This window comes from Salipiger bermudensis (genome assembly GCF_020171625.1).
In the GTDB taxonomy this organism is placed as follows: Bacteria; Pseudomonadota; Alphaproteobacteria; order Rhodobacterales; family Rhodobacteraceae; genus Salipiger; species Salipiger bermudensis_B.
The window spans coordinates 160,771-218,441 of the sequence record NZ_JAIUZY010000007.1 but is presented as its reverse complement, the minus strand read 5'-3'; the positions used below and the strand labels follow the sequence as shown (position 1 = coordinate 218,441).

At 67.9% G+C, this 57,671-nt stretch carries 44 protein-coding genes and 1 pseudogene (1 of these 45 running past the window's edge); 27 read left to right on the top strand and 18 right to left on the bottom strand.

The annotated features are described in order from the left end of the window. Positions 1 to 45 precede the first annotated feature (45 nt). Positions 46 to 2,106 carry a hydantoinase/oxoprolinase family protein gene (locus tag LCM15_RS14570; RefSeq protein WP_224857685.1) on the top strand — a complete coding sequence of 687 codons (2,061 nt, stop codon included), beginning with the start codon at positions 46 to 48 and terminating at the stop codon, positions 2,104 to 2,106. 235 nt (positions 2,107 to 2,341) lie between these two features. Continuing rightward, positions 2,342 to 4,018, top strand: coding sequence for a hydantoinase B/oxoprolinase family protein (locus LCM15_RS14565; protein WP_224857631.1), 1,677 nt, complete (start codon positions 2,342 to 2,344; stop codon positions 4,016 to 4,018). 457 nt (positions 4,019 to 4,475) lie between these two features. Here LCM15_RS14565 and acnA read toward each other — a convergent pair whose 3' ends face one another. After that, positions 4,476 to 7,247: an aconitate hydratase AcnA gene (acnA, locus tag LCM15_RS14560; RefSeq protein WP_224857630.1), complete on the bottom strand. Its 2,772-nt coding sequence runs from the start codon at positions 7,245 to 7,247 to the stop codon at positions 4,476 to 4,478. Between the two features lie 230 nt (positions 7,248 to 7,477). Here acnA and LCM15_RS14555 point away from each other — a divergent pair, with 230 nt between their 5' ends. Beyond that, positions 7,478 to 8,185 carry a DUF1223 domain-containing protein gene (locus LCM15_RS14555; protein ID WP_224857629.1) on the top strand — a complete coding sequence of 236 codons (708 nt, stop codon included), beginning with the start codon at positions 7,478 to 7,480 and terminating at the stop codon, positions 8,183 to 8,185. Here LCM15_RS14555 and LCM15_RS14550 read toward each other — a convergent pair. The 4 genes from LCM15_RS14550 to purB all read right to left on the bottom strand — a co-directional run bounded on the left by LCM15_RS14550 (position 8,149) and on the right by purB (position 12,063). Beyond that, a complete protein-coding gene (locus LCM15_RS14550) occupies positions 8,149 to 9,036 on the bottom strand; it encodes a lysophospholipid acyltransferase family protein (protein WP_412103292.1) in 888 nt (295 codons plus the stop codon). The genes LCM15_RS14555 and LCM15_RS14550 overlap by 37 nt on opposite strands. A 173-nt stretch (positions 9,037 to 9,209) precedes the next feature. Then, positions 9,210 to 10,262 (bottom strand): flagellar motor switch protein FliG, encoded by a 1,053-nt coding sequence (locus LCM15_RS14545; RefSeq protein ID WP_224857626.1) that lies wholly within the window; start codon positions 10,260 to 10,262, stop codon positions 9,210 to 9,212. Between the two features lie 139 nt (positions 10,263 to 10,401). Continuing rightward, the gene (locus LCM15_RS14540) at positions 10,402 to 10,554 is read right to left on the bottom strand and encodes an adenylosuccinate lyase (RefSeq protein ID WP_224857624.1); all 153 of its coding nucleotides are present in this window, start codon (positions 10,552 to 10,554) and stop codon (positions 10,402 to 10,404) included. A gap of 204 nt (positions 10,555 to 10,758) precedes the next feature. Further along, positions 10,759 to 12,063 (bottom strand): adenylosuccinate lyase, encoded by a 1,305-nt coding sequence (purB, locus tag LCM15_RS14535; RefSeq protein WP_224857621.1) that lies wholly within the window; start codon positions 12,061 to 12,063, stop codon positions 10,759 to 10,761. Between the two features lie 204 nt (positions 12,064 to 12,267). Between purB and LCM15_RS14530 the strand changes: the two genes are divergently transcribed. Next, the gene (locus tag LCM15_RS14530; RefSeq protein ID WP_224857683.1) at positions 12,268 to 12,675 is read left to right on the top strand and encodes a DUF6314 family protein; all 408 of its coding nucleotides are present in this window, start codon (positions 12,268 to 12,270) and stop codon (positions 12,673 to 12,675) included. A gap of 127 nt (positions 12,676 to 12,802) precedes the next feature. Further along, positions 12,803 to 14,104, top strand: coding sequence for a DUF3422 family protein (locus LCM15_RS14525; RefSeq protein WP_224857619.1), 1,302 nt, complete (start codon positions 12,803 to 12,805; stop codon positions 14,102 to 14,104). Here the strand turns inward: LCM15_RS14525 and LCM15_RS14520 are convergent. Further along, entirely contained in the window at positions 14,095 to 14,844 is a 750-nt protein-coding gene (locus LCM15_RS14520; RefSeq protein ID WP_224857617.1) for a hypothetical protein, read from the bottom strand. The genes LCM15_RS14525 and LCM15_RS14520 overlap by 10 nt on opposite strands. A gap of 124 nt (positions 14,845 to 14,968) precedes the next feature. Between LCM15_RS14520 and LCM15_RS14515 the strand changes: the two genes are divergently transcribed. Then, entirely contained in the window at positions 14,969 to 15,844 is an 876-nt protein-coding gene (locus tag LCM15_RS14515; protein WP_224857615.1) for a glycosyltransferase family 2 protein, read from the top strand. A gap of 139 nt (positions 15,845 to 15,983) precedes the next feature. Here LCM15_RS14515 and LCM15_RS14510 read toward each other — a convergent pair whose 3' ends face one another. Continuing rightward, a complete protein-coding gene (locus LCM15_RS14510) occupies positions 15,984 to 16,514 on the bottom strand; it encodes a hypothetical protein (RefSeq protein WP_224857613.1) in 531 nt (176 codons plus the stop codon). A 367-nt stretch (positions 16,515 to 16,881) separates the two neighbouring features. Continuing rightward, positions 16,882 to 18,255, bottom strand: a complete 1,374-nt coding sequence (locus tag LCM15_RS14505; protein ID WP_224857611.1) for a M20/M25/M40 family metallo-hydrolase — start codon at positions 18,253 to 18,255, stop codon at positions 16,882 to 16,884. A 298-nt stretch (positions 18,256 to 18,553) separates the two neighbouring features. On the opposite strand from LCM15_RS14505, the gene LCM15_RS14500 reads away from it, so the two are divergent. From LCM15_RS14500 to ispG, 4 genes are all read left to right on the top strand, one after another. Beyond that, positions 18,554 to 18,757, top strand: a complete 204-nt coding sequence (locus LCM15_RS14500; protein WP_224857609.1) for a hypothetical protein — start codon at positions 18,554 to 18,556, stop codon at positions 18,755 to 18,757. Between the two features lie 96 nt (positions 18,758 to 18,853). Next, the gene (gene hemA / locus LCM15_RS14495) at positions 18,854 to 20,077 is read left to right on the top strand and encodes a 5-aminolevulinate synthase (protein WP_224857607.1); all 1,224 of its coding nucleotides are present in this window, start codon (positions 18,854 to 18,856) and stop codon (positions 20,075 to 20,077) included. 349 nt (positions 20,078 to 20,426) lie between these two features. Continuing rightward, positions 20,427 to 22,052, top strand: a complete 1,626-nt coding sequence (locus LCM15_RS14490) for a helix-turn-helix domain-containing protein (protein ID WP_224857605.1) — start codon at positions 20,427 to 20,429, stop codon at positions 22,050 to 22,052. Positions 22,053 to 22,196: 144 nt separating this feature from the next. Next, positions 22,197 to 23,330, top strand: coding sequence for a flavodoxin-dependent (E)-4-hydroxy-3-methylbut-2-enyl-diphosphate synthase (gene ispG / locus LCM15_RS14485; RefSeq protein ID WP_224857603.1), 1,134 nt, complete (start codon positions 22,197 to 22,199; stop codon positions 23,328 to 23,330). A 106-nt stretch (positions 23,331 to 23,436) separates the two neighbouring features. Here the strand turns inward: ispG and LCM15_RS14480 are convergent, their stop codons facing one another. Beyond that, on the bottom strand, positions 23,437 to 25,560 hold the full coding sequence (locus LCM15_RS14480) for a serine/threonine protein kinase (protein ID WP_224857601.1): 2,124 nt from the start codon (positions 25,558 to 25,560) through the stop codon (positions 23,437 to 23,439). A 108-nt stretch (positions 25,561 to 25,668) separates the two neighbouring features. Between LCM15_RS14480 and tssH the strand changes: the two genes are divergently transcribed. The 14 genes from tssH to tagF all read left to right on the top strand — a co-directional run bounded on the left by tssH (position 25,669) and on the right by tagF (position 44,784). Continuing rightward, entirely contained in the window at positions 25,669 to 28,413 is a 2,745-nt protein-coding gene (tssH, locus tag LCM15_RS14475) for a type VI secretion system ATPase TssH (RefSeq protein WP_224857599.1), read from the top strand. Positions 28,414 to 28,612: 199 nt separating this feature from the next. Further along, complete coding sequence (gene tssA, locus LCM15_RS14470; protein ID WP_224857597.1) at positions 28,613 to 29,770, top strand: type VI secretion system protein TssA; 1,158 nt, start codon at positions 28,613 to 28,615, stop codon at positions 29,768 to 29,770. Positions 29,771 to 29,791: 21 nt separating this feature from the next. Beyond that, positions 29,792 to 30,331, top strand: coding sequence for a type VI secretion system contractile sheath small subunit (gene tssB / locus LCM15_RS14465; RefSeq protein ID WP_224857595.1), 540 nt, complete (start codon positions 29,792 to 29,794; stop codon positions 30,329 to 30,331). A gap of 3 nt (positions 30,332 to 30,334) precedes the next feature. Beyond that, positions 30,335 to 31,843, top strand: a complete 1,509-nt coding sequence (tssC, locus tag LCM15_RS14460; RefSeq protein WP_224857593.1) for a type VI secretion system contractile sheath large subunit — start codon at positions 30,335 to 30,337, stop codon at positions 31,841 to 31,843. A 30-nt stretch (positions 31,844 to 31,873) separates the two neighbouring features. Continuing rightward, complete coding sequence (locus LCM15_RS14455) at positions 31,874 to 32,383, top strand: Hcp family type VI secretion system effector (RefSeq protein WP_224857591.1); 510 nt, start codon at positions 31,874 to 31,876, stop codon at positions 32,381 to 32,383. 22 nt (positions 32,384 to 32,405) lie between these two features. Then, entirely contained in the window at positions 32,406 to 33,128 is a 723-nt protein-coding gene (gene tssE / locus LCM15_RS14450) for a type VI secretion system baseplate subunit TssE (RefSeq protein ID WP_224857590.1), read from the top strand. Then, the gene (gene tssF, locus LCM15_RS14445; RefSeq protein ID WP_224857589.1) at positions 33,128 to 35,005 is read left to right on the top strand and encodes a type VI secretion system baseplate subunit TssF; all 1,878 of its coding nucleotides are present in this window, start codon (positions 33,128 to 33,130) and stop codon (positions 35,003 to 35,005) included. Before tssE ends, tssF begins: the two co-directional genes overlap by 1 nt. Then, positions 34,969 to 36,033, top strand: coding sequence for a type VI secretion system baseplate subunit TssG (tssG, locus tag LCM15_RS14440; protein WP_224857588.1), 1,065 nt, complete (start codon positions 34,969 to 34,971; stop codon positions 36,031 to 36,033). The genes tssF and tssG overlap by 37 nt, the downstream gene beginning before the upstream one ends. Continuing rightward, on the top strand, positions 36,030 to 37,580 hold the full coding sequence (gene tagH / locus LCM15_RS14435) for a type VI secretion system-associated FHA domain protein TagH (protein WP_224857587.1): 1,551 nt from the start codon (positions 36,030 to 36,032) through the stop codon (positions 37,578 to 37,580). Before tssG ends, tagH begins: the two co-directional genes overlap by 4 nt. 1 nt (position 37,581) lies before the next feature. Continuing rightward, a complete protein-coding gene (tssJ, locus tag LCM15_RS14430; protein ID WP_224857586.1) occupies positions 37,582 to 38,034 on the top strand; it encodes a type VI secretion system lipoprotein TssJ in 453 nt (150 codons plus the stop codon). Positions 38,035 to 38,048: 14 nt separating this feature from the next. Continuing rightward, a complete protein-coding gene (gene tssK, locus LCM15_RS14425) occupies positions 38,049 to 39,383 on the top strand; it encodes a type VI secretion system baseplate subunit TssK (protein WP_224857585.1) in 1,335 nt (444 codons plus the stop codon). Between the two features lies 1 nt (position 39,384). After that, positions 39,385 to 40,743: a type IVB secretion system protein IcmH/DotU gene (icmH, locus tag LCM15_RS14420; RefSeq protein WP_224857584.1), complete on the top strand. Its 1,359-nt coding sequence runs from the start codon at positions 39,385 to 39,387 to the stop codon at positions 40,741 to 40,743. Positions 40,744 to 40,747: 4 nt separating this feature from the next. Beyond that, the gene (gene tssM / locus LCM15_RS14415) at positions 40,748 to 44,302 is read left to right on the top strand and encodes a type VI secretion system membrane subunit TssM (RefSeq protein WP_224857583.1); all 3,555 of its coding nucleotides are present in this window, start codon (positions 40,748 to 40,750) and stop codon (positions 44,300 to 44,302) included. A 2-nt stretch (positions 44,303 to 44,304) separates the two neighbouring features. After that, positions 44,305 to 44,784: a type VI secretion system-associated protein TagF gene (tagF, locus tag LCM15_RS14410; RefSeq protein ID WP_224857582.1), complete on the top strand. Its 480-nt coding sequence runs from the start codon at positions 44,305 to 44,307 to the stop codon at positions 44,782 to 44,784. On the opposite strand, the gene LCM15_RS14405 is transcribed toward tagF, so the two are convergent. The 4 genes from LCM15_RS14405 to LCM15_RS14390 form a co-directional block, all read right to left on the bottom strand. Next, the gene (locus LCM15_RS14405; RefSeq protein WP_224857580.1) at positions 44,771 to 47,116 is read right to left on the bottom strand and encodes a type VI secretion system Vgr family protein; all 2,346 of its coding nucleotides are present in this window, start codon (positions 47,114 to 47,116) and stop codon (positions 44,771 to 44,773) included. The genes tagF and LCM15_RS14405 overlap by 14 nt on opposite strands. A gap of 97 nt (positions 47,117 to 47,213) precedes the next feature. Continuing rightward, complete coding sequence (locus LCM15_RS14400; RefSeq protein WP_224857578.1) at positions 47,214 to 49,592, bottom strand: ImcF-related family protein; 2,379 nt, start codon at positions 49,590 to 49,592, stop codon at positions 47,214 to 47,216. Positions 49,593 to 49,631: 39 nt separating this feature from the next. Further along, positions 49,632 to 50,510 (bottom strand): M15 family metallopeptidase, encoded by an 879-nt coding sequence (locus LCM15_RS14395; RefSeq protein ID WP_224857576.1) that lies wholly within the window; start codon positions 50,508 to 50,510, stop codon positions 49,632 to 49,634. Between the two features lie 3 nt (positions 50,511 to 50,513). Then, a complete protein-coding gene (locus tag LCM15_RS14390) occupies positions 50,514 to 51,272 on the bottom strand; it encodes a PP2C family protein-serine/threonine phosphatase (RefSeq protein WP_224857574.1) in 759 nt (252 codons plus the stop codon). 173 nt (positions 51,273 to 51,445) lie between these two features. Here LCM15_RS14390 and LCM15_RS14385 point away from each other — a divergent pair, with 173 nt between their 5' ends. The 3 genes from LCM15_RS14385 (at position 51,446) to LCM15_RS14375 (ending at position 53,021) form a co-directional block, all read left to right on the top strand. Continuing rightward, positions 51,446 to 52,186, top strand: a complete 741-nt coding sequence (locus tag LCM15_RS14385; protein ID WP_224857572.1) for an OmpA family protein — start codon at positions 51,446 to 51,448, stop codon at positions 52,184 to 52,186. A gap of 71 nt (positions 52,187 to 52,257) precedes the next feature. Then, positions 52,258 to 52,680, top strand: coding sequence for a DUF6484 domain-containing protein (locus LCM15_RS14380; protein WP_224857570.1), 423 nt, complete (start codon positions 52,258 to 52,260; stop codon positions 52,678 to 52,680). Continuing rightward, positions 52,680 to 53,021: a hypothetical protein gene (locus tag LCM15_RS14375; protein ID WP_224857568.1), complete on the top strand. Its 342-nt coding sequence runs from the start codon at positions 52,680 to 52,682 to the stop codon at positions 53,019 to 53,021. Before LCM15_RS14380 ends, LCM15_RS14375 begins: the two co-directional genes overlap by 1 nt. Before the next feature lie 13 nt (positions 53,022 to 53,034). Here LCM15_RS14375 and LCM15_RS14370 read toward each other — a convergent pair whose 3' ends face one another. From LCM15_RS14370 to LCM15_RS22900, 5 genes and pseudogenes are all read right to left on the bottom strand, one after another. Next, on the bottom strand, positions 53,035 to 54,069 hold the full coding sequence (locus LCM15_RS14370; protein ID WP_224857566.1) for a hypothetical protein: 1,035 nt from the start codon (positions 54,067 to 54,069) through the stop codon (positions 53,035 to 53,037). Beyond that, complete coding sequence (locus LCM15_RS14365) at positions 54,066 to 55,064, bottom strand: DUF4150 domain-containing protein (protein WP_224857564.1); 999 nt, start codon at positions 55,062 to 55,064, stop codon at positions 54,066 to 54,068. Before LCM15_RS14365 ends, LCM15_RS14370 begins: the two co-directional genes overlap by 4 nt. Beyond that, positions 55,061 to 56,092, bottom strand: a complete 1,032-nt coding sequence (locus LCM15_RS14360) for a 3-oxoacyl-ACP synthase (RefSeq protein WP_224857562.1) — start codon at positions 56,090 to 56,092, stop codon at positions 55,061 to 55,063. Before LCM15_RS14360 ends, LCM15_RS14365 begins: the two co-directional genes overlap by 4 nt. Next, the gene (locus tag LCM15_RS14355; protein WP_224857681.1) at positions 56,089 to 57,147 is read right to left on the bottom strand and encodes a DUF2169 domain-containing protein; all 1,059 of its coding nucleotides are present in this window, start codon (positions 57,145 to 57,147) and stop codon (positions 56,089 to 56,091) included. The genes LCM15_RS14360 and LCM15_RS14355 overlap by 4 nt, the downstream gene beginning before the upstream one ends. Before the next feature lie 416 nt (positions 57,148 to 57,563). Continuing rightward, positions 57,564 to 57,671 (bottom strand): annotated as a pseudogene (locus tag LCM15_RS22900) (siderophore-interacting protein); its annotated part runs 249 nt beyond the window's last position; the annotation flags it as partial.

The following is a 57,671-nucleotide window of genomic DNA, read 5'->3' as shown; positions in this document are numbered from 1 at the left end:
CGCGACGACATGCCCCCGGCAGATGCCGCAGGAAAGGCCCCCGAGATGACCGACAAGACCCTCACCGGCCGCTTCGCCGGGATCGACGTGGGCGGCACCTTCACCGATCTGGTGTTCTACGACAGCAAGGCGCGGGTGGTGAAGCTCGCCAAGGTGCCCACCACGCTCGACAACCAGTCGAAGGGGGTGCTGGCGGCGCTCGATGTGGCCTCGGTGAATGCCGCGGCCCTCGACCTGATCGTGCACGGCACCACCACGACCACCAATGCGGTGCTCGAACGCCGGCTCTGCAAGACCGGGCTGGTGACGACACTGGGCTTTCGCGACGTGCTCGAGCTTGGCCGCCGCACCCGACCGCACGCCTATGGCATGACCGGCCAGTTCCGCCCGATCATCCCGCGCGATCTGCGGCTCGAGGTCCCCGAGCGGATGTTGGCGGACGGCTCTGAATACACAGCCCTCGATGAAGACGCCCTGCGCGCCGCGCTTGCAGAGCTGCGCGACAAGGGCTGCGAGGCGCTGGTGATCCATTTCCTGCACGCCTATGCCAACCCCGCCCACGAGATCCGCGCCGGCGAGATCGCCCGCGAGGTCTGGCCCAACGGCAACATCACCCTCGGGCACGCGCTGATCTCGGAAAGCCGCGAGTACGAGCGCGGCGTCACGGCGGCGGTCAATGCCTCGGTCCAGCCCTTACTGCGGCGCTATGTCGAGCGGCTGGCCGACCGGCTGTCGGAGCGCGGCTACGAGCGCGATCTGCTGGTTATGAACGGCAATGGCGGCATGGTCTCGGCCCGCGTCGTGGCCGAGGAGGCGGCCAAAACGGTGATGTCCGGCCCCGCCTCCGGGGTCATGGCCGCCGCCTATACCGGGCGGCGCGCGGGCATCCCCGACCTTCTGACCTATGACATGGGCGGCACCTCCACCGATGTGGCGATGATCCGCGGCGCCGATCCGGCGGTCTCGCACGAGATCGAGATCGAGTACGCCATGCCGATCCACGTGCCGATGGTCGACGTGCGCACCGTGGGCGCCGGCGGCGGCTCGATCGCGCGGGTCGATGCGGCGGGGCTCCTGCAGGTCGGCCCCGACAGCGCCGGATCGGAGCCGGGTCCGATCTGCTACGGTAAGGGCGGCGTCGAGCCCACCATCTCGGACGCCAACATGGTGCTCGGGCGGATGGACCCGGGCAAGCTCAACACCATCTCCGGCGCGGTCTCTCTCGCGACGATCCGCGCCGCCTTCCAGTCGCGGCTCGGCGATGCGCTGGGGCTAGATGCCACCGAGGCGGCCGCCGCGGTGCTGCGCATCGCCACCGCCAAGATGGCCGACGCCGTGCGCATGGTGTCGATCTCGCTCGGGGAGGACCCGCGCGACTTCGCGCTCTTCGCCTTTGGCGGGGCCGGACCGCTGCACGCCTGCGCCATCGCGCGCGAACTGGGCGTGCCGCGGGTGCTGGTGCCGGCACGGCCCGGCATTACCAACGCGCTGGGCTGCGTGGTGGCCGATCTGCGCCACGATTACGTGGCCACGGTGAACCAGCCTCTGGATGCCTGCGACATGGACGAGGTGCACGCGCTTTTCGTCCGTCAGATCGAGGAGGGCCGCGCCGCCATCGGGCGCGAGCGCGTCGAGATCGCCGAGGAGAAGATCGCCGTCTCGGTCGAGATGCGCTTCATCGGCCAGACCCACCTGCTGCGCGTGCCGCTGCCCTCGGCGACCCCCACGCGGGAGGAATTGCAGGCGCTGTTCGAAGAGGCGTATTTCCGGCGCTTCCAGGTCAAGCTGCCGGAGATCCGCGCGGCGCTGGTCAACGTCAACACCTCGGTGATCGGCCGCCGGCCCGAGATCGACCTCTCGGCGCTGATCGATGCCTCGGGGCGCAAGGCGACGCTTCAGGAGGCCCGCACGGGCGCCCGCCCGGTGTTCTTCGAGGCGTGGATCGACACGCCGGTCTACTGGCGCGACCACCTGCCGGCGGATGCCACGCTCGCGGGCCCGGCGATCGTCGAGCAGATGGACTGCACGCTGGTGCTCGAACCCGGCGACGTCGCCACCCAGGATGCCGACGGCAATCTCATCGTGACCGTGGGGCCGCGCAGATGACCGGCGGCATCGAGAACTCCGGTGCCGGAGTGGGGGTGTCGCACCCCGCCCCCTGGGCGCCGCCCGCGGCCGGGCGAAACCGTCCCCCGGACGCTTTTCTTGGCGCCCATCCGCGCCCCGTGGCGGATGTCAGACGAAGAGACGACAAAGGCGCGTCCCCCGGCTTCTCTTCGTCAAAAATACTCCCGCCGGAGGCATCCTTCCTCTCCGCCCGCGCAGCCTTCGGAGGTCTGACATGACGCTCGATCCCATCACCCTCACCGTCATCCAGTCGGGCCTGCAGCAGGTCTGCGACGAGATGGACCTGTCGTTCTCCCGCGCCGCCTTCTCGCCGGTGATCGCCGAGGCCAACGACCGCTCCGACGGGATCTATTCCGCCGAGGATGGCAGCCTGATTGCCCAGGGCTCCCAAGGCCTGCCCGTGTTCGTGGGCGTCATGCAGTATTCCACCGGGACGCTGATCCGGATGATCGCGGAGGGCAAGGTGATCGCGCCGAAGCCCGGCGACATCTACATCGTCAACGACCCCTATCTCGGCGGCACCCACCTGATGGACGTGCGCTTCGCCATGCCGGTCTGGCGCAATGGCGAGATCTTCTGTTGGCTGTCCAACACCGGCCACTGGCCCGACACAGGCGGCGCGGTTCCCGGCGGGTTCTCGGCCTCGGCCACGGCGGTCGAGCAGGAGGGGCTGCGCCTGCCGCCGGTGCGGCTGTTCAAGAACGGCGAGCTCGACCCGGAGATCTACGCCATCATCTGCTCCAACATCCGCGTCGCCGATCAGCGCATCGGCGATGTCAAGGCGCAGGCGGCGGCGCTCTACGTGGGCGAGGCGCGGCTCACGCGGCTGCTCGATCGCTACGGCGACGACACCGTGCGCGCGGCCATCGGCGAGCTGCGCAGCCGCGCCGCCGAGCAGATGCGGGCGCAGATCGCCCGGATCCCGCCGGGCACCTACCGCTCCACCGCCTATATCGACAGCGACGGCGTGGTGAACGAACCGCTCGAGATCAGGCTCGCGGTGACCGCCGATGGTGAAGGGCTGACCTTCGACTTCGCGGGCTCCAGCCCGCCTTGCCAGGGGCCGATGAACTCGGTCATCGCCACCACGCTGAGTTCGGTCTACCTCGCCATGCGGCACATCTTCCCCGACGTGCCGATCAGCGCCGGCGCCTTCGAGCCGCTCACCGTCAAGCGCCCCGAGGGCACCTTCCTCGACGCGCAATACCCGCGCCCCGTCTCGGGCTGCGCGGCGGAGGTCAGCCAGCGCATCGCCGAGGCGGTGTTCGCGGCACTGGTCGAGGCGCTGCCCGACAAGGTGAGCGCATCCCCCGCCGGATCTTCGGGCAACTTCGCGCTGGGGGGGGAGGTGCCCGAGACCGGGCAGAGTTATGTCATGTACCAGATCTCGGGCGGCGGGTACGGCGGCTACGCGGGCGGCGACGGCATCTCCAACGGCTGCTCGACCATCGGCATCTCCAAGGCGCCGCCGGTCGAGATCATGGAGCAGCAGTTCCCGGTGCTCTACCACCGCTACGCCCTGCGTGAGGGCTCGGGCGGGGCGGGGGCGCAGCGCGGCGGATTCGGGCTCGACTACGAGGTCGAGATCCTGAAGGGGCAGGCGCGGGCGAGCTTCGTGATGGATCATGGCCGCTTCGGTCCGCAGGGCGCGCTCGGCGGGAGCGACGGGGCGGTCAACGAAGTGACGGTGACGCGCGGTGGCGAGAACTTTACGCCCGAGCACCTGTCGAAGGCGCAGGATATCTCGCTGGTGGCGGGCGACCGGGTGCGGGTGAAAACCCCCGGCGGTGGCGGCTACGGCGACCCTACGACGCGCGACCGCGCTCTCGTCGAGGAAGACGTGCGGCTTGGGCGGTACTCGGTGGAGGAGGCGAAACGGCTGTTCGGGTGAAGAGGGGACAAGACTTGGCTGCTCGTTACCACGCCCGTTGCGCGGTTCAGACCTATGAGCTAGCGTCTTAAGATAGGTTAACAAACCGTTAACTCGTGCGCGAACCGGTTTGACCTTTTCTATTTTTTAGACGCCATTCGAAAAGGGATCCGGTCCGATGCTCAAGAGTATTATCGCGTTCAGTCTCGTGACACTGACCTTCGCAGCAACCTCTCTTCCGGCTGCGGCCCATGGCGGCGGGTGTCGGAAGGCGTCGCCTCCGGGGCAGTGCTGTCATATGGAAACCGCAGTCGGTCGTGTGCACTGCCACTGACTGTCTGTAGATCTTCTAACAGGTGCCCGTTCCGCTGAACGGTATGGGTTCACCAAATGAGAAAGCCCGCCGGCAAAACTGGCGGGCTTTCTGTCTATAGGGCTAAGGCCACCCGCACCGGAGCGCGGGTGGCACGATCAGATATCAAGCGGAGGCGAGGTCGCGCAGCACGTAGTGCAGCACGCCGCCGTGCTCGACATATTCCTTCTCGATGGCCGTATCGATGCGGCACTTGAGCGTGATCTCCTTGGTGGAGCCATCCGCATAGGTGATCGAGCAGGGCACCTCGGCCAGCGGGGTGATAGTGTCGAGACCGGTGATCGACACCGTCTCCTCCCCGGTCAGCTCCAGCGTCTTGCGGGTGTCGCCGCCGGTGAACTCGAACGGGATCACGCCCATGCCGACGAGGTTCGAGCGGTGGATGCGCTCGAAGCTCTCTGCGATGACCGCCTTCACGCCGAGCAACGCCGTGCCCTTGGCTGCCCAGTCGCGCGAGGAGCCCGCGCCATACTGTTCGCCGCCGAAGATCACCAGCGGGGTGCCTTGCTCCTGATAGGCCATCGAGGCGTCGTAGATCGAGGTCTGCTCGCCGTCCGGGCCCTTGGTGTAGCCGCCCTCGACGCCGTCCAGCATCTCGTTCTTGATGCGGATGTTGGCGAAGGTGCCGCGCATCATCACCTCGTGGTTGCCGCGCCGCGAGCCATAGGAGTTGAACTCGCGCACGGGCACCTGACGCTCGATCAGGTACTGTCCGGCAGGCGTGCTTTCCTTGAACGAGCCGGCGGGCGAGATGTGGTCCGTGGTGATCATGTCACCCAGCAGGGCCAGCACCTTGGCGCCCTCGATATTGGTGATCTCGCCCGGCTCCTTGGACATGCCCTGGAAGTAGGGCGGGTTCTGCACGTAGGTCGAGGTGGCCGGCCAGTCATAGGTCTCGCCGCCGTTCACTTCCACGGACTGCCACTTCTCGTCGCCCTTGAATACGTCGGCATATTTCGACTGGAACGACTCGCGGGTCACCGTCTTCTCGACCAGCTCGGCGATCTCGGCATTCGAGGGCCAGATGTCCTTGAGATAGACGTCGTTGCCGTCCTTGTCGGTACCGATCGGATCGCTGGAGATGTCGACGTTCATGTCGCCCACCAGCGCATACGCCACCACCAGCGGCGGCGAGGCGAGGTAGTTGGCGCGCACGTCGGGCGAGATCCGGCCTTCGAAGTTGCGGTTGCCCGACAGCACCGAAGTGGCGATCAGGTCATAGTCGTTGATCGCCTTCGAGATCGGCTCGTCGAGCGGGCCGGAGTTGCCGATGCATGTGGTGCAGCCGTAGCCCACGAGGTTGAAGCCCACCGCGTCGAGATCCTCCTGCAGGCCGGCGGCTTCGAGGTAGTCCGAGACCACCTGCGAGCCCGGCGCCAGCGAGGTCTTGACCCACGGCTTGCGGTTCAGGCCAAGCTCGCGCGCCTTGCGGGCGACGAGCCCGGCGCCGATCATCACGTAGGGGTTCGAGGTGTTGGTGCAGGACGTGATCGAGGCGATCACGATGGAGCCGTCATGCAGCTGGTAGGCGCCGTCGTCGGTCTTGTACCAGCCCTTGTTGTGATGGCCCTCGTCGCCGGGGATCTCGGTGGGCTCGGGCGCGCCGCCTTCGCCTTCCCAGCGCACTTCCTCCTTTTGGGAGGCGTCCTTGCCGGAGCGGATGCCCTCGACGAACTTGGCAAAGGCCGGGGCTGCGCCGTCGAGCGCGATGTAGTCCTGCGGTCGCTTGGGGCCGGAGATCGCGGGCACGATGGTGCCCATGTCGAGCTCGAGCGTGTCGGTATAGACCGGATCGTAATCCGGCGTGCGCCAGAAGCCGTTCTCCTTGGCATAGGCCTCGACCAGCGCGATGCGGTCCTTCTCGCGGCCCGTCTGCTCGAGATAGCGGATGGTCTCGGCGTCGATCGGGAAGAAGCCGCAGGTGGCGCCGTATTCGGGGGCCATGTTGGCGATGGTGGCGCGCTGCGCCAGCGGCAGGTTGTCGAGGCCGGAGCCGTAGAATTCGACGAACTTGCCGACCACCCCCTTCTCGCGCAGCATCTCGACGACCTTGAGCACGAGGTCGGTGCCGGTGGTGCCCTCGACCATCTCGCCGGTGAGCTTGAAGCCCACCACCTCGGGGATCAGCATCGAGATCGGCTGGCCGAGCATCGCGGCCTCGGCCTCGATGCCGCCCACGCCCCAGCCCAGCACGGCGGCGCCGTTGACCATGGTGGTGTGGCTGTCGGTGCCGACCAGCGTGTCGGGATAGGCGACCTCCTGGCCGTCCTGATCCTTGTCGGTCCAGACGGTCTGGGCAAGATATTCGAGGTTCACCTGGTGGCAGATGCCGGTGCCCGGGGGCACGACGCGGAAGTTGTTGAACGCCGACTGGCCCCACTTGAGGAACTCGTAACGCTCGATATTGCGCTCGTATTCACGATCCACGTTCATCTGGAAGGCGCGCGGGTTGCCGAACTCGTCGATCATCACCGAGTGGTCGATCACAAGATCGACCGGGTTCAGCGGGTTGATCTTCTGGGCGTCGCCGCCAAGCGCCTTGATGCCGTCGCGCATCGCAGCAAGGTCGACCACCGCCGGCACGCCGGTGAAGTCCTGCATCAGCACGCGGGCGGGGCGATAGGACAGCTCGCGGTTGCCCTTGCCGCCATTGGTGGCCCAGTCGGAGAACGCCTTGATGTCATCCACCGAGACAGTCTTGCCGTCTTCGAAGCGGAGCATGTTCTCGAGCACGACCTTCAGCGCCGCCGGCAGCTTGGAGAAATCGCCGAGCCCGGCCGCCTCGGCGGCGGGGATGGAATAATAGGCATAGCTCTTGCCGTTCACCTCAAGCGTCTTGCGCGTCTTGGATGTGTCGTGTCCGACCGTGATGGGCATGTCTGGCTCCCTTGCATGATGGCTGGAGAAAAGCGTGTGCTTCTCGAATAACTGGCGCATGAGCATCTAGTCTTCAAGGGCTTTACGCCAAATTGTATACCGTAGGATACCAATTATTTGCATCGGGGCCACTGTCAGGGCGCTTCACCCGCTCTCGCAAAACCTTGATTGGTTATTTCAGACGCGTTTGGGTAGGCCGGATCGGGGGAAATACAGGGAAAAGACGACCGATGCTTCGACACAGCCGATGGCGCCAATGGATCGCTGCTGCCTGTCTTGCCGTTTCGGCGACGGTGGCAGGCGCAGAAGAGCGGCCCGTCGTGGTCGAGCTGTTCACCTCGCAGGGCTGCGCCTCGTGCCCTGCAGCCGACGCGATCCTGGCCGAGCTTGGCGAGCAGGAGAACGTGATCCCGCTGGCGCTGCATGTCGATTACTGGGACTATATCGGCTGGAAGGACAACTTCGCCGATCCGGCCTTCACCCAGCGGCAGAAGGGCTATGCCCGCTCTGCCGGGCGCCGGTCGATCTACACGCCCCAGATGATGGTGGGCGGGGTCTATGACGTGGTGGGGTCGCGCCCAATGAAGGTGGTGGACGCGATCCGCCATGCCAGCGAGACGCCGGCGCCGGCGCGGGTCAGTCTGAGCCGCGACGGTGACACGCTTCAGATCACCGCCCAGCCGCTGGCGGCGCTTCCGGAAACCGTGGTGCAGATGGTGCGCTATTCACCGCGCGAGCGGGTCGAGATCCTCGACGGTGAAAACGCCGGGCGCGAGATCACCTACACCCACGTCGCGCATGGCTGGCAGGTGCTGGGGGTGTGGAACGGCGAAGAGGCGCTCGAAATGAGTGTTTCGCTTGAGGGGGCCGACCCGGTGGTCGTGATGCTTCAGGAAAAGGATCACGGCGCCATTCTTGCCGCCGCGCGCTTGCGCTGACGCTTGGCCTGCCGCTTCGGTTTCCAGCGGCGGTGAATCCAGAACCATTGTCCGGGGTCCGCCTCGATCCGTGCTTCGAGCCGGCGCGTCGCTGCACGCATCATCTCGACCGGATCGCCGTGCGGGATCGGCGCCTCGAACACTGCCTCGAAAGAGACGCCGTCGGGCTGGCGGATGCCGAAGAACGGCACGAAGAGCGCGCCGGTCTTGAGCGCGATCTCGGCGCTCGAGGTCAGGGTGGGGGCGGGCTGGCCGAGGAAGTCGATCGGCGTGCCGTCGCTGCTGTAGACATCGAAGAGCAGCACGCCCATGCCGCCGCCGCGGATGTGCTTCAAAAGCCCCATGGTGCCGCGCCGGCCCTGTTCGAAGACCGGGTCCGACAGGGCGTGCATGTTGGCGGCGTAATGGGCGTTGAAGAACGGGTTGGCCATCGGACGGTAGAGCCCGCCGATGCGCCAGCCGCGCGCCACCAATGCCGCGCGCGGGGCTTCGAAATTGCCGTAATGGCCGGTGACGAAGAGCACCGGGCGCCCCTCGGCGCGGGCGCGCTCGATCTCCGGGAGGCCGTCGCCCGAGACCGGGGCCTCCTTCATGCGCTCGAGCAGGCCGGCCACGTCGTAATTCTCGATCATCGTGCGACCGGCATTCTCGGTCACCTCGTCGGCGATGCGCTGGCGCTCGGCCTCGGGCAGGTCGGGCCAGACATGGGCGAGGTTGTCGAGCACGCGCGAGCGATAGCCGGCGAGCGGGGCAATGACCCGGCGCACGGCCCAGCCCATGACCCTCAACCGGGCGCGCAGGGGCAGGGCGAGCGCGAGTGCGATCAGACCGCGCAGGGCGCGGTCCGCCATCCAGTCGGCCCAGCCGCCGCGCGCTGTGTCCTTGCTCTTGCCCAAGCGTCCGCTCCTGTCGTTGCGGGCGAAGAGATAGGCCGCGCGGCGGCGCGGCACAAGCGCCGGGTCCGGGATGGGGGCTGCGCGGCGGCCTCGCGCCGGGCCGGGCCATCGCGGTCCGGCCCGGACGGTCAGTCGTCGTCGCCGTCGGGATCGCGCAGCTCGATCTCTCCGGTGGCGATCAGGTCGCGGATCGCCGAGACGACCTCGTTCATCGCGGTCTCCCCCTTCTTGGCGCTGACGCTCATCCCGGCGGCATCCTCGCGCAGCGAGCCGGACATGCGCTTGGAGACGCTCTCGAGGATGAACTCGACCGCCTTGAGATCGTCTTCGTTGCTGGCGGCGGCAATGGCGATGGTCAGCACGTCGCCGGGCACGTCGCGGGTGATTTTGGGGACATCCTCGGGCTTCAGCCGCTCGGGGATGTTGGCGAAGGTGAAGATGGCCCTGCGCACCGCCTCTGCGAACGCCTTGTCGGTTTCTTCCAAACCTTCGAGCACCTCGTCGCGCTTGGCGCTGGCGGCGTAGTTCAGGATCGCGCCGACCCGTTCATTGGGCTTTTTCTCGAAGGCGCGGAGCGGTTCGGCATCGAGCTGCGCGGCGATGCTGAGGCCGATGCGATCGACCGCCTCGGGGCTGACACCGGCGGTCATCGAGATGGCATAGCTGATGCGCCTGGCGCGATCACCGGGCAGGCGGGCGAGCACCTTGGCGGCCTTGGCGGTTTCGATCTTCGACATCATCACCGCCGCAACCTCGGTCGACTCGCCCAGCACCAGTGCCTCGAGCCGCTCTTCGTCGAGGGCGTTGATCCGCTCCCACGGGTCGCCGGTCTGGCGCACCCCGGCCTCCTTGCGCAGGCGCGCGGCGGTGCGGTGGCTGATGCGCCCGTCCAGCGCCGAGAGCGCCCCGGCCATGTCGCCGGGAAAGGACAGGCCGATCTGTTCAAGCTCGTTGGCGAATTCCTCTATCACGCTGTTGAGCGTCTCGCGGTCGATATAGCGCATCCGGCCAAGCTGCGCCGTAAGCTCGGCCTGCAGCTCGTCGGGCAGGGCCGAGAGCGGCACATCGGCGCCTTCGTTAAGCAGGAACTGCACCACGATGGCGGCCTTGGCCCGCCGGGTGAGAGGACCGCGACCCGAGGAGGGGCCGGGAAGGGTGGCGAGAGAGGAGGCGTGAGACATCTTGCACCGCTTCGGATGGGACCCCGTAAGAGGTAGCGCGACGGGGTTAACGAAGCCTCACCAGAGATGCGGCACGGGCGGTCCGGGCAATAAAAAAGGCGGCCCGGCGGGCCGCCCCGGTCAGATTTGCAAGGGGCTCTCAGCCCGAGATGACCTTGCAGCTGTGGCTGGCAGAATCGTAAACCATGCCGTCGGCGCAACTCATCTTGGCCTGATCATGCGCCGGGCAGGCCATGGCGAGGGCCGGCGCAACCACGAGGGCAGCGGCGGACAGGACTGTCTTGATCGTCATCTTGTGTCCTCCTGTTGCAATGCAGGCAGGCTAGCATGGAGTGACGTAGCGGCAAAAGGAAACCGGATCGAGGCGGCTGTCACAGGGGCGTGACGGGCGCAGCGGTGGGCAAAGCCCCGGGGTGCGCCGGCGATGCGCCACGGGGGAGCTTGCCTCCGGCCGGCAGCGCGTCGCGCCCGGCCGGAGGCCATGGTAAGGCGCGGCTTATTCGCCGAAGACGCGCTTGAAGATCGTGTCGACGTGCTTGGTGTGGTAGCCCATGTCGAACTTCTCGTTGATGCCGTCGACACCGAGCGCGGCCACGACCTCGTCGTCGGCCAGCAGCAGCTCGCGGAAATCGAGACGCTCTTCCCAGACCTTGAGCGCGTTGCGCTGCACCATGGAATAGGCGTCCTCGCGGCTCACGCCGGCCTGCGTCAGCGCCAGCAGCACGCGCTGGGACATCACCAGCCCGGGGAACTTGTTCATGTTGTCGAGCATGTTCTGCGGGTAGATGATCATCTTGTCGACCACGCCCGCGAGGCGGTTCAGGGCGAAGTCGAGGGTGATGGTGGCGTCGGGGCCGATGCCGCGCTCGACCGAGCTGTGCGAGATGTCGCGCTCGTGCCAGAGCGCCACGTTCTCCATCGCCGGGATCACCGTCATCCGCACGAGGCGGGCGAGGCCGGTGAGGTTCTCGGTCAGCACCGGGTTCTTCTTGTGCGGCATCGCCGAAGAGCCCTTCTGGCCCATCGAGAAGAACTCGGCGCCCTCCAGCACCTCGGTGCGCTGCATGTGGCGGATCTCGATGGCGATGTTCTCGATCGACGAGGCGATCACGCCGAGCGTGGCGAAGAACATGGCGTGACGGTCTCGCGGGATCACCTGGGTCGAGATCGGCTCGGCGCGCAGGCCGAGCTGCTCGCAGACATGCTCCTCGACCGCCGGATCGATATTGGCGAAGGTGCCGACGGCGCCCGAGATCGCGCCCGTGGCGATCTCCCACTTGGCTTTCTCGAGACGGTTCTTGTTGCGGTCCATCTCGGCGTAGAAGCGGGCGAAGGTGAGGCCCATGGTGGTGGGCTCGGCGTGGATGCCGTGGCTGCGGCCGACGCGCACGGTCATCTTGTGCTCGAACGCGCGCTTCTTCAGCGCCGCGAGCACCTTGTCGACGCCCTCGAGCAGGATGTCGGCGGCGCGCACGAGCTGCACGTTGAGGCAGGTGTCGAGCACGTCGGAGCTGGTCATGCCCTGGTGCACGAAGCGCGCCTCGTCCGAGCCCACATGCTCGGCGAGATGGGTGAGGAAGGCGATGACGTCATGCTTGGTCACGGCCTCGATCTCGTCGATGCGGGCGACGTCGAACTCGACATCCTTGGCTTTCCAGACGGCCTCGGCATTCTCCTTGGGAATGACGCCGAGCGCGGCCTGCGCGTCGCAGGCATGGGCCTCGATCTCGTACCAGATGCGGAACTTGGTGGCGGGCTCCCAGATCGCGGTCATCTCGGGGCGGGCATAACGGGGGATCATCGGCTATCCTCGGGGTTGCGTGCGGGTTGCGCGCGTCATAGGGCGTGGCGGGCTGGGCGGCAAGGGTCGGCTGCCTTTGCGGCAGGCGGGGCTGTGCGGAAGGGGCCGGAAGACGGGGGCTCCGGGCGCAGGGGGGGCGCTGCCCCCGCCGCAGCAGAGCTGCGACTCCCCCGGAGTATTTTGGACGTAGAGAAGGGCTGGGCGATGCGCGGGTTGGAGGGGTTTCTCGGGACATGGCAGCTCGCGCGGGAGATCAGCCACGGCGATGGCAGTGCGGCGCGCTTCGAAGGGGGTGCCGAGTGGCGGCCCGAGGGTGCGGGCGCGGTCTATGTCGAGCGCGGCGAGCTTGTCATGGGGCAGGGGCGCTTCGCGGCCGAGCGGCGCTACCTCTGGGACAGCGACCTGCGGGTGTTCTTCGAGGACGGGCGGTTCTTTCACCAGGTCCCGGCGGAGGGCGGCGCGGCGGCGCATTGGTGCGATCCCGACCAGTACGACGTACACTACGATTTCAGCCGCTGGCCCGAATGGCAGGCGCGCTGGCATGTGCGGGGGCCGCGCAAGGACTATGTCATGGTCTCGCACTACCGGCCGCTGCCGCCGGCAAAGCGGTGAGATTTCCGAGGCTTGCGCCCGGGTATACGGTTGTATCCCGCTAAGGGTTTGAAAGGGCTGGTGAAATTTTCTTTACTTCGGGGCGGGGCCTTGTAGGTTTCGCCAGATCACTGCCCAAGGACGCCCCATGCCCCCGATCGAGGATCACCCGCTGCGCTACCAGCTCGCCAACGAGCTGCACGCCCGCCCGTTTCCCGCGCTGCAGGCGCCGGCGCGAGCGGTCTATCTGGCCATCAAGAAGGCGCAGGACGCGGCCTCGCGCGACCGCTCGGAGGATCTCGATCACCTGATCGACCTGCTCGACCGCTACGGCACCCAGCATCCCCAGCCCGGCGCCACCCATTTCACCGCGGCCATCGGCAAGCACGTCTTGAAATGGGAGCAGCATACCGAGTTCGTCACCTACACGGTGTTCCTCAACGGGCTGGGCGAGCGGCCTTACGACCCGGCGGATTTCGAGGTCTTTCCCGAAGACTGGCTGCGCGAGGCGCCGGGCGTGCGGGTGACCTCGGCGATGCTGCGGATCTGCGAGCGCCCCGAGGACGAGAGCCGGATCAACGATCTGACGCGGGACTGGATGGTGGCGGACAGCCTCGCGGTGAGCCGGGTGATCGACGATGCCGTCGTGGTGGCGGGCGACTTCCGCATCGACGAGGGCGGCCATTTGCGCTTCGCGGTGTTCCCGCGCAGCGATGTGGGGGTACGCCGGGTGGGGCGCATCGTGCAGCGGCTCTGCGAGATCGAGACCTACAAGGCGATGTCGATGCTGGGCTTCACCCGGGTGCGGGCGATCCAGCCGCGGATGACCGAGATCGACGAGGAGCTGACCCGGCTGATGACCGCCATGACCCATGGTAACGCGCCCGAGGAGGAGACGCTGCAGGCGCTGCTGCGGGTGTCGTCGGAGCTCGAGACCCTGTCGGCGCAGACTGCGTTCCGGCTCTCGGCCACCGGCGCCTACGAGGCGCTGGTGACGCAGCGCATCGCGGTGCTGCGCGAGGAGCGCTTCGAGGGGCGGCAGACCTTTCGCGAGTTCATGGCGCGGCGCTTCGATCCGGCCATGCGCACGGTGAAGAGCGCCGAGAAGCGGCTCGAGGCGATGTCGGCGCGGGCGATGCGGGCGGGCGACCTTCTGCGCACGCGGGTCGAGGTGAAGCGCTCGGCGCAGAACCAGGACCTGCTCGAGAGCATGGACCGGCGCGCCGGGCTGCAGCTGAGACTGCAGCACACCGTCGAAGGGCTCTCGGTCGTGGCGATCAGCTATTACGCGGTGTCGCTGGTGGCCTATCTGCTTTACCCGGTGGCGGGGATGGCGGGGATCAGCAAGGGCCTGATGACGGCGCTCGTGGTGCCGCCGGTGGTGCTGGCGGTCTGGCTCGGGCTCCGGCGCATCCGTGCCCGGGTCGAGGGCGGCGAGGCTCACGAATAGCGGTAGCCCAGATCCGCCTCGCGCCCGAGATCGAGCTGACTTTGCAGGAAGGTGAGATCGTCGGGCGCAAGCCGCTTGGGGGTGGCCGGGCGGTCCTCGACCGACGGCAGGAACCGCGACCCGAGGCGCTTGACCACCGGGCGGTAGGGCTGCGGCGCGGGCGGCAGCGAGAGGCGTTTCTCCAGCGTTTTCAGAAAGCTCTCGGGGTGTCCTTGCACGGTTTCCAGCCGGCAGAGGATCACCGAGCAGCCGCGGTTCAGGAAGCCCAGAAGCCCTTCGAGCTTGGCACGGCGCAGATCGAACAGGTTGGCGAAGGGCGCCCCGGTCAGCGGATGGCGGTCGAGCTGCAAGGCCTCGCCGCCGCCGCCATGCGCCTGCACCTGCGGGAAGTAGCGCGGCCGGTCGGCGATGGTGGCCCACTTTGCGCGCAGGAAGGCGGCGAAGGGCAGGCGCTGCATCTCGGGGGGGCAATGCCAGGGTTTGGCGTGCATCGACAGCGCCCATTCGGCCGCATGGCGGATAACGCAGATCACCACGAGGTCGGCGGGGATCGCGGTCATCTGCGGAAAGCCGTGCTTCCAGCCGAACTCGTCGCTCGGGGCCAGGGCGGTGTTTCGCCCGATCAGCCGCTTGACGTAGTTGGTGCCCGAGGAGCGCTCGCCGAAGACCTGATAGCGGGTGATCCTGGCTCCGGTCAGGGCGAAATGCAGTCCGGTCTCAGAGAAGTCGTCGGGGATCATCTGGCTGGGCCTCGGCGTGATATGCCCGCAACGCTGTCGGGCCGGGCTGGCAATGGCGATTCTCTTCGGAACGACCTGCCGATAGGCTATCGTCGGGGCAGCTGGCAAGAAAGGGATGGGACGGATGCAATCGGTCGTGGCGGCGGTGACAATGATGCGGGACGATGCCTTCTTCCTGAAGGCATGGCTGCGCCATTACGGCGGGATGCTGGGGCGCGAGAACTGCTACATCGTCAACCACGGGCGCGGCGACGCGGTGGCGCGGCTGGCCGAGGGCTGCAACGTGATCGGCATCCCGGGCGATCCGCATCCGAATTTCGACATGAAGCGCTGGCGGCTGCTGAATGGCCTCGTCGCGGGGCTGCGCGGGTACTACAGCCATGTCATCGTGGGCGATGTCGATGAGCTGGTGGTGCTCGACCCCGAAGAGGGGCGCGGGCTGGTCGATTACCTCGCCGAGCAGCCGCTGCGGCGGGTGCTGACGCCGCTGGGCCTCGAGGTGATCCACCGCATCGACATCGAAGAGAAGCCGATCGAAGGGCAGATCCTCGGGCCGCGCCGGCACGTGCGGTTGGCGCCGCATTATTCCAAGCCCTGCGTGATCTCGCTTGGCACCAAGATCGCGCGCGGCGGGCATTTCACGCAGGCGTCCAAGCTCTTCACGCCGGAGCCGCTCTACCTGTTTCACCTGAAGTTCTGCGATTTCGGCACCTATGTCGAAGCGATGGACCGCCGCAACGCCGTGACCGACGAGATCGGCGTGAGCGTGAAGGAGGCCTCGATCGGGCGCCACTGGTTCGCGGAGGCGCGAGGCGAGGATCGGGCGCTGTTCGAGGCCTTCGCGAAGCTGCCGATGCAGGAGGGGTTCGACCTCGCTTGGGTGCGCAAGCGCATGAGGCGGAGCTGGAAGGCGCGGGGGGAGACAGGCTATTGGCAGTTCGAGCGCCCCGAGTATGACCAGCAATACCTGCTGCCCGAGCGGTTCAGCGGGCTATTCTGAGCGGTCGGTATGGGACTGCGTGACCCTTGGCAGCAACAGCGCTGACCGCCAGGAACGGCGATCAGCGCGCGTGGGCGTTTCCGATGCGTGAGGGAAGCGCGATCGGTCGGCGCGTCACGATAGGGTCAGGGGGCCGGCCTCAGTTCATGCTGTTCGAGGCAGCGAGGGAAATCGCGGCGAAATCGATCTTCGTCGTGGAGGACGCAGCGGTGAACAGGGCGCGCGAGTTCTCATCGATCAGGCCCAGTCCGGCATCGAAGACACTCGGCGGCGTGTAGACCAGCGCCCCGGCTGCGAGGGCGCCGGCCAGAAGGCCACCTGAGTTGCGCTTTCCGGCGCTGGTGCGCCGCGCCATCAGGAAGCGGAAGAGGTGAAGCCCGAGCATCACCGCCGACATGGCGAGCAGACCGGCCAGCATGAAGAGCACATGGTCGTGGTATTCGGTAGGCAGGGAGCCCTGAAGCAGGCTGTGCTCGATATGGCCGCGGTTCCGGGAGACCGCGATCACCAGATAGGCCCAGCCGAACCCAAGGATCAGCGACACGAGAGGGCGTGCGGGCGAAGAGAAGGTCGTCGTCGCAGCACCACGGCGCGAAACGCTGGCGTCGACGCGGCCAACCCGTGCCTTGAAGTCCTGCTGTGTCAACTTGCGAAACGTGTAGTTTCTCATGTCCCGTGTCCCGGCCCGTCAGTTCGTCTTGCCGGTAAGCTGTTCCAGTCTTGCCTCCGGCGGCCCGGCCTCTCGGCGCTTTGCCTGAGAGCCTTGGCGATGGAGGCGGTGACCGGGGGCCGTACCGAACCTTATGGGCAGGCTAGAGGGAGAACATGGCGGATTTGTGCGGCGAATGGGGCTGCAACGGGTTCTGAAAATGAAGATTGTCCGAGTATTTTCGGTATCTTGCAGGGCGCTGCCCGGACAGTGGCAGCTTTGCGGCGACGAGAGGGGCTTTTTGCCACGTTCCGTGGCGCGGAACCCGGGTCAGGCGTCGCTGCTGGGGGACGTTCGATTCCCGAACGCCCCCCAGCATGGACATACGTCAGGACGAGATGGCGTCGAGGATCCGCGCCCAGCTGCGGATGCCCATGTGATAGCTCTCGAGGTCGTACTTCTCGTTGGGCGAATGGATCTGGTCGTCATCCTTGCCCCAGCCGACCAGCATCGCGTCCATGTCGAGGATGGTCTTGAAGTAGCCGGCGATCGGGATCGAGCCGCCGCAGCCGGCATAGGCCGCCGGGTCGGGCCACTCGTCCGACAGGGCCTTGCGCGCCGCTTCGAAGGCAGGGTGCTCGGTCGACATCTGCGAGGCGGGCGAGCAGCTGTGGTCCTTCCACGCGACCTTGCAGTCCGCCGGCAGCTGCGCCTCGACCCAGGCGCGGAAGTTCTTGCGGATCGCCTCCGGGTCCTGCGTGCCGACGAGGCGGAAGCTGATCTTGGCGTGGGCCTCGGAGGGCAGCACGGTCTTGAAGCCGTCGCCGGTATAGCCCGACCAGATGCCGTTGATCTCGGCGGTGGGGCGGGCCCAGATCATCTCTAGCGGGGTGACGTGGCTCTCGCCCGCGGGAACCGACAGGCCGACATCGCCGAGAAAGCCTTCGGCGTCGAAGCCAAGGCCCGCCCACTGCGCTTTGATCTCGTCCGAAAGCTCGGGCACGCCCTCATAGAGCTCGGGCACCTGGATGACGCCGTTGTCGTCGAACAGCCCGCCGAGAATCTTGGTCAGCACGCGGGCGGGGTTCATGGCGATGCCGCCATACATGCCCGAGTGCAGGTCCTTGTCGGGGCCGGTGATGGTCATCTCCTCACCGAGCAGGCCGCGCAGCATGGTCATGATCGCCGGGGTCTTCGACTGGAACAGGCCGGTGTCGCAGATCAGCGCGATCTCGGCCTTCAGCTCGTCGGCATTCTCTTTCATGAACGGCACCAGCGAGGGCGAACCGCTCTCTTCCTCGCCCTCGAGGAAGAAGGTGATCTTGCAGGGCAGGGAGCCATGCTCGGCCTTCCATGCCCGGCAGGCCTCGATGAAGGTCATAAGCTGGCCCTTGTCGTCCGAGGCGCCGCGGCCGCGGATCACCTTGCCCTTGGCGGTCTCCTCGATGGCCGGGTCGAACGGATCGCGGTTCCAGAGGTTCAGCGGATCGACCGGCTGCACATCGTAGTGGCCATAGAACAGCACGTGCGGGCCGGGGCCGTCGACATGGCCCACCACCATCGGGTGGCCCGGCGTGGCGCGCTTTTCCGCGCTGACGCCCAGCGACTGCAAATCCGCTACCAGCCAGTCGGCGGCCTTGTCGCACGCGGCCTTGTAGGCCGGGTCGGTGGAGATCGACTGGATGCGGAGAAGCTCGAGCAGACGATCGGTTGCGGCGGGAAGATCGCTGTCGATGCGGGCGAGAACGGCGTCAAGGGACATGCCATGGGCTCCTGTGGGTGTCGGGAAATGGGTTCGTCGCGACCCTAGCAGCGCCGTGGGCACTGTCCAGTGCGGGCTCTGTCGGACCGGCAGGATCGCCACGCGACAGCGTGGTTAAGAGGCGTAAGTAGAGAGTTCGGGCGGGCGAACAGGGCGAAGAGAGGGCGACCGGTCGGTAAGAGGGCGACGTTGGAGAGGGGGCGTAAACGGTCCCAAGACTCCGCGCGCTGGGCGTGGGGGGCAACGGCATCCGGGGGGGCGCAAGGTTGGCGTTTGCGAAGTTTTTCGAGAAATTTCGATGCTGCGACAAGCTGTCCCGGCGGGGCTCACGCTTGCGGGAGGGCAGGGCAAAACGCTTGAATTGCTGCATTTGGGCGGTATCTATGCGCCCGATCCCGATGCGCCCCGAGAGACGACGCCGGAACATGATCCGAAAGTCTTGATGCAGATCAAGGCCGCGACTCTTAGTCTCTTTCTAAACCGTGGACAGGATGCACTGTGAGCGTTATCCATTCACGACCGTGAATGCGGGTGGAACCGCTGACGAGACGCCGCGCAGCCAGCAACGACGTGGCCATAGCGAAGGAAGGAGATCCCGGTGGATTACGCCGCGAAGCTCGACGAAGCCCTGAACCGACTGCACGACGAAGGACGCTATCGCACCTTCATCGACATCGAGCGCAAGAAGGGCCAGTTTCCGCACGCCACATGGCGCAAGTCCGATGGCTCCGAGCAGCCGATCACCGTCTGGTGCGGCAACGATTACCTCGGCATGGGCCAGCACCCGGCGGTTCTGGCCGCGATGCACGAGGCGATCGATGCCACCGGCGCCGGCTCGGGCGGCACGCGCAACATCTCGGGCACCACGGTCTATCACAAGCGGCTCGAGGCCGAGCTGGCGGATCTGCACGGCAAGGAGGCCGCGCTGGTGTTCTCCTCGGCCTACATCGCCAATGACGCCACGCTCTCGACCCTGCCGAAGCTGTTTCCCGGCCTGATCATCTATTCCGACGAGCTCAACCACGCTTCGATGATCGAGGGCATCAAGCGCAACGGCGGCGCCAAGCGGATCTTCCGGCACAACGACGTCGCGCACCTGCGCGAGCTGATCGCCGCCGACGACCCGCGCGCGCCGAAGCTCATCGCGTTTGAATCGGTCTACTCGATGGATGGCGATTTCGGCCCCATCGCCGAGATCTGCGATCTGGCGGAGGAGGTCGGCGCGCTGACCTATCTCGACGAGGTGCACGCGGTCGGCATGTACGGCCCGCGCGGCGGGGGCGTGGCCGAGCGCGACCGTCTCTCGCATCGCATCGACATGATCAACGGCACGCTGGGCAAGGCCTTTGGCGTGTTCGGCGGCTACATCGCGGCAAGCGAAAAGATGTGCGACGCGGTGCGCTCCTACGCGCCGGGCTTCATCTTCACGACCTCGATCCCGCCGGCGGTTGCGGCCGGGGCGGCGGCCTCGATCGCCCATCTCAAGCAGGACCAGGGCCTGCGCGAGAGGCACCAGACGCAGGCGAAGATCCTCAAGACGCGACTCAAGGGCATGGGCCTGCCGATCATCGATCACGGCAGTCACATCGTGCCAGTGATCGTCGGCGATCCGGTGCACACCAAGAAGCTCTCGGACATGCTGCTCGACGGGTACGGCATCTACGTCCAGCCGATCAACTTCCCCACCGTGCCGCGCGGCACCGAACGGCTGCGCTTCACGCCCTCGCCGGTGCACGGACCCAAGGAAATGGACAATCTGGTGCGCGCGCTCGATGCGCTGTGGTCGCATTGCGCCCTCAACCGTCAGGAACTCAGCGCCTGATCTTGGCGCAATTTCTCAGAAAGCGGTGATCTTTCGGGACCCTTCCGTTCGCAGGAACGGGAGGGTTTTTCGACTCTTCTGCCCAATCTGCGGGCGGCGCATTTCGCGCCAAGCGGGAGTGATGATTTCGGGATTCGTGAGTGGATAGAGGGGCTTCGGCGCGGTCAAGGCCTTAGGGGAAACTGCACGAACTACGGGCGGACTTGCGCAGAACGACGCTCATCGACCGTCGAATCTCTGTAATTGCAGTTGTGATATGCTAACGTAGCCCTAATAAAACGCGCGACGCGAATCGCGAAAGCGTGAGTGGGCAGGCGAGCTGGGACAGCATCATATTTAGGTTGAACGCATGATCGGGCGGAAATCCTCACGTAGGCCGGACGAGGTCGTCGAAGATGATGGCCCGCGCGGATTTGATGATTTTGCACTGCGGCTTGGCGATGTCATGCGCGGTGAACGCGCCACCATGGGCAAGTCCCTGCTCGACGTTCAGCGCGAGCTGAGGATCAAGGCAAGCTACATCGCCGCGATCGAGAACTGCGATCCCTCCGCCTTCGACACCCCGGGCTTCATCGCTGGCTACGTGCGCTCCTACGCGCGCTATCTTGGCATGGACCCGGACGAGTGCTTCCAGGAATTCTGCGCCGAGAGCGGCTTTTCCGTGGCCCACGGCATGTCCGAGAACGCGTCGACCATCCGCAAGCCGAACTACACCAAGTCCGAGACGCCGCGCCCCGCCGCGCGCGACCCCTTCGCCGAGCCGCGGATGCCCTTCGTGCCCGCAGGCGACAGCCTGCTGTCGCGGATCGAGCCCGGCGCCGTGGCCTCGATGCTGGTGCTGGTCGCGCTGATCGGCGGCATCGGTTACGGCGGCTGGGCCGTCCTGCGCGAGGTGCAGCGCGTGCAGCTGGCCCCGGTCGACCAGACCCCGGTGGTGCTGAGCGAGCTAGACCCGCTCGACGGCGCGGTGGCGCCGGTCGCGGAAGACGGCAGCGAAGGGGACGGGGCCACCCGGACCGCTGGGGCCGGCGCCTTCTCGCCCCCGGGGGCGGATGCGCTGGATCGTCTCTACCGCCCGCAGGCGCTCGACGTGCCGGTTCTGGTCGCGCGCGATGCGCCGATTTCCTCGCTCGATCCGGCCACGGTCGGCGTCTTCGCGCAGCGTGGCACCGTGCCGCCGGGGCCGGTCGCCGCCCCCGACGGCTCCGAGCGCCAGCTGGCGCAGCTCCAATCCGTTGCGCCGCAGATCGGCACCGGCCCGCAGATGACGCTCGTGGCGGTGCGCCCGGCCTGGGTGCGCGTGCGCGGCGACGATGGCAGCGTGCTGCTCGAGCGCGTGATGGACGCGGGCGAGACATGGGCGGTGCCGGCAGGGCAGACCGACCCGAAGCTCAACGTGGGCGAGTCCGGCGCGGTCTACTTCGCGGTCAACGGCAAGACCTACGGCCCGGCCGGGCGCACCGGCACGGTGACCCGCGACCTGTCGCTGCAGCCCGAACTGATCGCCGCGGCCTACACGCCGGCCGACGCGGTGAGCGACAAGGACCTGCAGCGCGTCATGGACGACCTGAGGCAATTCGCAGCGGCGCAGCCGCAGGGCGAACCCGGCCAACCCAAGGTGCTCGAGGACAGCGCCCCCGGCGTGACGATGATCGCCGTGCGCACCGCCTGGGTGCGGGTGCGCGCTGCCGACGGCTCGGTGATCTACGAGGCGACGATGCGCGCCGGCGATACGTTCGAGCTGCCCAGTACTCAGGATCCGGCCACCCTGCGCGTGGGCGAATCCGGCGCGGTCTACTTCGCCGTCAACGGCCAGACCTACGGCCCGGCCGGTGATACCGGCTCGGTGACCTCGAACCTCGCGCTCTCGGTCGACAACCTGACCTCGAGCTATCAGGTCGCCGACATCACGCGGGACGCCGATCTCGAGCGCGTGGTCGCCGAACTCAACAGCGGCACGACCGTCACCGAGTGATCCCGACGTCGTACCCGGACTTGGCGAGCCGAGTCCGGTGTGCGGTGACCGGCAAAGGTGTCACGCAATCGTCTCTGGTCTCATTGCCCGGTCGGCATTAGGTATGGCCGCACGCGAACCACCTGTCCCGAGGAGCCTTGCGGCATGAGCCACAATCCGATCCGTCCCTGGCGCAATATCGAGCGGCGCAAGTCGCGCCGGATCATGGTCGGCAACGTGCCGGTGGGGGGCGACGCCCCGATCTCTGTCCAGACCATGACCAACACGATCACCACCGACGTCAAGGCGACGGTGGCCCAGGTCCAGCGCGCCGCCGAGGCCGGGGCCGACATCGTGCGCGTCTCGGTGCCCGACGAGGACAGCGCCAAGGCGCTGAAGGAGATCGTGCGCGAAAGCCCGGTGCCGATCGTCGCTGACATCCATTTCCACTACAAGCGCGGCATCGAGGCCGCCGAGGCCGGCGCCGCCTGCCTGCGCATCAACCCCGGCAATATCGGCAGCGAGGCCCGCGTGCGCGAGGTCATCGCCGCAGCCCGCGACCATGGCTGCTCGATGCGGATCGGGGTGAATGGGGGCTCGCTCGAGAAGCACCTGCTCGAGAAATACGGCGAGCCGTGCCCCGACGCGATGGTCGAGAGCGCGCTCGATCACATCCGCATCCTCGAGGACAACGATTTCCACGAGTTCAAGATCTCGGTGAAGGCGTCGGACGTGTTCCTGTCGTCGGCCGCCTACATGGGGCTCGCAGAGGTGACCGACAAGCCGATCCACCTCGGCATCACCGAGGCGGGCGGCCTGACCTCGGGCACCATCAAGAGCGCCATCGGCCTTGGTCAGCTGCTGTGGATGGGGATCGGCGACACGCTGCGCGTCTCGCTGTCCGCCGATCCGGTCGAGGAGATCAAGGTCGGTTACGAGATCCTCAAGTCGCTCGGCCTGCGCCATCGCGGCGTCAACATCATCTCCTGCCCGTCCTGCGCCCGTCAGGGCTTTGACGTGATCAAGACGGTCGAGGCGCTGGAAGAGCGGCTCGAGCACATCAAGACGCCGATGTCGCTGTCGATCATCGGCTGCGTGGTGAACGGGCCCGGCGAGGCGCTGATGACCGATGTGGGCTTTACCGGCGGCGGCGCCGGCAGCGGCATGGTCTATCTCGCCGGCAAGGCCAGCCACAAGATGAGCAACGACCAGATGATCGATCACATCGTAGAAGAGGTCGAGAAGAAGGCGGCGCAGATCGAGGCCGAGGCCGAAACGGCCGCCGAAGCCGCGGAGTAATCCCTCTCGGCGCCAAGGTCCCGGGTGTGGCCCGGGGGCGGGCGCCGGCGGTCTGCCGACCTTCACGACATGGCGCAGTGCAAGCCCAGACCTTGTCGTCCCTTGCTCAGGGCCGCGCGTCGATGATCCGCGACGCGATGCCGAGCACCACGTCCTCGCGACCCTCGAGCGTCTCGGCCAGTGCCTCGGCCACCGAGGCCACGCTCTCGTCGCGCGGGCGGCGAATGCCGAAGAGCGGCTCGCGTGACAGGATCGCCACCACCTCGGATTTGCCGTAATCGCCTTCGGTCACCTGCACCGCGAGCCGCGTCGGATCCTCGCTCAGCGACGAGATCGGCCACAGCACACGGATCTTGCGAATGCCGTTATCCACGACGCCGAGCGCGTCGACGGAGGTTTCCTCGGCATTCATGTTGGGCAGGATGTGGAACACCTTGCCGGTGTTGTCGACCACCATCACCCAGAGCGAGGCGCCGGTCAGGTCGGCGGGCAGCTGGATCTCGGCCACCGGGTTCTCGCCGGTGCGGTAGACCCCGGTGAGCACCGGCTTTCCAGTGCCGCCGTCGCCGAGCCAGATCGACACCGGCCCGGAGGGGGTGTTGGGCATCACCGAACGGATGGCGCAAAGATCCTCGTTCAGCGTGCGGGTCTCGACGCGCAGCTTGCGATCGCCGAGGGCCGGGCTCAGGTCGGCACGGAGCGCCTCGGCGATCGCCGGGTCAGAGATGTCGCCGGTGACGGTCACCGTCTCGAAGAGCGCATAGGTCACGCCGTCGCCCTCGAGCAGGCCGAGCGGGCCGCAATCGGCGTGGTCCGCGAGCATCGGGACAAGCGCAGAAGCCTGCAGCCTCTCTGGTCCGGCCAGCAGGTCGGCGCTGACCGCGAGCGCGCCGTCGCGCGCCACGATGGCATCGCGCAGCCTGTCGCGCGTCGAGGTGTCGGGGGCGAGGCCGGTGAGCTTCGCCGTGTTGCTGCTGACCTCGAGATCCCAGCTTTCGAGAGGTGCGAGGCTGGTGAGCAAGGTTGCAACCTCGTCGGTCCAGCCGTCGAAGGGAAGGCCGCTGGCGAGTGTCAGCGCATCCTCGGGCGCGGCCACGCCGGATGCCTCGCCGAAGGCAGCGCTCAGCGCTTGCGCTGCCATCTCGTCGGGGGCGTTGCCGCTCAGATGCGGGGTGGCGCCGGACGTGGCGGCGCTCAGGCGATAGGGCTCGGCATGGGGCAGGGGCTGTGGGAACAGCGCATCAAAGGCGCCGCCCTGCCACAGCGCCACCCCGGCTGCGGCCACCCCCACCACCAGCGCCGCCGCGATCATCCCGCCGCGACCGCCTGCCGTCTTCGTCGACTTCGCGGCGGCCTTTCCCGAGAAAGGTTTCAGCCATCCATCGAGCTTTACCAGCGCCTCGGTGGCATCGCGCGGGCGGTTGCGCAAATCGGGCGCGGCGAGCCAGTCGATCAGGTCCTTCAGCGGGGCATCCAGCCCCGAGGTGTCGAGCGGGCGCGCCTTGGTGCGCACCACCTCGCCGGGATTGGTGCCCACCGCGGGCACCTCGCGCCGCTTCACCGCCAGCAGCGAGGCGCCGAGCGCGTAGAGATCGGCGCGGAAATCCGCATCGCCGTCGAGCTGCTCGGGCGCGGCGTATTCGTATTTACCCGCGAACTGCTTGCCGACGATGGTGCGGGCGCCGGCGGCGGTGTCCTTGGCGATGCCGAAGTCGATGATCGTCGCCCGTTCGGGCGCGCCGCCGCGCAGGATGATGTTGTCGGGTGAGAGATCCCGGTGCACGATGCCCTGCGCATGGGTCGCCACCAGACCCTCGAGCACGCGATGCGCCACGATCAGAAGCTCGCGATCCTCGAGTCGGCGCTGCTCCATCAGGTCGCTGAGCGAGATGCCGTCGACGTAATCCATCACCAGGAAGACATGGCCGTCATCCGAGCGCGAGCAGTCTGAATAGCGCACCACCGCATCGTTGAGGATGCTGCGCATCTCTTCTTCGCGCTTCATCAGCTCGATATATTCCGACTGGCCCGAGAACTGCGCGTTGAGCGCCTTGATCGCCACGTTGCGTTCAGAGATCTGGTTGCGCGCGAGATAGACCTCGCCGGTGCCGCCGCGTCCGAGAACGCCCAGAACCTCGTATGTGTTGTTGAGCACCTGGCCCTTGGAAAAGATGTCCGTCGCGAGCGGGTCCTTGAGCACGATCAGTCCCTCGTGGCCGGCGAGCGCCAAAGCGGTCGATTTTAAAGCGAAATTAGGTTAGTCTGAACGCGTAATACGAGAACGATTATTTCACTACCGGCTGCGCCGGACAATGTTTTTCGCCGGAGATATTGAACCATGGCCACCCGCGGCTCGCAGGAGACGATCAAGCGCAAGGAACTGGTCGGCAAACTCAACCCCACCTGTCTCAAGGCCTTTTCCGAGGCCGCGCAGGCCGCCAAGCGGCGCGGCAACCCGTATGTCGAACTTGTCCATTTCGTTACCGCGCTTGCCGATACCGAGTACTCGGACGTGGCGATTCTGCTCGATGCGGCGGGGGTCGACCGCCACCGCTTCGACGGTGATATCCTCAAGGCCACCGACGCACTGCCGCATGGTGCGAGCGCCGTCGAGGAGTTCTCCGACCACATCTTCCGCGCCATTCAGGAGGCCTGGAGCCTCGCCTCGCTGGATTATGGCGATGACACGGTGCGCTCGGCCTACCTGCTGATCGCGGCGCTGAAGGTGCCGGTGCTCGAAGGGCTGCTCTACAAGATCAGCCTCGAATTCGACAAGATCGATCCCAATGCGATGGCCGGCCAGCTCGACACGCTGCTGGTCGACAGCATCGAACGTCCCGCCACCGCGCCCGAGGATGCGCCCAAGGCCAGGCCCGCGCCGGGCGGCAAATCGGCGCTGGCGCAATACGCCACCGATCTCACCGAGCGCGCGCGGGCGGGCAAGATGGACCCGGTGGTGGGCCGCGACCCCGAAATCCGGCAGATCGTCGACATCCTGCAGCGGCGCAAGCAGAACAACCCGATCCTGACCGGCGAGGCGGGGGTCGGCAAGACCGCGGTGGTCGAGGGCTTTGCCCAGCGGCTGGCGCGTGGCGACGTGCCGCCGCAGCTGCGCAATGTCGATCTGCATATGCTCGACATCGGCCTGATGCAGGCCGGTGCCTCGGTGAAGGGCGAGTTCGAGAAACGCCTGAAGGCGGTGATCGAAGAGGTGCAGAGCTCGGACACCCCGATCATCCTGTTCATCGACGAGGCGCACACGCTGATCGGGGCGGGCGGGGCTGCCGGCACCGGCGATGCCGCCAACCTGCTCAAGCCGCCGCTGGCGCGCGGCGAGCTGCGCACCATCGCCGCCACCACATGGGCCGAGTACAAGCAGCATATCGAGCCCGACCCGGCGCTGACCCGGCGCTTCCAGACGGTGATCGTGGACGAGCCCGACGAGGAGAAGGCGGTGCTGATGTGCCGGGGCGTGGCCGGGGTGCTCGAAAAGCATCACAAGGTCGAGCTTCTCGACGAGAGCATCGAAGCGGCGGTGAAGCTGTCGCATCGTTACATCCCGGCGCGGCAGCTTCCCGACAAGGCGATCAGCCTGCTCGACACCGCCTGCGCCCGCGTCGCGGTGAGCCAGCATGCCACCCCCGCCGAGGTCGAGGATTGCGAGCGTCGTCTGGCGGCGCTCGAGATCGAGGCGGGCATCATCGAACGCGAGGAGGCGATCGGCATCGAAGTCGAGGCCCGCGCCGCCGAGGTGGCGGCGCAGCTTGCCGATGCGCAGTCCTGTCTGGATCGCGCCAACGCGCGCTGGGAGGAGGAAAAGGCCATCGTGGCCCAGATCCTCGACCTGCGCGCCCAGCTGCGCGGCGCCGGGGCCAAGCTCGACGAAACCGGCGAGATCGGCGCCGCGACGCCGCCCGAGTGGGAGGTGGTCGAAGGCGACCTTGCGTTGGCCGAGGCTCCGGCTGAAACCGAGCCGGTGGCCGAGCGCTTCGACCGCACTGCTGCACTCGACAGCCTGCGCGAGCGCATGGCGGCGCTGAGCGCGGCGCAGGGCGAGACGCCGCTGATCCTGCCGGCGGTCGATGCCATGGCCGTGGCCGCGGTGGTGCAGGACTGGACCGGCATTCCCATGGGGCGGATGCTGGCAAGTCAGACCGAGCGCGCCTTGTCCCTGGCGCGGACCCTTGCCGAGCGGGTGGTCGGGCAGGATCACGCCATGGAGATGATCGCGAACCGCATCCAGACCTCAGCCGCCGGCCTCAAGGCGCCCGAGAAGCCGGTGGGCGTGTTCCTGCTCTGCGGCCCTTCGGGCGTCGGCAAGACCGAGACCGCGCTGGCGCTGGCCGAGCTGATGTATGGCGGCGAGGATAACCTCATCTCGATTAACATGAGCGAATACCAGGAGGCGCATACCGTCTCGACGCTGAAAGGGGCGCCTCCGGGCTATGTTGGCTACGGCAAGGGCGGGGTGCTGACCGAGGCGGTGCGGCGCCGGCCCTATTCGGTCGTGCTGCTCGACGAGGTCGAGAAGGCCCACCCGGACGTGCACGAGATCTTCTTTCAGGTCTTCGACAAGGGCATGATGGATGACAGCGAGGGGCGCCGGATCGACTTCAAGAACACGCTGATCCTGCTGACCTCGAATGTTGGCTCGGACGAGATCATGCGCCTGACGAAGGACGGCACCGAGGCGGTCGAAGAGCAGGTGCTGTCCGACGCATTGCGCCCACCGCTTCTCAACGTGTTCCCGGCGGCGCTGCTGGGGCGGGTGGTGACGATCCCGTATTACCCGCTCTCGGACACGATGATCGAGGCCATCGCCGGCCACAAGCTGCGCGGTATCGCCAAGCGGCTGGGCGAGGGATACGGCGCCGATCTGGTGATGGGCGAGGGCGCGATGCAGGTGATCAAGGACCGCTGCACCGAGATCGAGAGCGGCGGACGGATGATCGATGCCATCCTGACCAACACCCTGCTGCCCGAGCTGAGCCGGCGCATCCTGTCGTATCAGATGGAGAATAAAGCGCTGCACAGGGTCACCGTGACCGGCGGACCCTCGGGCTTCGGCTACGCGTTCGACTAGGGTCGCTGTCCGGCGCTTTCGAGGCTCCGGGCGAGCCAAGCACCTGCAACTATTGAGTGAATCTTGACCCAACGTCAGTCTTTGTTTTCAGTGAGCCGCTTTTTCGGGCATTGAAAACCTTACCTCCAATATTGTTGCCAGAATCAAGTACTTCTGTAACACTTTGTTTCGTTAATTCATTTTTAAGAGGCCATTTCGCATGGAGTTCGTTTCGCTCCTGGCGCCCGTAGAAGGCGATCAGCCTTCTGGTGCCGAGTTGAGAAATGATGGTCGGTTCCACGCCATCGAGCGTTTGCTCGAGGTCTCCGACAGAACTGTGCGCCTCAAGGAAGACGGTACCATCAACGAGGCGGCGGCCTCGGTCCCTTGGCAACAGATCATGGACGAGGGCCGCGCGCTCTCTGCCGATGGTCGCGATCTGCGACTCTTGGTCATCCTCGTACGGGCCGCCTACGGCACCGAGGGCTTCGAAGGGCTGCGCCACGGGCTCGAGCTGCTGACCCGGACGCTGGCCGAGCATTGGGACAGCCTGCACCCGGCGCTGCGCGACCGGCCCGATCCCAAGATGGCGGTGCTGCCGCGCTCCAACGCGCTGCGCCAGCTCGAGAATGACGACAACGGCTTGCTTGGCGATTTGCGCTGGGGCTACGTCCTGACCCCGCGCGGCATCGGCCCGATCAGCGGCGATGACCTCGCGCAGGCGGGGCTGAGCGATTTCGAGATGCTCAACCGCGCGGCCTCGGGCCTCAGTCAGGCCGAGAAGGACGCGCTGCTCTCGAAGCACGGCCAGCGGGTGAACAGGGTGACTGCGGCGACACGCGCACTCGCCACGGAGGAGAGTGCGCGCGCCGACGCGATGATCGCGGATCTGGTGGCCTGCGAGGCGGGCCTCAAGGCGCTGTGCGCCGCGTTCGATGAGCGCGCCGGGCTGCCAGAGGGGCAGGGCCTGATCCTGCCCGAGCTGCTCGCGTTTCTCGAGCGCTGCCGCGCCAGCCTCGAGACCGGGCGGGCCGCCGTGGCAGGGGCGTCCACGTCAGAGACACCACCCGCCGCGCCCGCGCCGGATGATGCGGTCGCGCCATCCGTCGCCGGCCCCGCGCCTGCCGCCGCCGCACCGGCCGCACCGGCCGCGCCGGCGGTCGACGGCGCGATCCGCAACCGCGCCGATGTCGAGACGTCGCTCGACCGCATCGTCGCATTTTACGAGCGCACCGAGCCCTCCTCGCCGATCCCGCATCTCGCCCGGCGGATGCGGCGCATGGTGGCGATGGATTTCTTGGAGCTGATGGAAGAGATCGCGCCCTCGGGACTGAAGGAATTCCGCAACATCGCCGGGGTCGACGACACGAAGAAATAGGGACACAGGAAAGGTATTCGGATGGCCGACAGCAAGCAGAAAGTCATTGAACGAAACCGGGCCCCCCGGGTTCAGATCGCCTATGACGTGGAGCATTACGGCAGCCCCACGACCATCGAGCTGCCTTTCGTGATGGGGGTTCTGGCGGACCTGTCCGGGGCCTCCGAGACCCCTGAGGCCAAGAAGCCGATCGGCGAGCGCAATTTCGTCGAGACCGATGCCGGACGCTTCAACAAGTTCATGGAAGCGCTGGCTCCGCGGGTGAAGGCACGGGTGAAGAACACCCTCCCGGCGGACGAGGGCGAGGCGGCGGACGAGGAGATGTTCGTCGATCTCAGCTTCAAGAGCATGAGCGATTTCGCCCCCGACAAGGTCGCCGAACAGGTGCCGGCGCTCAACGAGCTTCTGGGGATGCGCCGCAAGCTCGAGGAACTGCTCAGCTACATGGATGGCAAGGTCGATGCCGAAAAGCGCATCGCCCAGCTTCTCAACAACGAGCCGCTGCTGGCGCAGGCCGCCGAGCAGGCCATGGCCGCGCAGGCCGACAGCAAGGAGGACTGACGCATGGCGCAGGAACAGAAGACCGACGCCGCTGGCGCAACCGAGGCCGAAGCGCTCGACCTCGGGGAGTTCTCCTCGCTGCTCGAGAAGGATTTCCGCGTCAAGGACGCCGAGAGCGACAAGCTGCAGTCGCTGGTCGCCAACCTTGCGGTGGCGGCGAAGGAGAAGTCGGGCACCGCGACGATTTCGGGCAACGCGGTGAAATCGATCAAGTCGCTGATCGCGGGCATCGATCAGATGCTGTCGAAGCAGATGAACGAAATCCTGCACGCCCCGGAGGTGCGCGAGATCGAGGGCACCTGGCGCGGGCTGCATTACCTCGTGAACAACACCGAAACGGATCAGAAGCTGAAGATCCGGGTGATGAACATGAAGAAGGACGAGCTGGCCGATCACCTCGAGGATTACGAGGGCCAGATGTGGGACCAGTCGGCGGTCTTCAAGAAGATCTACTCGGACGAGTACTCGATGTTCGGGGGCGAGCCCTTCGGCGCCATCGTCGGGGCCTACGAGTTCAGCCACAAGCCCAAGGACGTGGGCATGTTGCGCAATCTCAGTGGCATCTGCGCCTCGGCGCACGCCCCGTTCATCGCCGCCGCCGCGCCGCAGCTGTTCCGCATGGAAAGCTGGCAGGAACTGCCCAACCCGCAGGATCTCGAGCAGATCGTGTCGAGCCCGGAATATGCCAGCTGGCAGTCGCTGCGCGAATCCGAGGATGCGCGCTATATCGGCCTGACCATGCCGCGGGTGCTCGGGCGTCTGCCCTATGGCGCCGAGACGGTGCCGGTGAAGGGCTTCGACTTCGAGGAAGAGCTCGACGGCCAGCACGACCATTACGTCTGGATGAATGCGGCCTTCGCCATGGGCGTGAACATCAACCGCAGCCACAAGATCTCGGGCTGGGGGACGCAGATCCGGGGCGTGGAATCCGGCGGCACGGTGATGAACCTGCCGGTGCACACTTTCCCCACCGACGACGGCTCGGTGGCGATGAAATGCCCCACCGAGATCGCCATCGACGACCGGCGCGAGGCGGAACTCGCCAAGCTCGGCATGATGCCCATCCTGCACCGCAAGAACACCGACGTGGCCGCCTTCATCGGGGCACACTCCTTGCAGGATGACGAAACGCGGGCCGGCAAGCTGCTCGACCCGGATGCGCAGGCCAACGAACGCCTGTCGGCGAACCTTCCCTATCTGTTTCCGGTCAGCCGGTTCGCCCATTACCTCAAAGCCATCGCGCGCGACAAAGTCGGAAGCTTCAAGGAACGCGCCGATATGCAGGTTTGGCTGGGAGAGTGGATTAACCGCTACGTCCTCGCCAATCCGGCCATGGCCGATGACAAGGCCAAGGCCCGACGACCGCTTGCCGCCGCCGAGGTGCAGGTGGACAGCGTCGAGGGACGTCCCGGGTATTACAACGCCCGCTTCTACCTTCGGCCGCATTACCAGCTGGAGGGGATCAACGCGAGCCTGAGGCTCGTCTCCGAGCTGCCCTCCGTGAAATCGTAATACTGAATTTGAAGCAAATGGAGAGGTAGAATGGCATTTACCGGCTATCTGAAAATCCCGGATATCGACGGCGAGTCGCAGCGCGCCGACCATGAGGACGAGATCGACATCACCGACATCATGTGGTCGGTCGAGCAGGCCGCCACCGCCCAAACCGGCCGTGGCCGGGCGCGCTCGCGCGCGGAGGTCTCGTCGCTCTACTGCAAGAAGGTCTACGATGCCTCTTCGCCCTATATCGCGCTCGCCGCGATGCAGGCGAAGAGCTTTAAGGACGTGATCGTGACGGTGCGGCGGGACTCGGGCGATGCCCATCTCGACTACCTCACCATCACCATGACCAACACGATCATCTCGAGATACGAGATCGACGGCGTCGGACGGATCACCGATTCCGAGGGCATCGAGCGTGAAGGTCAGGAGCTTCAGGAAAAGATCGGCTTCGCGTTCGAGAACATCAAGATCAAGTACGTTGTCCAGGAAGAGGATCACTCTGCCGGAGACGAGCACGAGGTCGAGTTCGACATCGCCATGGGGGCCTGAGGCGCGCCGATGAGCACTCCCCATGCCCGAAAGTAGCAAGTCGCAGGCCGTGTCCCGGCAGGAAGTTGTCCAGCCGTCCCTCTGGGACCGGTTGGTCAACGACCTGCCGGGGCTTGCGGCCGAGGCCGATGCCCTGTCGCGCGATCTCGCGGCGGTGCTGGGCACGGCCGAAGAGGTCGGCGTGCTGCTCGAGGGCGGCCTGCGCGGCATCGAGCGCCGCGACGGCCTCGACGACGAGACCCGCGTTCTCGCGCGGCGCCTGTTCGGGCTGCGCACGCGGCAGAGGATGCTCGAGGACAGCGGCATCGTGGTCACCGCGGATGTCCTGCGCGAGGCCGTGCGGCGCGACATCGAGATCCTGTTCAACACCGAGCGGCTGGAGGCGGATTTCTTGCTGACCGAGCGCGAAATGCTGGACCACCAGAGCCCCGGGGCGCTTCTTGCGGAGTTTCCCGAGGTGCGCCGCAGCGTGCTCAATTACGGTGTGCCGTCGTTCTCGGGGCGCAATGGGCTGGATTTCGACGCCGACGCGCTGGCACGCGAACTCAAGCTGGTGATGAACACCTTCGAACCGCGCCTCAAACGCGACAGCGTCCGGGTCAAAGTCGAGCGCTCGGCGAAGGCCGGGCTGGTGATCCACATCGAGGGCACGCTGCTGCTCTCGCCGGTGCCCGAGCGAATGCGCCTGTCGACCACGATCGACCTCGACAACGGCAATGCCCGCACCACGCTGGAGGAGCGCTGATGGACGCGGTCTTCCTTGATTACTACGAAGAGGAGCTTGGCCATATCCGCGGGCTGGCGCAGGAATTCGCCGCGCTGCATCCCAACGTGGCGCGCAATCTCGCGCTCGACGCGGTGCCGTGCCCTGACCCGTATGTCGAGCGCCTGCTCGAGGGGGTGGCCTTCCTTGCCGCGCGCACCCGGCTCAAGGTCGATGCCGAGGCGAGCCGCTACGTGCGCAACCTGCTCGACATGCTCTATCCCGATCTCGCCGGGCCGTCCCCGGCGATGTCGATGGCGCGCATGGGGCCGGGGCCGCAGGTCGAGCGGATGCTCGACGGCTATCGCATGAAGCGCGGCACGCGGCTGGTCTCGGGGCTGCGCGAGGGTCTGCAGACCCGCTGCACCTACACCACCGCACAGGAGGTGCATCTCTGGCCGATCAGGCTCGGCGCGGCGCGGTACCTGCCGGATCGTGGCGCGCTGGCGCAGGCGGGGGTGAGCCAGGCGCTGACCCGCGAAGCCTCGGCCGGGCTGCTTGTCGAGATCGAGCGGCAGGGGGCGGGGGCGCTGTCGGACCTGTCGCTCGACCGGCTCGACGTCTATCTCGGCACCGGCGCTCGCGGCGGCGCGCTGTTTGACGCGGTGTTCGGCTTCGGGGCAGGGGCCGCGGCACGGCCCGCCGACGGACGCACCCCGTTCCGCCGGGTGGGCGCGCCGCAGATGGTCGGCCTCTCCGACGGCGAGGCGCTGCTGCCACGGGTGCGGCCCTCGTTCGAGGGGTACCGGCTGCTGCGCGAGTATTTCCTGATGCCCGAGCGCTTCCACTATCTCCGGCTCGACGGGCTCGCCCCGGTGATCCGCGCCTGCGACACCGGCAAGGCCGAGATCGTGGTGCTGTTGAGCGAGGCGCGCGGCGCGCTTGCCAGCACCTCGGCGCAGGACCTGAGCCTGTTCGTGAGCCCGGTGGTCAACCTCTTCGAGCACGAGTGCAACCTCGTGGAGCTGCGCCGCAACCGCTCGGCCCATATCGTGCAGGCCGACCGCACCCGCCCCAAGGATTACGAAATCTACCGCCTGCTGCGGGTCGAGGACGCCGAAGCCGACGGCCCTCGGGCACGGGTCAAGCCGCTGTTCTCGACCGAGGTCAGCGCCGACAGCGGCGCGGTCTATTCCGCCGAGCGCCGTCCGCGCCTGCCCGACACCGAAGAGGTGCGCCGTGGCCAGACCCGCTCGAGCTATGCGGGCGACGATTTCTACCTCTCGATCGCTCGCCCGGCGGGGGGCGAGGCGACCAAGCCGCTGCACCGGCTCGATGTGCGGGCCCTCTGCACCAACCGCGATCTGCCGATCCTCGACGACATGCCCAAGCTCACCCTCGAGACCGGCGATCCGGTGCAGGAGATCCGCCTGCTGCGCAACATGCGCCGGCCGCGCCCTTCGCTGCGCTCGAGCCTGCCGCACGGCGCGGGCGGCGAGGGACAGCTCGATCACCTGACATGGCGCTGGATCAGCCAGCTCGGCCTCAACAACATCTCGCTGACCGAGAGCCGCGACGGTGCCGAGCCGCTGCAGGCGCTGATCGCGCTCTATGCCGATCGCGGCGACCCGAGCCTGCGCCGCCACGGCGAGAGCGTCGAGGGCATCGAGGCGCGCTCGATCGTCGAGCGGTTGCAACGCGCTGGGCCGATCTGCTTCGGGCGCGGCACCGAGATCACCCTGCTGGTCAACGACCAGATGCTTTCGGGCGGCAGCGACCTGCTGCTCTCAGCGCTGCTGTCGCGGCTGTTCGCGCGCCACGCGGCGATCAATTCCTTCATCCGGACCCGCACGAAACTGACCCATCAGCAGACGGAGGTGACATGGCCGATGACGCCGGGCACACGCGCGCTGATCTGAGCGCCGCGCCCCCCTCGGCGGAGGAGATCGCCGAGATGGATTTCTTCGAGTTGCTGCGCCAGCTCGAGACCGGAGGCCGCCGCTTCGGACGCTCCGGCGATGCCGGGCGCGAGCCTGCCCGGCTGGGTCAGTCGGCGCGGATGAGCTTTGCCACCTCCGATCTCGCGGCCTTCACGCCTGAGAGGGGTGATCACCCGGCGCAGGTCACGGTCAACCTGCTGGGGCTGATCGGGCCCGAGGGGCCGATGCCGCTGCACATGACGCGCTGGATCCTGCAGCGCCTGTCGAACCGCTGGTTCTCGGGCGAGAGCGAGGGCGTCACCGCCGACACCTCCTTTCTTGAATTCGCCAACCTGCTGCAGCACCGGATGATCGCGCTTTACTGGCGCGCCTGGGCCGACACCCGGCCCGAGATCCACATCGCCCAGAGCGACGGCGCGCGCATCACCGCGATGCTGCGCGCCCTGGCGGGGATCGGGCTGCCCGGAGAGCTGACCGGCGACCGCCGGCTCGACGGCTCCAAGCTGCACCACGCCACCTCGCTGGCGCAGGAGGTGCGCAGCCCCGAGCGGTTGGCGCGCTTCCTCGAGACGGTGCTCGAGATGCCGGTGCGCATCGCCGAGTTCTGCGGCCACTGGATCGAGATCCCCGAACCGCTGCAGACCCGCGTGGGGCGGCAATATTGCGGCCTCGGCACCGGGGCGGTGGTGGGCGCGCGCAGCTATGACCGGCAGTCTCGCGCCGAGGTCCGGCTCGGGCCGCTGTCGCTGGCGCAGTTCACCACCTTCCTCGGTGATACAGCGGCGTGGGACCGGCTGCGTCATGCGGTGGTCTTTGCCATGGGGCGCGACCTCGATTTCGGCCTGCGCCTCGTGCTGCGCGCCGACGAGGTGCCCGAGGCGCGCCTCGGCGCGGGGAGGCTGGGGCAAACGCTTTGGCTCGACCCGGTGGCGGGGCGCGATGGCGACGAGCTCTGTTTCGGCAGCCTCACCGAGCGCACCGGAGCGGCGGCGGGAGGGGCATCATGAGCCTGCGACTGGTGATCGAGGCGGCCCCGCGCCCGCAGGCGGTGACCGAGATGGTCTTTGACGGCGGGCGGCTCAGCATCGGGCGCAGCGACGATGCCGACTGGCAGCTCGACGATCCCGAGATGTTCGTGTCGCGCCGGCATTGCGTGCTGTCGGACGAGGACGGACGGGTGATGGTCACCGATGCCTCCTCTGGCGGGCTGTTCATCGACAACGCCGCCAACCCGGTGGGCACCGGCAACGCGGTGCCGCTGGAGCCGGGGATGCGGCTGCGGCTGGGGGATTTCACCCTGCGCGTGGAGACGGCCAGTGCTGCTTTGGATGCGCCGAACAGTGGCGCCGTGGCGCCCGAGAGGGGGGGGGCTGGCGGTTTCGATTTCGGCCCGCCCGAGGAGGTTGCCCTGCCGCCCGAGCGCCCGGCCTCGCTGCCCGATCCCTTCGGTCTGCGCCGCGATGGGGAGGAGGCGCTGAGCTGGGAGAAGGACGCGCCCAGACCGCCGAGGCCGCTGGATCAGGCCGACCCGTTCGAGCTTGATCTGCGTGGCGCGGCCCCGGGCGCGCCGCGGCGCGAGGACGCGGCACCGCGCCAGCGCGAGCGGCCCGGACGGGGCTATTTCTCAGACGAAGAGGACATCGGTGCGCGCCGCTCTGGTACTGAAGCCGCGCCCGACCCGGAGCAGTCGCCGCGTCGGTCCGGCCTGTTCGCCGATCTCTCGGCAGGGCTTGCGCCGCCCGTGGCGCAGGTCGATCCACCCGAAGAGCCGGACGGGGATGAGACGCCGATCCTGCCGGCAGAGGTTTCTTTCGGCCCGCCAGCCGCGCCGGAGCCGGAGAGCGCGCCCGAGCCGCGTGCCGAGCCGTGCGTGGCTGCCGTCGCGCGACCGGTGGAGCGCACCCATCCGCCTGCCGCCTCCGTGCCGCCGGCCCAGCCCCGGCAGCCCGCAGCCAGCGCTCCGTCACCGGCGAGCGGGCAGGGCGACCGGCTCGAGGCGCTGTTGCGGGGCATGGGGCTCGAGCCCGGGGGCCGCGACGACTGGAGCGATGCCGACATCGAGCGCATCGGTGCGGCCATGCGCGCCATGGTCGAGGGCGTCATGCTGCTGCTGCGCACCCGCGCCAAGGAGCGCCAGAAGGTGCGCGTGGCCCAGACCATCATCGCCAGCCAGGACGTCAACCCGCTGAAATTCCTCGCCACCACCGAGGAGGGGCTCGAGGCGCTGATCCGCCCGCGCGGGCGTGGATATCTCGCGCCCGAAGCGGCGCTGGCCGAGGCGTTCCGCGATCTCACCGATCATCAGGTGCGGACCTGGTCGGCGCTGCAGACCGCGCTGCGTCGCATGGTCGACAAGTTCGATCCCGCCGAGATCTCTCGCGAGATGGAGACTGTCGGCCTGCTCGAGAGCCTGATCGCGGGCGGGCGCAGCGCCAAGCTGTGGCAGCTTTACGAGGAGCGTTACCGCGAAATCGCGCGCTCCGCCGAGGAGCAGTTCCTCGGCGAGGTCGGGGCGGATTTCCGCGACGCCTATGAAAACCAGAGGAGGGACTGACATGCTGATCCATCGTCGCAATTTCCTTATCACCGGAGGCTGCGGGCTGGCGCTGGCGGGCTGCATGGAGACCGCAGCACCGGTGATGACCGTGCGGGTTTCGGGCGCGGCCGGGATGAACCCCGGCCCCGACGGCGCCGACCGTCCGGTCACCGTAAGCGTGCTCCAGCTCTCGGGCTCCAGCGCCTTCGACGCGGCGGACCCCTTCGCGCTGCAGGACCCGGCCACGGCGCTTGGCGGTGAACTGGTCCGGTCGGACCAGATCGTGCTTGCGCCCGGTGCCACCGCCACCCGCCCCATCACGTTGCAGACCGGCGTCACCACCATCGGCGTCACCGCCGGCTTCCGCGACCCCGCGGGCAAGATCGTGCGCCGCAAGATCGCCGCCCCCGCCGAGGATATCGGCCTGATGATCTCGGTCGGCAGCGGCGGCCTGAGCGTGACCACCGCCTGAACGAAAGGACCGGCATGGCAAACAGGAACAAGGTCGTCTGGTCCGAGGGGCTTTTCCTTCGCACCCAGCACCTGCAGCAGCAGGACCGGCACGCGGCGTGGCAGCTGTGGCTGGCGCGCGAGGCGATGCCGCTGCAGAGCTTTGGGTTCACCGCCCTTGCGCTGGACCCGGTGGCGCTGGAGACCGGGCAGATCGCCATTGCCGAGGCGCAGGGCGTGATGCCGGACGGCACGTTCTTCTCGATCCCGCATGACACCCTCGAGATCGCGCCGGTCGGCGTGGTCTCGCAATCGGGGGCGGGGCTGGTGCATCTGGCGGTACCCGCGGTGGCGGCCGACGCACCGCAGATCGACCCGGCCCACTCCCCGGCCTCGGGCGCCCGCTATCGCGGACGCATGGTCACCGTGCGCGACGACCTCCGAGAGGGGGCGGACCCGGTCGAACTCGAGGTGGCACAGCTCGCGCCGAAGCTCCTGTTGCCGCAGGACGAGACCCGCGGCTACGCCACGCTGCCCATTGCCCGGCTCGAGGGGCTGAGCGCGGACGGCTCGGTGCTGCTGGATGCGGGGTTCCTGCCACCGGCGCTCAACACCGGAGCGGTGCCGTGGTACGGACGGCTGCTGAAAGAGCTGGTGACCGGCATCGACCGGGTGGCCGACGCCCATGGCGGCATGGTGTTGGGCGGCACCGGGGCCTCGATGGAGAACCTGCTGATCCTCGAGGCGGCCAACAGTGCACGCCAGCGGCTGGCGCACATGCTGGCGCAGGACAACTTCCACCCCTCTGAGCTTTACATGGAGCTGGCCGCCATCGCCGGGCGGCTGGCGACCTACGGCGCCTCGGCGCGGCGGCTGGGCGAGATGCCGCCCTATGATCATACCGATCCGCAGCCGGGCTTTGGCGAGCTTGCCGACACGTTGCGCTCGCTGGTGCTGTCGCTGCGCCACGTGGAGCCCAAGAGCCGCGCGCTGCGGGTGACGCGCCATTCCGAGAACATCTGGACGGTGCGCATCGACAATCCCGAGATCATCCGCACCAGCCGCATCGTGCTGCGCGTCGGAGGCGACCTGTCGGAGGCGCTCTTGCGCAAGATGTTCGTCGATCAGGCGACGGTGGGCGCGGCGGACGATTTCGATGCGCTGTGGAAGTCGCGTCTGACCGGCATCGCACTCAAGCCGCTCGGCTCGCAGCCGCGAGAGATCCCCTATGACGGCGAGCGGCTCTGCCTCGAGCTCGACCGCAGTTCGACCCACTGGGCCTCGCTGGCCGAGGCGCCGGGCTTCGTGGTGGGGGTGGCGGGCAAGCTCGAGCGCGAGCCCGAGATCGATTGCTATGCGGTGAGCCGGTGACATGAGCGACGAAGATCCATTCGGGCTGGAGAACGACGCCGGGCGCACCCGCATCCGGCCGCGCCCCGCGGCCCGGCAGCCCCACAGCGCGCCGCGACAGGACCATGCGATCCTCTCCGAGGCAGGCGGCGCGGTGCGGCTGCGCGGCGGGCGGGCGAGCGACAACCCGCTGGTCAATTCCTACGCCGCGCTGCTGGGCTTCGCACCCGAGCTCGAACGCGCGGTGCCGCCCGAGAGCCCGGATCTCCTGCGCCTGCGCCTGCACGAGAACGTCACCTACGCGCGCGACGCGGCGGTGACCGCCGGGGTCACGCTGACCCGCGCCGATCAGGGGGCATGGTTCGTGGCGGCGCTGCTCGACGACATCGCGCTCAACACGCCGTGGGGCGGGGCGAGCGGCTGGCCGCGCCATCCGCTGGTGGTGCAGATGTATGGCGACATCGACGCGGGCGAGCGCTTCTTCGAACTGGCCGAGGGACTGGTGCGCTACCCCGAGCGCGATCCGGAGCTGCTCGAGCTGGCGTTCCTCTGCCTGTCGCTGGGCTTTCGCGGCAAGCACAGGATCGAGGCGGGGGCCGGCGCGGCGGCGCTGGGCCAGCTGCGCGGCCAGATGGCCCGCATCCTGCGTGACCGCGACGGCGAGGACGCGCCGCTCTCGCCGCATTGGCAGGGCGTTCAAGCCGAGGACGAGGATCGCGGCTTCATCGTGCCGCTCTGGTCCATCGGCCTCATCGCGCTGGCGCTCGTGGTGGGGATTTACGTGGCGCTGGGCCTGAGCCTGTCGAAGCGCGGCGAGCAGCTGTATTCGGTGGCGGGGCTGCTGCCGCCGACCGAGCGGGCCGAGATCTTCCGCCCGGTGATCGAGACCGTCGAGAGCCCGCAGTTCGCGGCCGAGCCGGTGGTGCTCGAACTGCTGCCGCTCTTTGCCGAGGCGGCGCCCTCCGACACCGGCGGGGCACTGAGCGGGCGCGAGGACGTGTCGCTGGCCGTGGTGGTGGTGCAGGGAACCCAGCCCGAAGTGTTCCGCTCGGCCAAGGCCGAGATCAACGATGTCTACAGTCCGCTGGTGGGCTCCATCGCGCAGGTCATCAGGGACAATATCGAGTTCATCGGCGCGGTGCGTGTGGTCGGGCATACCGATAGCATCCCGGTGCAGACCTCGAACCCGTTCCGCTCCAATCAGGGGCTGAGCGAGGCGCGCGCCAAGACCATTGCCGACATGCTGCGCGCGCAGGGCGTGCCGGCAGAGCTGGTCAGCTCCGAGGGCCGCGCCGCCGAGGACCCGATCGCCGACAACGCCACCCGTGACGGGCGCGCGCGCAACCGCCGCGTCGAAGTCATCCTGCAGAAGAAGGTGTGAGGCGATGGGGGTTCTCAAGGCGATCATTCGGGTCCTGTTCTCCCGCGTCCTGTGGACGCTGATCGGCCTCGCGGTGCTCTGCACGCTGATCTGGTTCTACGGGCCGCTGGTCAGCATCGGCGCGACCCAGCCGCTCGCAGCAGAGCTGGTGCGGGTCGTCGTGATCGGGGGGATCGTGATCCTCTGGCTGCTGTCGATGCTGGTTCGCCAGATCCGCGCCGCCAAGGCCAACCGCGCCTTCGTGTCGGAACTGGCCGCGCCTCCACCCGAGAGCGCGATGGCGCCGGGCGAGGGAAACCTCGCCGAGGTCAGCGCTAAGTTCCAAGGCGTGCTCGAGCAGATGAAGCGCTCCAAGCTTGGTGGGCGCAAGTTCCTGCGCGACATGCCGTGGTACGTGTTCATCGGCCCGCCGGGCACCGGCAAGACCACGGCACTGCGCCAGTCGGGGCTGCATTTCCCCATCGACCTGTCGGACGATCTCAAGGGCATCGGCGGCACCCGCAACTGCGACTGGTTCTTCACCGAGGACGCGGTGCTGATCGACACCGCCGGGCGCTACGTGCAGCAGCAGTCCGACCCGGAGGTCGACGCTGCCGAGTGGAAGGGCTTTGTCGAGCTTCTGGTCAGGCACCGGGGGCGGCGGGCGCTCAACGGCGTGATCCTGACGCTGTCGACGCAGGAGCTTGCCGGCGACGACACCGCGATCCGCGAGCACGGGCGCGAGATCCGCAAGCGCCTTGCGGAACTCTCGGCGCAGACCGGGCTGAAGCTGCCGGTCTACCTGATGATCACCAAGGCCGATCTGATCCCCGGCTTCGAGAGCTTCTTCGGCGACCTCAACACCCGCGAGCGCGAGCAGGTCTGGGGCGCCACGCTGGGCACCGCCGACCGGGTCGACGCGATCACCGTCGAGCGCGAGATGAAGGTGCTTCAGGAAGCGCTCGAGGCACGGCTCGACGGGCGTATCGCCGACGACCTGCCGCTTGAGGAGCGGGCCGAGATCTTCCGCTTCCCGGCGCAGGTCGAGGCGCTGACCCGACCGCTCAAGGTGCTGGTCGAGGCGGCGTTCGGGGAAAGCCGCTACGAGGACAGCCCGTGGCTGCGCGGCGTCTATTTCAGCTCGGCGACGCAGGAGGGCTCGCCGATCGACCGGCTGGTGGCAGGCACCGCCGCGGCGCTGGGCATGGATGCGCCGCGCCCCGAGCGGCGCGCCCATCGCGACACCCGCAGCTTCTTTCTACGCAACCTGCTGAGCGAGCTGATCTTCCCCGAGGCCGGGCTTGGCCGCTTCGATCCGCGCGCCGAGGACCGCCGGCGCTGGGCGTGGCGGGGCACGCTGGCGGCGGCGGTGCTGGTGACGGCTCTGCTGGGCACCGCCTTCCTGTTCTCCTACCTGCGCTACAACGGGGCGCTCGCCGATCAGGAGCGCCAGCTCGCGGCCCTCTCGGCGCGGTTGGCAAATGTCGCCTCGCGGCAGGCGCCCACCGATCCGCTCGATCTCGACCTCGCGCTCGACGCGGCCAACGAGACGGTGAACGCCGCCACCACGCTGCCATCCTCGCCGCTCACGGTGTTGGGCCCGACTGCCGAGCCCGAGCTCGCCCGGGTGCACGAGATCGCCTATGACCACACGCTGCGCAATGTGCTCGAGCCGCGCATGGTGGCGCTGCTCGAGGCGACGATGTGGCGTCATGCCCGCGACCCGGAATTCCTGCTCGGCGGACTCAAGGCCTACCAGATGTTGACCGGGCAGGCGCCCTACGATGCCGCGTTCCTCAATGTCTGGTGGCAGACGGTGCTGCCCGACTTCGCGCCGATCGACGTGTTCCCCACCGAAGAGAGCATCGACCACCAGATCGCGGCGCTGCAACGCATGGGCGGCGAGGAGCAGAAGATCGAACCCGACGCGGCGCTGATCTCGACCGCGCTCGAGAGCATCTGCACCATTCCGCTCGCGGTGCGCGCCTACCGCAGCCTGCGCAGCGACCCGACGGTGGCCTCGCTGCCCGAATGGGTGCCCGCCGAGGTCGCAGGCCCCAACGGGGCGCGGGTGCTGACCCGGCTGTCGGAGAAGTCGCTGCGCGTGGGCCTGCCCGGCGCCTTCACCTTCGCGGGCTTCCACGAGAGCGTGCTGCCTCTGGTGCCCGAGGTGGCGGCGCAGGCGCAGCTTGACCGGGCGGTGTTCGCGGGCGGCTGCAACGAAAGCGCCGAGGCCTCGGTCGACACGCTCGAAGCGGATGTGCTCAAGCTCTACTACGACGATTTCATCGCCCAGTGGGACGGCTTCCTGCGCGACATCCGCCTGACCCCGATCTCGGATCTCGAGCAGGCGCGCCAGAACCTCAAGGATCTGGCCTCGGCGGACAGCGCGCTGAAGCGGCTGTTGAGCGCGGTGGTGAGCGAGACCCATCTTGCACGGCCCGAGGCTGACGAGAGCGGCGGGCTCGCCGACAACGCCGCCGCGCAGCGCGAGGGCACCAAGGCGCTTTCCAAGCTGGGCAAACTTGGCAAGCTGGTCAGGACCGGCACCCGCATCGCCAGCGCGGGTGGCGGGCCGGACGCGCCCGAGCCCGAACCGCCGGGCACCCCCGTCTCGGACCATTTCGCCCCGATCCGCGCCACCGTCGAGGAGGTCGACGGCCAGCCGCCGCTGCTGGGCGATGCGGTCACGGCCCTTACCGCGCTGTCGAACGAGCTGCAGACCGTTTCGGCCAGCCCCGATCCGCAGGCCGCGCTCTTGGCGCGCGGCGGTCTGCCAAAGCTCACCGGGGCCATCGCCAACGAGGCGGCGGCGCTGCCCGACCCGATCGACGACTGGATCTCGGGCCTCGCCGGAGACGCGATCAGCGTCACCCGCGAGGCGGTTCTGGCGCAGCTCAACGCGCGCTGGCGCGCCGATGTGCTGCCGTTCTGCGTCTCGGCCACGGCGGGCCGCTACCCGTTCGACCAGAGTTCGGCGATCGACGTGAACACGCTCGATTTCGCCCGGCTCTTCGGGCGTGGCGGGTTGATCGATGCCTTCATCGACACGCATCTCGCAGCCTATATCGACACCACCGTGCGGCCGTGGCAGTGGCGCGCCGATTTCGGGCTCGAACCTGCGGTGCTGGCGCCGTTCGAGAACGCCCGGTCGATGCGCGACGCACTGTTTCCCGGCGGCGCCGGGCCGGTCATGGCCTTCAGCCTCGAGCCGCGCGACCTGTCGCCCAATGCCAGCCGGGTGACGCTGAATGTCGACGGGCAGGTGCTGTCGTATTTCAACGCCGCCGCACGCCCGGTGCCGATGACTTGGCCGGGGCCCGACCAGACCAACATGATCACCCTGAGCTTCGCGCCGGTGGACGGCGGCGGCGAGGTCATCACCTCGGAGACCGGAAGCTGGGCGATCCTGCGGATGCTGCGCAAGGGCGCACTCTCGGCCACGGCGCTGCCCGAGGTGTTCGGCCTGCGGCTCGGCGCGCGCGGCTACTCGGCGAGCTTCAACCTGCGCGCCAACTCGGTGGAGAACCCCTTCGATCTCGAGATGTTCTCGGGCTTCACCTGCCCGCGCGGGTTCTGAGCGTGGCCACCGGACTGTTCGGAAAGCTGCCTCTGGCGGGTGATTTCGTTGCCCGTGGCCTCGGGCCGGGGCAGCGCGCGTGCGTCGATGCGTGGCTGACGCACCAGCTTGGCGGCTTCGCGGCCTGCCCCGAACGCTGGCCGTCCCGAGGGCTGATGGCGCTGCTCGCGGGCACGCGCGAGGACGCGCTCCTGATGCTGGTGGTGCCGAGCGTCGACGCGGCGGGCCGGGCGTTTCCGCTGGCGGCAGTCTGCGCGGTGCCCTGCGTGGCGCAGGACGCGGCCGAGCGTTGGGGCCGCGAGGCTCTGGTGCATCTCGATCGCGCGGTGGCCGGAGAGACCGACCCGGACACGCTCGCCGCGGCGCTTGCGCCGCTCGCGCCCGAGGCCGGGGGCACGGCGCTGCGCCCGCCGCTGGTCTGGGCGCCCGGGCGCCACCCGCAGGGCCTCGAAGCGCTGGCGCGGCTCATCAGTTCTGGTTGATCTTCGAGCCCTTCAGCGTCATGTCGCTCGCCGCCTTGGCGGTGATCTTCCCAGAACCATCGATGGTGATGTCCTTGCCCTTGATGGTGATCGTGCCGTCCTTCTTCATCTGGATGCTGGCCTTGCCGCAGGTCAGGCTGATGCTGTCCTCGGCGGCGATGGTGAGATCCTTGCCCACCGAGACCACGCCGTTCTCGCCGATCGCGACAATGGCGTCCTTGCCGACCGAGATCGAGCTCATCTCGCCCACGCTGAGCGAATGGTTCCTGCCGACCTGCGTGACCTGATCGGCGCCCACCGAGACCGACTGGCTGGCGCCGATCTTCCAGGCATCCGAGCCGCCGATGCCGTGCCCCTGGCTCGCCCCCACGGTGACCTGACGCGCCGCCCCGATGGTGTTGGTCTGCGCCGCGCCCACGGTGCGGGTCTCGGAGATCGCGACGGTGTCGACCCGGTTGGCGCCGACGTTCACCGTCTGGTTGCTGCCCACGGTCTGGCTGTGGTTGATGCCGATGGTTTCGGTCGAATTGCTGCCGACCCTGATGGTTTCGTTCACGCCCACCGTCAAAGCGCGGTTGTTGCCCACGGTCTCGGTGTCGTCGTGGTCGATATTGACGGTGCGATCGACCTTCACATGGGTGGTCTTGCAGTTGTCGACGGTCTCGTCGCGGTTGTTGCCGACCCATTGCGTCGCGTCGTGTACCACCTCTTCGGACCAGTCGTTGCCGATGTGGCGGGTCTCGTTGTTCTTGACCAGTTCGTCATGGTCCTTCTCGGCCTGAAAGTAGACCAGCTCCGAGCCGGCCTTGTCCTCGAACATCAACTCGTTCCAGCCACCGCCACCGGGCGAGGAGTTCGATTTCCAGCCCGATTTCGTGGCCTCTCCGGGCAGGCCATAGGGCGGCATCTGCTCGGCGTTGTAGACCCGACCGGTGATGATCGGCCGGTCCGGATCGCCCTCGAGGAAGTCGACGATCACCTCCTGACCGATGCGCGGGATCTGGATGAAGCCCCAGCCCGAGCCAGCCCAGGCCGCGCTCACACGCACCCAGCAGGACGCGTTCTCGTCTCGCGCGCCGACCCGGTCCCAATGGAACTGCACCTTCACGCGGCTGTACTGGTCGGTGTAGATCTCCTCGCCGCCCGGGCCCACGACAACGGCGGTCTGCGGGCCGCGCATCACCGGGCGCGGGGTCGCGTGCGGCGGACGCCAGCGCGAGGCCGCCGGCAGCACCCGGTAGCGGGCGTTGAAGCCCATCGCCTCGTCGCCCGCCCTGTCGCGGCTTTCGCCAGGCCTGCCGGCGCCGCCGGCGAAATACTGGCCGTCCCAGAGCTCGTACTCGGCGCGCAGGATGAAATAGGCATCGTTCTCTGCCTGCCGCGGGAAATCGGTGAAGTCGAACCTGTTGCCGGACCAGAGCAAACTCGCCGTGCTGTCGGCGCTCATCTCGAAATGGCTGCCCTGTTCCGCCTCGAGACGCAGATCGGTCAGGCGCTGGCCGCCGCCAATCTCGGTATAGACGCCCGGATAGACATAGCGCTCCATCTCGCTCGCGCTGTGGTTCTTGGGATCGGACAGCTGGGTGCTGAGATCGGCAGAGGGTTTTTCGAAATCGTAATCAGTCTGCGTATGGGTGCCGGTCACCACCGTGGCCTGCCGCCGCCAGCTGGTGATCACGCCGGCGCCGCGATGCGCGTCGGTGGCGTCGGGCTCGAAGCGCAACACCGGCAGATCGGCCTGCGGCACGAGCGAGTCCAGATTGTCGGCGATGATGAGCGTATGGCCCTGCTCGCGAAATTCGTGAAAGTAGAAGATCCCCTCGTGCTCCATCAGGCGCTGCAGGAAATCGAGCGTGCTCTCGCCGTATTGCACGCAGTAGATCCGCGGATCGTAGCTGCCGTTCAGCCGCAGCTCGTACTCCGGGAAGCCGGTCTCGTCGAGAATCTGGCTGATGATCTCGGGCACCGACATTTCCTGAAAGATGCGGTTGTCGCTCGCTTTCGAGAGCAGCCAGAGCGCCGGGCGCAGCACGAGCCGGTAGCCGTAGACGACCTCGAAGGCATCGCTTTCCGTGCCGAGAAAGGCGAACTGGTCGACGATGCCGCAGAAGTGGCGGGTCTGGCTCTCGTCGAGCGTGTTGGTGCGGGCCGCGACGGTGCAGACCTGTCCGAGCAGCTCGCTCGCCGGAATGTCGGGATCTTCGCTGAGCGCGATCACCTCGTAGCGGAAGCAGCTGCTGATCGCGTCGTGCCCGGTCATCCGCGAGAAGGTCAGGTCGCCGGCGCCGCCGGTGGTGATCGGGGTTGTCAGCTCGGCAATTCGGTCTGTCATATCGCGCGTCCCCTCTAGCGGGAATGGTCGGATCAAAATAACGATCTGCAATCGCGGTTGACTATACAGGGATTCCCCACCCCGTGGGTTGAAAAGGTTACAGGCTCGCGGGGCAGTCGAAGGCGCTCAGGACCGGTCGGATCGACACGGGGTTGAGCGGTGCCGGAAACCCGAGCTCGAGGAACACGCGCCCCTCGCTGTTGCGCAGATCGAGCAGGGCGCGCGCGCCGTCGTCGCGCAGCCGCAGCCGCGTGCCGTCGATCAGGCGGTAAAGCCCCCACGGGCCGGTCTCGATCAGCCGCGCCGCATCGGTGCTGTCGCGGAACGCCACCTCGATCCCGGCCTCGGGGCGCGGGCCCGGCCAGTCGAGCGTCGCGGGCGTGCCGCTGGCACGCACCGGCGCCGCGGTGCCGCCGATCGCCACGAGGGTCTGGCCGCGCTCGGCCAGCGCCGCCAGCGTCAGGCTGTGCTCGAGCCGACCGTCGGCGGTGAACAGCGCCTGCGAGATCTGCGCCGCGCGTTCGAGGAACGCGGCGCTTTCGGGTTGCATCCCGGCAAAGCGCGCCTCGGGCTTCCAGCGCCACGGGCGCTCGCCGGTCTCGAGCATCGGCCGGGCGAAGGTGGTCAGGAACGACGTCAGCGTGCCTTGCGGGCCGAGCAGGGCAGCGACCTCGGCGAGGCTTGCATCGCCGCCGTTCTGGAACGGGTAGCGCCCGCTCACGGCGTTGCGACAGAGCGGGAAGACCTGCTGTTGCCACTGCCGGGCAAGGGGATACTGCGCCGCGTCCTCGGCGGCGGGGCGGGCGGATTGCGCCAGCACGTCCTCGGCGATCTGCACCACGATGCGCGGCGCGTTCGACAGCGCAGCGATGGAGCGCGCGCGGTCCTGAAAGGTCATCAGGCGCCGGCTGGCGCGGCGGGCGTCGATATCGACGGCCCCGAGCGCCACGTTGAGGGTCGAGAACAGCCGCGCGATCTCTGCCATTCCTCCCTGCTCGACATACTGGATCATCGGCCCGAACTCGCGTGCGAGCAGGAGTTGCTGCTGGTGGCTGCGGCTGCGGTCATTGCCGCCGCTCTGTTCCCAGACCTCGCGCAGCAGGCGGGTGAGCGGGTTCTCGGCCTGTGCGAGCTGCCCGGAGACCACGATGGCGGTTTCGCGGTCGGCGAAGGGCCGCACCCGCAGATCCGCCAGCCAGTCCTTCCACGCCGCCGCCGTCTCGCGGTGCAGCCGGTCGAGCAGCAGGTCGGGAGAGCGGTTCTCGGGCGGCAGCGCCATGCCGGTGATGTCGGGAGCCACGGCGCGGGCGGTCTGCACCGCGAGGCCCACGCCGGTGCGGCGCGCCGCCTGCCAGCCTTGCGTCGTGAAGAGGCCGGGGAGGCCCTGCGAGATCGGCGCACCGGAGCGGCGCAGAAGCACCGTCTCGACACCGGGCACCGCGGCTGGGGCGACCCAGTCGGGCAGGGCGCGCATCTCGTCCGAGCGCAGCAGCTCGAGCCAGGCGCGCGCGGGCTCGGGCACCTCGGCGGCGAAGGCGCGTGTCTGATCCATGATCTGCGTGTCCTGCGGCTGCACCGCCAGCGGCCCTTCCAGCGGTGCCACATGCCGGGCCAGACCGTCGAGGCCCACCGCCGCGCCGTGAGCCTCGAGCCAGCCGGCAAGCCAGCCCGGCTGCCAGCCCTGATCGCCTGTCAGCACCGACCACGCGCGCAGAGTGTCGTAGAGCGCCAGCCCGTCGCCCTCGGTGGCGAGGACCTGCTCCAGTCCGCGTGCCAGCTCCGGCGGTACCTGACGGCGCGCGGCCTCGGCATAGACCGCCTCGGCGCGGGTCTCGCTGTCGATCACGGGCAGCCGCAGCACGCGGCGCAGCGGCGCCTGCTGCGCGACCTGTGACACCCGGTCGGCGGCGTCACGCAGCGCGTCGAGACGGCGCACCAGTTCGGCGCCTTCCTGCGGACGATCAAGCCCGATCGCGAGCGCCTCGGCCTCGAAATCGGCGCCGATCTGGCGTTGGAACCGGTACTCGAGCAGCGCGGCATAGGCCACCAGACCGCCGACCAGCAGCAGTGTGAACGCCGCCGCCTTCCAGCCCCAGCCGCCGCCGTGGCGCCTCTGAGGCCCTCCGCGCAGGGCCTCGGCCCGCTCCAGCATCTCGCCAAGAAACGCCTCGAGGTCGTCCATTCCGGTGCGCCGGGCGGTGTCGCGGAATTCGCGGATCCGGCTCATCGGGATGTCGCGCCCCTCGAACAGCCTGCGCCGTGCCAGCACCGACCATGTGCTGAGCGTGATGCCCTCGAGTTGGCGCGCACGCTGGTCGATCAGCATCGCCAGCGCGTAGCGCGCGGGCTTGATCGCCACCGGTGCCGCGCCGGCCCGCTGCGCGGCTGTCTCGAACCCGTCGAGCAGCGGCGCCGCCTCGTCGAGGATGCGGCGCTCGCCCTGCCTGCCGTCGAGGTCCTCGATGAAGCGGAGCACCGGAGCGGCGGTCTGTCTGAGCGGGGACGGGGCCATCGGTCAGAGCAGGCCCTCGGCCTGCCATTTGCGCAGGGTCTCGACCCCGACCTCGAAATGCATCGAGTCCTCGCGCCGGTAGCCCGCGCCCCAGTACCAGCCTTCCTCGTTGAAGAGTTCCGCCAGCAGCAGCAGCCCGAACTGGGTGCCGCCATCGCCGAACCCGTCGAGCTGGCCCTGCAGCTTGACGTCGATCGCGGTGCCCCAGCTGTGGTTCGAGACCGCGCTGCGCGAGCCGCGGATCAGCCGGGCGCAGATCGCGCCGGCGGTGCCGAGCGCGGCGTAGATGTCGGGTTCCTGCGCCTCGAGCTTGGCGACGATGCGGGCGAGGCTGTCGAGCGCCGGGCGGATCATGGTGACGCGGATCGGCCCGACCTGCCGGGTTTCCATCAGCGCCTTGAGCCTTGGCTGCGTCACCGCCTGACATGTGGTCGAATAGGTGCTGCGCGGGTGGCCCAGGATCTCGAGCATGACGCGGTTGCCGGGCTGGGTGATGCCCATGTTGAAGCGCGACTTGGCGGTGCGCATTTCCTCGGTCATCTCCTCTGTCCCGGGCACATCCTCAGCGGCGCCGATGACCTCGTCCACACCGGGGACGAACGCGGGCACGGGCAGCGCGGCGCTCGCGGCGGGGGCGCGGCTGGCGGCGAGGGCGACCTCTTCTTCGAGGCGTTCGGCCTCGGCCTCGGCGTCGCGCAGCTCGGAGCGCAGCGTGTCGAGGCCCCTGCGCAGGTCCGCGATCTCGGCCTCGGCGCGCTCGAGCCGCAGCTCGGTGCGGCCGTCGGCGGTCTGCAGGAGGGCGCCGACCACGGCAAAGCAGATCGCCGCCACGATCAGGCCGATGGCGATGATGATGGGGCCGATGAGGGCGCCGTCCCGCATCGCTCAACCCTCCGAGGCGAAGACGCTGATCACCGAGAGGTTGTCCGGTGCGCCGGCCTCGAGGCAGGCGCGCACCAGCTCGGCGCAGATCTCGTTCGGGGGCAGGTCGCGATGCATGAGGTTGGCGATGCTCTGATCGGCGAGACCGGCGGTGAGCCCGTCGCTGCAAAGCAGGAGGCGGTCTCCGGGCACCAGCGGCACGGCGGTGTCGTCGACCTCGAGATCGGGCTCGGCGCCCACGGCACGGGTGACCACGTGGCGCTGCGGGTGGCGGTCCCGCTCGGTGTCTTTCAGCAGGCCTTGATCGACCATCTCCTGAACCACCGTGTGATCGCGGGTCAGCAGCCGTAGCTGCCCGGCCCGCAACAGATAGGCCCGGCAATCGCCGGCCCAGGCGATATGGGCGGTGGCGTTCTGGATCAGCATGACCACGGCGGTGGCGCCCATCTGGCCGATCCCGGGGGCCTGCGCCTTGGCGTGGATGGCGCGGTTGGCCGCTTGCAGGCGGGCGCGGAGGGTCGGTGCGGGCGGGGCGAAATCGCTCACCAGCGCGACCTGGTCGATCACCATGTCCGACGCCATGGCGCCGTGTCCGTAGCCGCCCATGCCATCGGCCACAGCCCAGAGCAGGCCGGCGGGATCGGTGAGAATGCTGTCCTCGTTCTCCTCGCGGACGCAGCCCGTATGGGTGAGGCCAGCCCCTTGAAAGCTGGGCGCCGGCATCGGTCTCAGAACGGGATTTCGGGTCTGGGGCGTGGACATGCGCGCGCCTTGATGAATGCCGGTGGGGCTCGGCGTCAATGCGGGTTTTCCAGCCCCGCCTTCCCCCGAAAATAGCTGTATTCAAACACCCGCCATGCTACTCTTTTTTCAGCATTCGAAAAACCCTTTTCCCAGAGAGGTTGAATATGCTTTTTAGAATGAGTTTGTTTTCCATGTCCTGTCTTGGCGCCCTGGCGATGCCGGCGCTCGCGCAGGACGCGCTGTCCGTTGACGATCTGACCGAGATTTTCGAGCGCCAGAAGCAGGCCTTCGAAGAGGCCGAGACCAGCGGCCTGGGCCAGACCCGCGGCCTCAAGCTGATCACCGTGCAGGATGTCACCGCCGAGAGCGCGGCGCCCGTCGTGGCCAACACGGACCCGAGCGCTGCACCCGAGCCGCAGCAGATTGCGCCAGAGGTTGCGACCACCGCGCCGGAGCTTGCCGCGCCGACGCGGGACGGGCAGGGCGTGTCGATCACCGCCACGAGCGAGGGCGCCCCGCAGCGCCCCGCCGATCCCAACAGGCCGCTGCTGGCGGCGGCCAGCGATGCGCCGATGGTGTTCGGCCAGCTTGAGCCCGAGCTGCAGGTCAACCTGCATATCGAGTTCGGCTTCGACAGCGCCGCGATCGCGGACGACCAGGCGCCCAAGCTGCAGACCGTCTGCACGGCGCTGCTGGCGGCGGATGTCGACAGGATCCGCATCGTGGGCCACACCGATTCCGCCGGCTCCGATGCCTATAACGAGGCGCTCTCGGTGCTGCGCGCCAAGGAAGTGGCCCGCCGCCTGATCGAGGACTGCGGCCTACCGCCGGCGCGGCTCGAGACCGTCGGCATGGGCGAGCGTTTCCCGTTCAACGAGGCCGACCCGCGCGCCGACGAGAACCGCCGCGTCGAGTTCCAGGCGCTGAGCTGAGGATCTTGCGCGGGCGGGGCTTGGCCCGCCGCCCGCGCCACCACACCGGGGTCGAGAGAGAGGTCAGCCAGATGCAGGTATCGGAGCGTATTCAGGGCGTGATCATCGGGCTGCTGCTCGGCTTCGAGGACGGCCTGCCGCTGGTGGTTTTCGCCGGCAATCCCGAGGACCGGGCGGTGCCGGCGCGCAGCCTTGCCCATCTCGGGCCAGAGGATACCGGCTCCGAGGTGGCGCTGCTTTACGAGGATGGCGACAGCGCCCGGCCGCTGATCGTGGGCAAGATCGTCGCGCCGCGCCCGCGCGAGGACGCACCCGAGGTGGTGCGCGACGGCGAGCGGGTCCGGGTCACCGCCAAGGACCGCCTCGAGCTGCGCTGCGGCAAGGCCTCGATCGTGATGGAGAGCGACGGCCACATCACCATTCGCGGCAGCTATCTCGTCAGCCATGCCTCGGCCTCGAACCGCATCCGCGGCGGATCGGTGAACCTGAACTGATGCCGGCGCCCGTCTTGCCCGAGATGCTGCGCCAGCACGCCGAGCAGGCGGCCTTCCTGTGGACGGTCTACGACCACGCGCTGCTCAACCCCGACGACAATCCCGACATGGATGCCGAGCGCATTGCGCGGCTGCTGGAACGGCTCGAGGCGCATATCGACGGGCTGAGGGTGGCGGGGTCCGAAGGGCTGAAGGTCGCCGAGGAGCGCTATATCGAGTACCCCGAGGCGGGCGAGCTCTTCGTGGTGCGAATGCTGCAGCCAAGCGCCACCGGGTTGACCGTGGCAGCGCTCGATCTCGACAAGGTGCGCGCCTTTCTGGTGGGCTCGCTGCCGGCGTGAGGCAGGTCGGGGATTAGGCCTCGGGCAGCTCAGGCTCGAGCCGGGTCCAGCTGCCGGCCTCGAAGAGCTGAACGTGGTCGGGGAACACCGCGAGGATACGATCGCCGACCGGGGACACCGACAGGCAGAACGTCTCGCCGGACGGCAGCGGCGGATCGAAGGGATCGAGATCGCCCTCGCGAAACACCGACAGCGTGTTGCCCGACAGCAGCAGCGGGCGCCCCTGCCAGATCTTGATGTCATCGAACCCTTCGGGCTGAGCCGGGCGATAGACCTCCTCGATGGCGTCGAAATCCGAGCTGCGATAGATCATGCCGGTGTCGGAGAAGAGGAGCGTGCCCGTGTTCATTGGCAGGAGCGCGACGATCGCGCCGGGTTCTCCAACGGTATCGGCGATGCGCCACGCGCCATCGTAAAGGCGCAGGCTCATTGCATCCTCACCCTCACTCTCGGAGAACAGGTCCATCAGGGCGTCGATGTCGCCGGCATCGTTCGCCGCCTCCATGTCCGGGGTGATCGCCATGTCGAACAACGCGCTGCCGCCGAAGACGAGCGCGTCGCCGCGACCGGAGATGACATCATAGAAGACCGGCTTGTGGGACTCCGAGGGGGAGACCGGGATGGAAATGTCCGACCAGCCTCGGCGACCGTGTGAGTAGCGGTAGACCTGACCGGAATATCCGGTGGCCACGAGGTCTACGCCGACCTGCGCAAGCGTGGTCATGCGCCCGATGCCTTTCGAATCGTCCCGGCTGTAGCCGGAACCGGGGATGGTTTGCAGTTCTGCCTCGTCCGGGCGCAGGAAGAAGAGCTCACCCTCGGGGGTCATCGCGCAGGCCTCGGCGACCGTGTCCCAGGGGGCCATCAGGGCAATGATGCTCTGGATCTCTTCGAGGTTTGTAAGCGCCGTGAGCCGAAGCGTGGCGCTGTCCCGCCGTGCCGAGCAGATGACGACCTCGTCGTCCTCGGCCTCGACCGGCACCGTCATGAGGTAGATGCCGCCCTGGGGAGAGAGGATGCCACCCCCGAGAAGAAGATCGCGTCTCATTGGCGGGCCAGAACGCCGCGCGCGCGCCGGCTCAGGTTCTTGAGGTTCTTCTCAGCGCGCACCTGTTTGTCCTTGTGGGGTTCCGTCTGCTTCATGACCTCCTCCAGAGCGAGCTTGAAACACTTCATGCTGATGGTTTTCGGAACCAGCTTATGAAGCGCAATGAGGCACTTCAAGCGCACCTCCTTGAGCGGGGCGCAGCCTGCCGGGCTCGTGGCGCTTTTGGTCTTCTGTCCCAGCGCGGTGAGCTTGTCGTCCAGTTCCTGGTGCACCGCCGTGCCCGGTGCGCTCTTCTTCGAGCCGACATGGTTGTCGGGTGGCAGGCAGATGCAGATGCCCTGACCGTGTGACGGCCCGAACGACTGTCGCACGTCGCGGCGGCGAATATTGCCCATCGGCGTGAGACCCGGCGCCTTGTAACGCCCGCAGCGATAGGTGCGGTCCGGAACCACGTGGTGGAATTGGTAGGGCTTGCCGTTCGAGTCCTTGTTCTTGCTGCAGTCGTCGCGCTTCAGGCGGTATTCGCCGACGATGCACGCGCTGCCGTCGGGATTGGCGTTTGGGTTGGGCTTGCCCACGATGATCCAAGGCGCATCGTTGCCGGTGTTGCTCTGGTGGTTGGTGGTGGCGAGATCGGTGAAGCGCACCACGCCCTTGCCCTCGGCCTTGACGTCCATCGACCATTTCTGGGCATAGGCCTTGCCCATGTTCTTCGAGGTGATGATGCCCTTCTTCGGGGCGCAGCCGGCCTCGTCGCCCGAGATCTTTGAAAAGTACGAGCTGTTTTCCTGGCTGATCTCCTGGCCACCGATCTTCACCGTGCCGGTGCCGGATGTGAGGTCGCTGTCGGTGGCGAAATTGGGGTAGGGGAGCGGCACGCCCGGCGGGGTCGCCGGGGTCTGGGGCGGGGTGAAACACGTGTCGGGGAAGGCCGCGATGATCCTGCAGCCCTGCGCCTTGGCCGAGATTTCCAGAGAATTGGCAAAGACCGTCATGCCGCCGCCCTCGCCACGAGCGCGCCGCAGGCGCCGTCATCGCCAGAGGCCTCGATCAGCACCGGGCCCTGCGGCCCGTAGCGCTTTTCTGCTGCCGCCAGCGCCCAGCCGAGCATCAGCGGCACCACCGCCGCGCCGATATTGCCGAGACTCGCGCCCACCGCCCAGATCGGCTGCACCGCGCTGCGTGCGCGCTGGGTGCGCATCATCGCCAGTGCGGTCTGGCGGAACCAGAAGCTCTCGCCCGGCAGGTCGCCGATCTTGAGCACGATGTCGGAATGCGCCAGCCCCGCCTCGGCGAAGGCCTCGGAATAGGCGCGCACCATGCCGTCGCCGCGCAGCGGCAGATCGAACCCGTCGCTGTCCATGCCGTTGTAGATTGGCGCCGGCTCGCGCGCGAGGCCGAGCCCGGTGATCACAAGCCCACCCGGATGGCGGGCCGAGCACAACACCGCCGCCGCCGCCTCGCCGGGGATGAACCCGTCGGGCGTGGTCGGGGTGAGCAGCCGCGACTGCGCCTGGTACTGGCCGACCGCGGGCGCGCTGAGGTAGCTGTCGACGCCGAGGATCAGCACGTACTCCGCGCCATCCGAGAGCATCTCCCGCGCGGACTGCAGTGCCACGAAGCCCGAGGGGCGGCCATGCATCACCAGCCTGACGCGCTGGCGCTCGGGCAGGTGGACGATCTCCGCGATCATCCGCACGAACGCGGCGCCGTCGCGGATCAGGCGGCCCTGCCGGGTGTCCTCGGCGAGGCAGAGGATCAGGTCGGTCTTCTCCGCGGCCTCGGGCACGCGCTGGAAGACTTCGGAGATCGCCGCGGCGCACATGTGCGCCAGCCGCTTGGTGCCGATCCAGTTGCGCGGCATCGGCACCGGCGCGCCGACCAGCCACCCGCCGCCGCCGCGCGGAAAGCGGGTTTCCTGGAAACCGTCGAGCCGGGCACGCAGGGCGGCGCAGGAGGAGGGCGCATCCAGCCCCACGGCGGTCACCATGCCCGAGGTCAGGATCTGCACCGCGCCGGTCATTCCGGACCCTCCCCGCCACCGCCGGAGGCCACCGCCCGGACATAGCGACGGCCCTCGCGCTTCGCGCGCGCCATGGCCTCGGTGGGCGGGCCGACCCAGGCCTCGGAGAACTCGAGAAACCCGCGCCGCATCGGAAGATCGACGCGCCAGACCAGGGCGAACTTGCGCGCATCGGTGTCGAACAGCACCGTGTCGGGCAGCACCTCGCGGTCGAGCGCTGGCTGCGCACCGCGAAAGATCGAAAGCGGCAGCTCGCAGTCGATGAGCCGGAAGGACTCGCGCCCGCGGTCGGTGAGGTTGAGCAGGACAACCTCGGTGCCCGTGCGCGGCGGCGGAACCTGCTGGTCGGGCGGCGCGCTCTGGTAATAGCGCTCATCGAAGTCGCCGGGCAGGAACGGGAAGACGTTGTCCTGCCAGGCCTGATCGTAGGTGCCTGCGTAGCGCCGCCGCTGCGGCCAGCCGCGACCATAGGGCCCGAGCGCCATGGGGGTGTAGGTGCCGAAGGGCGAGGAGACGTCTTCGTCGGAGGCCTGCGTGTGGGGCAGCCTCATGCCGTTGACCCGCAGGTGGTTGCGCCGCGCCGCCCAGCCGATGCCGGCCGGGTTGGGATCATATACGCCGGGCTCGGGATCGTCGGGATCGAGCCTGTCGGTGCCGCCGAAGGCGTGGTCGTAGCTGATCGGCTGGCGGCGGAACGGGACCGGATCGGTGGCGACGAAGGCAGGCCCCACCGCCAGCCAGTGCCGTTCGCCGAAAACATCGAAGGATTTCGACCATTGGCCCAGCCGGATGCCGACGCGGAGCTGCGTGGCGACCTCTCCGCGCGGGGCATGAGCCGCGCCGTTCACGATGACGTCGCAGCGCGCCTTGCGGAAGGCGAAGTCGGTCTCCCAGCGGCAGGCCGAAAATCCCGGCGCGCCGTGATACTGGTCGGCATGGACGAGCGGCGCCTGTGTCTTGCTGGGCACGGGGCTGCCTCCAGCGGCGTCGGGAAAATCGAAGGTTCGCTTCACCACCAATGACAGGTGATCCCGGCCCGCCGGGTCCTGGCCCATGGTAAAATCGGCCTCGCAGGGGAGTTGCCGGTAAATCTCCACGTCTAAATCTCCACGTCGCGCTTGGGCGCCGTTGTCAGAATATGTAAAAATCAGTCGGTCTTGAATCGTCGGTTGTACTCGTGGGCCGGGATGGGTGTCGGGTGCATGTCAGGCGGAGCGACGGGCCGCTCCTGAGCGGGGCAATGCCTTGAGGCGCGGCGGCGCTCGGACGGACGCGCGAAGTGGCCACGGACACAGGGAAAACGAAACGAAATAAGCGGGTTTTGGTGCGAAACATGGATAGGACCTTCCCCGGGTGACAACGAGAATACGAGCGTAGGGTCGGTTGGCGAATAAGGATCAGTATCCTTAAAATTGTGCGTTCAGGCAATACCGGTGATCGAAAGGCGCTGCTTTTGGCAGGTCCCGGTCTTTCAAATGTCACCTGCCGAGACGGTCCAGGAAGTGCAGTTTGCGCCCCCACTTGGACGCGCGCGAACGTGGGCGCTACCGCCGCCAGTCAACCATCGGCGCGATCTCTT

Coding starts and splice junctions, on each gene's coding strand:
- LCM15_RS14500 (WP_224857609.1), top strand. CDS start 18,554: ATGCTGCGACAAGCTGTCCCGGCGGGGCTCACGCTTGCGGGAGGGCAG.
- tssK (WP_224857585.1), top strand. CDS start 38,049: ATGGCAAACAGGAACAAGGTCGTCTGGTCCGAGGGGCTTTTCCTTCGC.
- LCM15_RS14360 (WP_224857562.1), bottom strand. CDS start 56,092: ATGACCGGCGCGGTGCAGATCCTGACCTCGGGCATGGTGACCGCCGTG.
- LCM15_RS14570 (WP_224857685.1), top strand. CDS start 46: ATGACCGACAAGACCCTCACCGGCCGCTTCGCCGGGATCGACGTGGGC.
- LCM15_RS14505 (WP_224857611.1), bottom strand. CDS start 18,255: ATGTCCCTTGACGCCGTTCTCGCCCGCATCGACAGCGATCTTCCCGCC.
- icmH (WP_224857584.1), top strand. CDS start 39,385: ATGAGCGACGAAGATCCATTCGGGCTGGAGAACGACGCCGGGCGCACC.
- acnA (WP_224857630.1), bottom strand. CDS start 7,247: ATGCCCATCACGGTCGGACACGACACATCCAAGACGCGCAAGACGCTT.
- tssH (WP_224857599.1), top strand. CDS start 25,669: ATGGCCACCCGCGGCTCGCAGGAGACGATCAAGCGCAAGGAACTGGTC.
- LCM15_RS14380 (WP_224857570.1), top strand. CDS start 52,258: ATGCAGGTATCGGAGCGTATTCAGGGCGTGATCATCGGGCTGCTGCTC.
- LCM15_RS14510 (WP_224857613.1), bottom strand. CDS start 16,514: ATGAGAAACTACACGTTTCGCAAGTTGACACAGCAGGACTTCAAGGCA.
- LCM15_RS14490 (WP_224857605.1), top strand. CDS start 20,427: ATGATCGGGCGGAAATCCTCACGTAGGCCGGACGAGGTCGTCGAAGAT.
- tssG (WP_224857588.1), top strand. CDS start 34,969: ATGGCCGATGACGCCGGGCACACGCGCGCTGATCTGAGCGCCGCGCCC.
- ispG (WP_224857603.1), top strand. CDS start 22,197: ATGAGCCACAATCCGATCCGTCCCTGGCGCAATATCGAGCGGCGCAAG.
- LCM15_RS14385 (WP_224857572.1), top strand. CDS start 51,446: ATGTCCTGTCTTGGCGCCCTGGCGATGCCGGCGCTCGCGCAGGACGCG.
- tssF (WP_224857589.1), top strand. CDS start 33,128: ATGGACGCGGTCTTCCTTGATTACTACGAAGAGGAGCTTGGCCATATC.
- tagH (WP_224857587.1), top strand. CDS start 36,030: ATGAGCCTGCGACTGGTGATCGAGGCGGCCCCGCGCCCGCAGGCGGTG.
- tssB (WP_224857595.1), top strand. CDS start 29,792: ATGGCCGACAGCAAGCAGAAAGTCATTGAACGAAACCGGGCCCCCCGG.
- LCM15_RS14395 (WP_224857576.1), bottom strand. CDS start 50,510: ATGCGGGACGGCGCCCTCATCGGCCCCATCATCATCGCCATCGGCCTG.
- LCM15_RS14520 (WP_224857617.1), bottom strand. CDS start 14,844: ATGATCCCCGACGACTTCTCTGAGACCGGACTGCATTTCGCCCTGACC.
- LCM15_RS14540 (WP_224857624.1), bottom strand. CDS start 10,554: ATGACGATCAAGACAGTCCTGTCCGCCGCTGCCCTCGTGGTTGCGCCG.
- LCM15_RS14555 (WP_224857629.1), top strand. CDS start 7,478: ATGCTTCGACACAGCCGATGGCGCCAATGGATCGCTGCTGCCTGTCTT.
- LCM15_RS14525 (WP_224857619.1), top strand. CDS start 12,803: ATGCCCCCGATCGAGGATCACCCGCTGCGCTACCAGCTCGCCAACGAG.
- tssJ (WP_224857586.1), top strand. CDS start 37,582: ATGCTGATCCATCGTCGCAATTTCCTTATCACCGGAGGCTGCGGGCTG.
- tssM (WP_224857583.1), top strand. CDS start 40,748: ATGGGGGTTCTCAAGGCGATCATTCGGGTCCTGTTCTCCCGCGTCCTG.
- tssC (WP_224857593.1), top strand. CDS start 30,335: ATGGCGCAGGAACAGAAGACCGACGCCGCTGGCGCAACCGAGGCCGAA.
- LCM15_RS14355 (WP_224857681.1), bottom strand. CDS start 57,147: ATGGGCCAGGACCCGGCGGGCCGGGATCACCTGTCATTGGTGGTGAAG.
- LCM15_RS14550 (WP_412103292.1), bottom strand. CDS start 9,036: ATGGCGGACCGCGCCCTGCGCGGTCTGATCGCACTCGCGCTCGCCCTG.
- LCM15_RS14455 (WP_224857591.1), top strand. CDS start 31,874: ATGGCATTTACCGGCTATCTGAAAATCCCGGATATCGACGGCGAGTCG.
- LCM15_RS14370 (WP_224857566.1), bottom strand. CDS start 54,069: ATGAGACGCGATCTTCTTCTCGGGGGTGGCATCCTCTCTCCCCAGGGC.
- LCM15_RS14405 (WP_224857580.1), bottom strand. CDS start 47,116: ATGACAGACCGAATTGCCGAGCTGACAACCCCGATCACCACCGGCGGC.
- LCM15_RS14390 (WP_224857574.1), bottom strand. CDS start 51,272: ATGTCCACGCCCCAGACCCGAAATCCCGTTCTGAGACCGATGCCGGCG.
- LCM15_RS14530 (WP_224857683.1), top strand. CDS start 12,268: ATGCGCGGGTTGGAGGGGTTTCTCGGGACATGGCAGCTCGCGCGGGAG.
- LCM15_RS14375 (WP_224857568.1), top strand. CDS start 52,680: ATGCCGGCGCCCGTCTTGCCCGAGATGCTGCGCCAGCACGCCGAGCAG.
- tssA (WP_224857597.1), top strand. CDS start 28,613: ATGGAGTTCGTTTCGCTCCTGGCGCCCGTAGAAGGCGATCAGCCTTCT.
- LCM15_RS14365 (WP_224857564.1), bottom strand. CDS start 55,064: ATGACGGTCTTTGCCAATTCTCTGGAAATCTCGGCCAAGGCGCAGGGC.
- purB (WP_224857621.1), bottom strand. CDS start 12,063: ATGATCCCCCGTTATGCCCGCCCCGAGATGACCGCGATCTGGGAGCCC.
- LCM15_RS14545 (WP_224857626.1), bottom strand. CDS start 10,262: ATGTCTCACGCCTCCTCTCTCGCCACCCTTCCCGGCCCCTCCTCGGGT.
- LCM15_RS14515 (WP_224857615.1), top strand. CDS start 14,969: ATGCAATCGGTCGTGGCGGCGGTGACAATGATGCGGGACGATGCCTTC.
- tssE (WP_224857590.1), top strand. CDS start 32,406: ATGCCCGAAAGTAGCAAGTCGCAGGCCGTGTCCCGGCAGGAAGTTGTC.
- LCM15_RS14565 (WP_224857631.1), top strand. CDS start 2,342: ATGACGCTCGATCCCATCACCCTCACCGTCATCCAGTCGGGCCTGCAG.